The following is a 57,671-nucleotide window of genomic DNA, read 5'->3' on the forward strand; positions in this document are numbered from 1 at the left end:
ACGCGGGGCTACGGCGCCCAGGTCATCCAGACCGGGGAGACGCTGTCCGACGGCATGGCCCTCGTCGAACGTCTGACCTCCGAGAAGGGGCTGACGCCCGTCCACGCCTTCGACGACTTCGACGTGATGGCGGGCCAGGGGACGATGGGGCTGGAGATCCTCGAGCAGGTGCCCGAGGTAACGACCGTCATCGTCCCGATCGGCGGGGGCGGCATGATCTCCGGCATCGCCACCGCGATGAGAGAGCGGCGTCCCGGCATACGGGTGATCGGCGTGGAGGCTGCGGCCTCACCCGGTGCGCAGGCATCGCTCGCGGCGGGCGCCCCCGCGCACCTGGAGAGCTCGGACACCCTCGCCGACGGGATCGCCGTGAAGCGGATCGGCGACCTCACCTTCCCTCACCTCCAGGCGTTCGTGGACGACGTTGTCCTCATTGACGAAGAGCAGATCACGCGCGCGATCTTCTTCCTGCTCGAGTCCGAGAAGGTCGTCGTGGAGGGCGGCGGCGCGGTGTCCGTTGCCGCGATCCTCGAGGGCGAGGTCGACCTCCGGAGTTCCGACACCACGGTCTGCATCCTCTCCGGTGGCAACATCGACATGAACCTGGTGTCCCGGATCATCGACCGCGCGCTGTGGGCGGATGGCCGGCTGGCCCGGCTCGCCGTCGTGGTCCGCGACCGGCCCGGCTACCTGAACGAGGTGACGGCCCTCGTGGCGATCGAGGGCGCGAATGTGCTCCACATCGAACACACGCGCGCCTTCGGCGACATCTCGGTGGGAAAGGTGGGTATCGAACTCACGATCGAGACGCGTGGCCCCGAGCACATCGCGAAGATCGTGGTCAAGCTCCGCGAACTCGGCCACCGGGTGGAAGAGCTGTCCTGACCCGCAACCCCTCAGGCGCCCGGAGTTGCCCCCGAGGCGCGGCCAAGGCATCGTCAGCCGCGACAAGTATCGGCCGGGGGGCTCACGGAAGCCGGTGTGAATCCGGCGCGGCCCCGCCACTGTGAGAGGACCGGGAAGTTTCCGGAACGCCGACTCGACGTGCCACTGGGATCCATAGGGGTCCCGGGAAGGCGAGTCACGGCGGCCTCGAGCCAGGAGACGTGCCCATCCGGCGCCCACATCACACCTCCGCGGGGAGGTGAGGGGGTCTCTTTCCGGGCGCGGCATCCACCGGCATCTCCCTCTGCTTTCCGCGGGAAGGGAGAGCCGAGACGCAACACGCTTCAGCCTCACGCCGCCCTTCGGACGGATCGGGCAACCTCGTGGACCATAACGCGTACTCCTTCGGCGACGCCCTCTCCGTCAACATCGACGTGGGCCGCCGTTGGACCGACGCCCTCGAGACCCGTCTCCTCGTCAACGTGTGGGACACCGAGGTCCAGGAGGCGGGGTTCGATGAGGGGCCCGGGGCGACGTTCGTAGAGGGTTCGCACCTCCTCCGCCGGCCGAAGCACACCCTGGCCGCGACCGCGTTCTATCGGATTTCCTCCCGGGTGGGCGTAGACGTGAGCGCCCGGCGCGTGGGCGCACGCGAGGACCGGGACTTCGCCGTCTTCCCCGCCGAGCCCGTCACCCTGCCGGCGTATACTGTGCTGGACCTGTCGGCCAGTTTCGACATCGCCGGGGGCGGCGGACGGCCCGGCATCACGTTGATGGTGCGGGCGGAGAATCTCCTCGACTCGGCGTACGAGGAGGTATGGGGGTTCGCGGCGCCGGGACGCGGGCTGTACCTCGGCGGCCGCGTCGTCCTGGGAGGGTCCGGGGGCCCCTGATGCCATCAGGAGATCACCCGGTCGGCGTGCACCCGGAGTTCCCTGCGACCGCCGCCCCCGAGCAGGTCCAGGTGGACCCGGAGACCCTCGCGGCGAGCGAACTTGAGGGCGGGGACGATGTCAGAGTCCCCGGTGACGACGACGATCTCGCTGACGAGCCGTTTTAGGGCGAGCGAGGCGATGTCGAGCCCGATCCGCATGTCGACGCCCTTCTGGTCGATCTGCGGCGTCAGGTCCCCGGCATTGAGCCGCTTCGGATTGCCCTTCATGAGCCGGTCCGCGACGCGACGCCTGAGCGCCCACCCGCGACTGACCAACTCGCCGCGCCGCACGGCGACGTCGGGCAGGCGCTCGAGTGACGTGATCAGACGCCGGTTCCTCCTATAGGACCCCGTCCGGGCGAAGTCCACGACGGACCCATCGAGCGGGTTGGTCACCTTCTCGGTGAGGGGATTCGCCGTGTAGTAGAAGACTCGGTAGAGGGCGGGCGAACCCAAAGCGCTCCGGATTCGACTGATCTCTCCCATCACCGCTTCCCCGTCCGGGAATCGCTTCAGCCGTCGGGACAACCGCTTCTTCATGAACTCGCCGTCGATGAGGATGGCCACGTGGCTCATACCCGAGCGGGAGCTGGGAGGGGAGCTGAAAAAAGGACGACCCCTGCGCCCGTTGGGTAACCGACAGCAATAGGGTCGGCCCGGAACGCAGGGGTCTCGGTTGTACCGCAGGTCCTGTTGAGCGCCCGCTGGACACTCGACCTGCCCCACTCTTCCAGGAAGCCGTGTCCGGCCGCGCAAGACGCCCGCCCCATAGCTCCTCTCGCCGTCGCGATTCACTCCCACCGGTACCGGAGACGAAGATCCGGCGGGAGATCATCCGGCTCTCATCGGCCGAGGGCCGCGCAAGCCGCCTCTTACGGAGCCGGAGCGTCGGTCGGTTCGGCGACTTCGGCGAGGGCCTTGTCGAGTTCGCGGCGCGCGACGCGGGTGACGAGCACGACCACTGCGGCCGTCGCGATGAGTCCGGCCCACAGCAAGGCCGTCTGCCCCCAGCTCGCGGTGCCGCCGGCCGCTTCGGCCACCCCCGCGCCGGCCACCCCGATGTACACGTACAGAACCGTGCCCGGGAGCATGCCGACGAGCGAGGCCGCAACGTATTGATAGAACGTCACGCCGGTGAGCCCGTAGAAGTAGTTCTGTAGGCTGAACGGAAATATCGGTGAGAGGCGAGTGAGGGCGACGATGCGCCACCCCTGTGTTTCCACCGCGCGATCTATCGCTCGCAGTGCGGGACGTCCCGAGAGCAGTTTTTCGACGCGATCGCGCAGCACGTAGCGTGCGATCAGGAACGAAAGCGCCGCGGCGGCGTTCGCCCCGAAGAACACCGTGAGCGACCCCAGCCAGAGTCCGAACGTGATCCCGGCCCCGATGGTCAGGGCCGAACCCGGGATGAAGAGGACGGCGGCGATTGTATAGATGAGGGCGTAGAAGACCGGCCCCAGCCATCCGAAACCCGCCGTCGTCTCCCGAAGCCATGTGACGAGTCGCGCCGTCAGGCCCGGCTCATCCGTCACCAGCGTGGGCGCACCGAACTGCTGATCCCTGGACGAGGAGAGGGCATCGACCGTGTTCAGCGACCAGTCGTAGTCGGCGAAGTCGAAACCGACGCGGGAATCCGCTTCGATCGCCGCCCGCACCTCATCGTCGGCGTACCGTGCAATGAAGGCCGGGATGGACTCCGCACGCGGCCCCCAGCCGGCGGCCGTGAAGTCGGACCCATACCAGTCGAAGTACCGCGACACCCGGAGCCGACCGCCTTCGAGCGACACGTTGGCGGGGTCCCTGAGGAAGGCCCGCGATCGTTCCTCCAGCTGGGCCTCGAGTTCCGCCCCCACATAGGCCCATCCGGGGAGCCGAGCGCAGGAGAGCGAGGCGCAGTTCACCACGAAGTGGATCCGCGGGTCCTGGAAGAACGGGCGCAGGACGTTGTGTTCGATGTTGTCGAGCGTCAGGGCGAAGCCGCCCACCGTCCACTCGAGTTCCGTCCACACCCCATCGATGTCCCGGATCGACGCAACGCCGGAGTGATCGAGGATGGCGACCACGGTCAGTGCGTTGTACGCGTTGATGAGGAGCGCCTTCAGTTCATCGCGCTCCAGCGCGCCGAGGTCGGTTTCCGCCACTCGCGCGAGATAGGCATCGAGTTCGGCGCGCCGGCCGGCCATGAACTCGTAGTCGACCAGGCCGCCGATGGCGCCCTCCCGCAGCAGGCCATCCCAGGCGGAGTGGTCGAAGCCTTCCGTTCCGCGGGCCAGCGCGCGTTCGACGGCCTCGGCGACGGGGCCCGTCGCAACCTGGGCCGCGGGGGCGGCACACGCGGCCCAGCCCAGCACCACCGCACCGAGCAGGGCCGCGCTGACCAGGCCCGACCATCGCGTCACACTGCGCTTCCCGCGCATCACGGCCTCTCCAGTCGATTGTGGGCCGCGAGGATGCGCTGGACTTCGTCGCGCGGCAGCCCCGGGACCATGTTCCCGTCGCGCCCCACCATGGTTCGGGCCGCGACCATCGCGTTCGTGATCGCCTCCTCCGTGGCCTGCGCCGTCGCGAGAAGCAGCGGAGAGATGGCATCGTTGGACATCATTTCTACCGTCGTGTTCTCGCCCCGGTTCCAGGCCTGGATGTTGGCCGTCGAGAAGGCGATGAAGATGTCGCCGGAACTGTTGGACCCGTATCCGCCCATGCGGCCGATCCCGATCGGGGCGCGCCGCGCGAGGCGCTTGAGCTGGTGCGGCAGCAGCGGGGCGTCCGTGGCGATGACGACGATGATGGACCCCAGACCGTCAAAGACCGAGTCCACGGCCCCGCCGGCGCCCGCCGATCCTCCCGAGCCCGGCGGCGGAGTCCAGTCGAGAAGCTCCTGCCCCACGGGCACGCCGGCGATCAGCAGTTCCGGCCGGCGCCCGTAGTTGCACTGGACCAGTACGCCGACCGTGTAATCGCCCACGCGCCGGGAGGAGGTCCCGATCCCGCCCTTGAACGAGTTGCAGACCATCCCGGTCCCGCCCCCGACCGAGCCTTCCGTGACCGGACCGGACGTCGCGCTTTCGATGGCGGCGAACGTGTGCTCCTTCGTGACGTGGAAACCGTTGATGTCGTTGAGCCGGCCGTCCCAGGTCTCGGCCACCACCGGCAGGCTCCACCAGACCCCGGGCGCGATCGGGTGGTTCGCTCGCGCGTCCCGCGACCACTCGATGACGGCGGCGTGCACGATGCCCACGCTGTGAGTGTTGGTGATCATCACCGGACCCTCGAGGAAGCCCGATTCCTCGACCCAGGTCGTGCCCGTCATCTCCCCGTTCCCGTTGAGTGAGTACCAGCCGGCGAAGACCGGCTCGTAGCCATCCGTGCGCGGGATCACGGCGGTGACACCGGTGCGCACCGGGCCCTCGCCGACGACGAGTTCTCCCTCCCCTTCGATGATCGTCGCATGGCCGACCCGGACGCCGGCCACATCCGTGATCGCGTTCCAGGCCCCGATCTCCCCCGGGAAGGGAATCCCGAGATCCCGGGCGCGCGGCGGATCCTGGGCGGCAAGCCTCCCCGGGGCGACGAACCCGATGGCGATGGTCCCGAATGTGGCCAGCGTCAGCGCGAACGCGTGTCGTCGGGTCGATCCCGTGCGTGGCAAGAGAAACATCGACACCTCCGGGGTGGGGGCTGTGCTATCTGAACGTACCCTGCAGCCCAAGCGTCCAGATGAAGTCCGACCGCAAGCCGATCGCCTTGATCGGGACGAGGCCGTTTGTCACGAGAATCATGTCGCGGCCGATCTCGAACTTGAACCCCATCGCGAAGTCGATGCGGTAGCGGCCTGGGTCGGGGATCGACGACGACTCCACGGTGAAGGACCCGGGGCCGACGAAGGTGACCGGGTTGGGGAGTGGATTCTCGGGATCCGCCAGTTCCCACTGTGTGATGAGGTCGGCGGCCATCGTGACACGGTCCGTTGGCGTCGCATCGAAACCGATCGTGCCGAGGACCGCGTCGCCATCGAAGTCGCGGTCGCGAAGGTTCCCTTCTCGAAGGAGATATCCCGCGTTCACATGAGGCGAGAAGCTCTCCCCGTTGACCGAGAGGATCGCCAGCGCGCGGCCCCGGCCTTCTCCCAGCCCCAGCAGATCCTCCTCCTGCCCGGTCGGAAACGTGACATCGGCCAGGAGCGCCATCCCGATGGGCGGCGGGGCGCGGTCGACCGCCGTACCGCCCGTCAGGTTGACCTTGACGCGCGCTGAAATGTCACCCACCCCCGTCGCGGAACCCGTCACAGAGTTACGCGCGGCGAGGATCGGGGCCCTCCGCGTTCCGTCGAACCGGTGAGGGTAGGAGGAGTCGAACGGGAGGATCTGGGCATCGGCCGTCGCCGTCAGCCTTGTCCGCACGACCGGCACCGCGAAACCGATGTCGAGGAAGGATGTCAGCCCCGCACTGAGTACGGCGGTGGCGACGGTGTAGTCGAGGGCGAGATCCGTCCGCACCTGTAGTACATCTCGCTCGAACGTGGGCAGTCCCACCCCCGGATCAGGTCCCAGAGCGACGTCGGAGTTCTCATGGAAGAAATTGAGGACGAGGGCATCGGCCGGCGCCCCGCTGAAGCTGGTGACCTGGAACCCCGTCGCTTCGACGCCGAGGAAGAACCGCCCCACGCCGAGAGTCTCGGCGCGCTCGGCGAATACCGGCCCCAGCGACGCGCTTCGATCGCCGTTGGACCAGATGCGGCCTCCGGCCATCGCGGTGGCGGGCAGGGTGCCGGCCACTCCGGCGATCCCGTCCTCGAAGAAAAGGAGCAGCGCGTCGTTTCGGGGCACGAGGTCCCGCAGATAGTGCCGGCCGTGCTCGGTCCGCGGATCCTCCGTCTCCTCAAACCCCGGATCGAAGCACAGAGGGACGCCGCATTCGCCGAACACGAACAGCTCGGATACGAGGTCCTTGAGTGACTGCGCCGCGACCGGCCGCGCCGTGACGAACATCAGCGCCAGCATGGCCATCGGTCCCGCGACGACTCGTCTGTGCATCTCGCCTCCCCGCAAGTTTTTCGCAGTGGACGGTGAAGGTTCGCACCGTGGTCGGGCGCGGCAAGGCGAGTGTACGGATTCGCGCCGCGGCATCCGGGCGATCCGAAGTCTCCGGCCCATTGACCGCCGAAGGCCGTTACACACATCCTCGGCCATGCCTTCAACCCATCTCCGTACTGGAACGGCTGGCTCCGCCCCCGCGTTGATCCGACAGGGCCGCGACACCCACGACGTGATCATCGTCGGTTCCGGTGCCGGCGGCGGCATGGCCGCCTATGTGCTCGCGTGTCACGGCCTCCGGGTCCTGCTCCTCGAAGCGGGGCGCGACTACGATCCGGTCTCGGAGACCCCGATGTTCCAGACCCCCGCGGACGCGCCGCTGCGGGCCGCCGGGACCGCCGACAAACCGTTCGGCTTCTATGACGCGACGGTCGACGGCGGCTGGCGCGTGCCGGGAGAGCCGTACACCAGCGCCGAGGGCGTGAACTTCATGTGGTGGCGGTCGCGCATGCTGGGAGGGCGGACGAACCACTGGGGCCGGATCTCTCTCCGCATGGGGCCCTACGACTTCAAACCGTATAGTCGGGATGGGCTGGGGTTCGACTGGCCGATGACGTACGAGGACCTCGCGCCCTGGTATGATCGCACCGAGGCCCTGGTCGGCATCTACGGCTCCAACGAGGGGCTCGAGAACACGCCCGACTCCTCCGATGGCATCCTCCAGCCCGCGCCGGCCCCGCGTGCCTACGAACTGCTCACGAAGAAGACGTGCGACGGCCTCGGGATCCCCGTCATCCCCGCGCACCTGGCGATCCTCACACAGCAGCAGGACGCCGACCGCCTGTCGAGCATGCTGTGGCCGAACAACGCGACCGCCCGCAGGGTGACGCGCGACTCCATGCGTGGGCGCGCGGCCTGTTACTGGGCGACGCCGTGCGGGCGAGGCTGTTCGATCAAGGCCAACTTCCAGTCCACGACGGTGTGCCTGCCGCCGGCGCAGGCGACCGGCAACCTCACGACGATCACCGACGCGATGGTGCGCGAGGTGACGGTGGACGAGCGAGGGCGTGCCAGCGGTGTCCACTACATCGACAAGAAGCTGCGCGCCGACCGCCACGCCTCGGCGCCCGTGGTGGTACTCGCCGCCAGCGCCTGCGAGTCGGCGCGGATCCTCCTCAACTCCCGCAGCTCGCTCTTCCCCGATGGCCTCGCCAACGGGAGCGGGCTCGTCGGCAAGTACGTGATGGACACGGTGGGCGCGGGCGTCTCCGGTCAGATCCCGGCGCTGGAGAACCTGCCTCGCCACGCCGAGGAAGGCGCCTCGGCCATGCACATGTACATGCCGTGGTGGCTGTATGCCGACCAGGCTGCCGGACGCCTCGATTTCGCCCGCGGCTACCACGTCGAGTTCGGCGGAGGGCAGCGCATGCCGGGTTACGGCGCCTTCAGCAGCATCGAGCCGCTCACCGAGGGCGCCTACGGACAGCGCTTCAAGGAGGAATGCCGCCGCTATTACGGGTCGTTCATGAATTTCGATGGCCGGGGGGAGATGATCCCCAACGAGGACAGCTACTGCGACATAGACCCCGATCTGGTGGACCAGTGGGGCATTCCCGTGCTCCGGTTCCACTGGAAATGGTCGGAGCACGAACTCAACCAGGCCCTGCACATGCAGCGGATGTTCGCCGGCATCATCGAGGAGATGGGCGGACGCGTGCTGTCGACGGTACAGACCGATGGGGCCCGCGCCATCGCGGCGCCCGGGCAGATCATTCACGAGGTGGGCGGGGTCCGCATGGGAGACCGGCCGGACAACTCCGTACTCAACCAGTACTGCCAGTCCTGGGAGGTGCCCAATCTGTTCGTGATGGACGGTGGGCCCTTCGTCTCCAACGCGGACAAGAACCCGACACTCTCCATCATGGCGGTCGCGTGGAGGTCGTCGGAGTACCTTGTCGATCAACTCCGGCAGGGAAGCCTCTGATGGCCGGGGACGTGGACGAGCGAGACCGGGACGCGACCGGGGGGCTGACCCGTCGCCGGGCGCTTCAGGTGCTGGCCGCCGGGGCGGCGGGCGCGGCCGCGCTCCCCGCCGCGGCGTGTGCGGACGGGCGCGAGGCCGGAACGCCCGTCGCGGAGGACGCGACCGCGTTCACCGGCGCCACGAGCGGCGGCAACGCCCGGGCGGCCGGCACGCCCACGGACCCGGATCTCGTCTCGCCCGTGGTGTGGTGGGATCTCGCCCTGACGGAGGACGAACTCGCAACACTCGCCGCCCTCTGCGACGTCATCATCCCCGAGGACGAACATTCGCCGGGCGCGGCCGCGCTCGGAGCCCACGCCTTCATCGACGAGTGGGTGAGCGCGCCGTACGACGGGAACCGAAGCGATCTGACGCTCGTGCGGGGCGGGATCGTGTGGCTGGACATCGAATCGGCGGAGCGGTTCGCCGGACGGTTCGCCGACCTGACGCTCCAGCAGAAGCAAGACATCTGCGACGACATCTGCTGGGAACCGAACGCGGCGCCGGAATACCGGGTCGCGGCGCGGTTCTTCGACCGCGTCCGGGACCTGACGTCGACCGCGTTCTGGACCACGGCGGAGGGGATGGCCGACCTCGGCTTCGTCGGCAATCGCCCCATGCCCCGCTTCGACGGCCCGCCCCCGGAGGTCCTCGAACGCCTGGGTCTGGCCTAGCCGCCGTCGGCGCGAGACCATTCAGTAGTTTGCCAGGTTTCCCCGCACAAAGGTTCCCCCGGAATGAGGCGCAGCATGACGTCGAAGACCAACTTCTCGCGGCGTGACTTCGTTCGGGCGTCGGGCACGGCCGGTCTCGGTCTGTCCATCGTTCCCCGCCACGTCCTCGGCGGGCCCCGTCATCGCGCACCCAGCGACACGTTGAACGTCGCGCACATCGGCGTCGGAGGCATGGGCGGCGGGGATGTCCGCGGGATGGCGGGTGTCGGCGAGAATATCTACGCCCTCTGCGATGTCGACGAGCGGCAGGCGTCCGGCTCCTGGAGCGCTTTTCCGCGCGCGAAGCGGTACCGCGACTTCCGAATCATGCTCTGGGAAGAGGCTGAGAACATCGACGCGGTCGTGATCTCGACGCCGGACCATACGCATACCGCGGCGGGCATGATTTCGCTCTCGCTGGGGAAGCCGACCCGCATCCAGAAGCCTCTCGCGACCACCATCTGGGAGGTGCGCCAGCTGATGGCGGCCGCCGAGCGGGCGGGGGTCGCGACCCAGATGGGGAACCAGGGCCACGCCCAGGATGGTACGCGCCAGCTCCGCGAATGGTACGAGGCCGGCGCCATTGGCGAGATCCGGCGCGTCGAGTACTGGACCAACCGCCCCATCTGGCCGCAGGCCATTCGCCGGCCGACGGAAGCCCACCACGCGCCCCCGACGCTGGACTGGGATCTGTGGCTCGGGCCCGCCGCCGACCGTCCCTACCACCCGGCCTACGCGCCCTTCAACTGGCGCGGCTGGTGGGACTTCGGAACCGGCGCGCTGGGCGACATCGCGTGTCACGCCATGGACGCCGCCTTCTGGACCTTCAACCTCGGGACGCCCGAGCGGATCTCCGCGGAATCGACGCCGCTCTTTCCCGAGACGGCGCCGGCCGCCTCGCGCATCGAATACGATTTTCCGGCGCGCGGCAACCGGCCGGCCGTGAAGGTCGTGTGGCGAGATGGCAACCTTTCGCCGCCGCGGCCGGAGGAAGTACCGGACGACGCGAGGTGGCCGTTCGAGGCGAGCGGGCAGCTGTGGATCGGGACGGACGGCACGCTGTTCGCGGGCATCTACGGCGAGAATCCGCGGCTCCTGGACGCCGCGCGGGATGCGGAGATCCGGGCCGACCCGCCGGCGGAGAAGTACCCACGGACGGACGGGGTGTACGCGGAGTTCGCGGCCGCCTGCAAGGACGGCCCACCCGCCGGGTCGAACTTCGTCGAGCACGCAGGGCCGCTCACCGAGATGGTGCTGTTCGGCAACCTCTCCGTGCGCAGCGGTCGGGAGATCCGCATCGACCCCGACACGGGCGAGATCCTCGACGGCGTGTCGATCCCCGAGCGCTACGTGAAGGCAAACTACCGTTCGGGCTGGGGGTGGTAGGACTCTCGTGCAGCTGAACGGTCTCGACTGGATCGTCCTCGCCGCGTACGGGACCGTGGCCCTCGCGGTCGGGCTCTGGTTTGCCCGCCGCGCCGGTGCGGGCACCGACGAGTTCTTCCTCGCCGGCCGGAACCTCCCCTGGTGGCTCCTCGGGACATCGATGGTCGCCACGACCTTCTCCACCGATACGCCGAACCTCGTCGCGGACCTGGTCCGTAACGGCGGCGTGAGCGGGAACTGGGTCTGGTGGGCGTTCCTGATCACCGCGATGTGCACGACGTTCTTCTACGCCAAACTCTGGCGACGATCCGGAGTGTTCACGGACATCGGCTTCTACGAACTCCGCTATTCCGGGCGCCCGGCATCGTTCCTGCGAGGCTTCCGGGCTCTCTATCTGGGCGTCTTTTTCAACGTCGTCATCATGGCCACCGTTACGCTCGCCGCGATCAAGATCGCCGGTGTGCTGCTGGGGGCCGACAAGTACACCACCGTCCTCGTCGCGGGCACCGTGGCCGCCCTCTACTCGGCCACTTCCGGTCTGTGGGGCGTCGTCGTCACCGACCTCCTGCTGTTCGCGATCGCGATGGTGGGGTCCGTCGCCGCGGCGTACTACGCGTTGTCGCAGCCCGCGGTCGGCGGTCTGGCGGGACTCGTCACACACCCCGGGATCGCACCGAACCTGTCGATGCTGCCCGACTTCTCGGACTGGCGGACGGCGGCGATGGTGTTCGTCATCCCGATCGCCGTGCAGTGGTGGGCGAGTTGGTATCCCGGCGCCGAACCCGGCGGTGGCGGGTACACGGCACAGCGGATGCTCGCGGCCCGTGACGAGCGCGATGCCATGCGCGCCACGCTGTGGTTCAACATCGCGCACTACGCGCTCAGGCCGTGGCCGTGGATTCTCGTCGGCCTCGCCTCGATCGCCGTGTATCCCACGCTCGAATCCATCGGCGCGGCCTTCCCCGACCTCGACCCGAGCATCCTGGGCCACGACCTCGCCTACCCGGCGATGCTCGTCTTCCTGCCGCACGGGCTGTTGGGATTGGTCGTCGCCTCCCTCGCGGCCGCCTACATGTCGACCATCTCCACGCACCTGAACTGGGGATCGTCCTACATCGTCGACGACTTCTACCGCCGGTTTGTCGCCCGCGACCGGGACGAGGCCCACTACGTCCGCGTGGGCCGGATCTCCACAGGGGTGCTTATCGCCCTTTCCGCCGCGCTCGCCCTCTTCCTCGACAGCGCGAAGCAGGCGTTCGAGTTGATCCTCCTGCTGCACGCGGGCAGCGGACTGATCTTTCTGCTCCGCTGGTTCTGGTGGCGAGTGAACGCCTGGTCGGAGATCTCCGGCATGGCGGTTTCGGCCGCCGTCGCGCTCTGGTTCCCGCTGGTCCACGAGCGGGTGGGGCTCCCGGCGCTCGATCCCGCGGTCCGGCTGTTGCTCGGCGTCGGCGTGACGACGACGGTGTGGCTGCTCGTGACGTTCCTCACCCAACCCACGGAACCCCGTACCCTGCAGGCGTTCTACGACCGAATCCGCCCATTCCCCCGTGGGTGGAGGAAGGCCGTGAACACCCGTCCGGGCACGCCCGGGAGCCTCGCTGCGGGGGTCGCGGCTTGGGGCCTGGGGTGTGCGACCGTGTATGCCGCCCTCTTCAGCACCGGGATGGCCTTGTATGGCCAGACGGCCGAGGCGATCGGTTTCGGCCTCGTGGCCGTCGCCGCCGGCGTGGGCCTGTTTCGAACCCTCCCCAAAGTCGGTTTCGACTGACCCCTGCCGGGTAACGCCGACCCCGCAGCACCCGCGAACCGCCGTCCGCGCGCGTCACGGACCGCGCACCTGGTTCGTCTATGGGACAGGTGCAGGTACAACTCCCGGGAGGCAGCGATGACGGCGAACCGGCTCAGGCGCTTGGCTGTGGGCACCATCCTGGCGGCTTGCCCCGCCTTCGCCGGACAGGCGGCGGCACAGCTGATTCCGATCCGCACCGTACCGGTCGCGACCGGCGACCAGTTCCTGACGACGCCTTCGGCGAACTTCGGGATGGCTGGACTCACCTACGCGGTGGACGACTCCATCGCCGACGGATGGTCGAACCCGGCCAAGGGTGCGCTCCTCTCCGAATCCTCGCTGCTCAGCGCTCCCGTCTACTACTGGATCTCCGACGCGAGCGGGCGCGGCTTCACTCTTCCGGTCGGCGGATTGATCGCGGGCGAAAAATGGTTCGGGGGGGTCACGGCCGCCCTCCAGGAAATCGACAACGCCGCGGACGGCGGATTCCGGGCGGGAGGGGCTGGCAGGCTGTCCGACGTATCGAGGCGCAACCTTTACGCCGGCGGCTTCGTCGGTCGCCGGCTTGGATCCAGCGCGTGGTCCCTCGGCATCGGTGCGAGGACGGCGCGTCTCCAGGCCATGGACGGCGTGGATCTGCTATACGCGGGTGCGGATCGCATCGTCCAGTCGGGCTCGATAGACGACGTCAGGCTCGGCGTCTACCGCGATTCGGGCCGCGACCGCGCCTCGGCGGTCCTCGTGCGCAACTCGGTATCGATGACGCACGACGTCACCTACGTCGACAGGGCGACCTGGACCGAGACGAACCTGGACCGGACCCGGACATGGGGGGTGCAGCTGGCCTGGGACCGCCGCCTCCGCGCACCCGGATGGCGCATCGGCGCCTCCCTGACGGCCAACCGCAAGTCGCACCCCAAGATCCCCGACTACAACATCCAGAACATCCCCCGGGATCCGGGAAACAGCATGGCCTGGGAACTAGGCTTCGGAGTCGCGCGCTCGCTGGACGGCACCACTGCGGGGCTGGACGTGGCTCTTCAGCCGATCCGGAGCGACACCTGGCAGGAGGCGGAGGACCCGGTCGAGACGACCAACGGGACCACCATACCCGCGGGCGGAAGAACGATCGAAAACGCCTTCTCGTTCCTGAACCTGCGGCTGCGCGTCGGCGTGGCACACGAGTTCGAGAAGCTGGGGGTGCGGCTGGGACTCGAGGGCCGGTCCTACGGATATACGCTCGGGCAGACGAACAACGTGGAGGGCGACTTCAGGACGCAGAACGAGTCCTGGGTCGAATGGACGCCTGCCGCTGCGGCGATCTTCCGGCTGGGGGCCGCGGACCTGCATTACGGGTTCCGCCTCACTACCGGCACCGGCCGGCCCGGCGTGAATCCCAACCGGCCAGACCGCGCATCGAGCGGAGGCGAGTTCATCGTCGCCCCGCAGGGGCCGCTGACGCTGGTGGACACCGCCGTACTCACCCACCAGTTCTGGGTGCGCATCCCGATCCGCTGAGTCAAGGGTCGATCTCGAGGTGATCCAGGAGGAGGATGTGCCCCGGCGGGCCCCAGCCGTCGAGGGAGATCCGGTCGATCCCCCCGGCGGCCCCCACCACGACGAGTTCGGCCCGGAAGCGGGCGCGCCCGCCCGGGCTGTACGTCGCCTGCCCCGCGTCAGGGTTTCCGTCCGTCCCGTACCGCGTATCGGGTGAGTGCGCCGCGGTCGCCTCCGGAAGACGCTCTCCTCCGCTCCAGACGATCACCAGGAAGCTGTCGATGAGATCGGGTCCGAACAGGGTGAAGGCCACCCTTCGCGGGCGCCCGGGAAAATCGAGATGGATGACGCCCACCTCGAGCCCCAGATCGCCTGACAGAGGGGGGCCGAGCGCGTGCATGGACGCGTGCTCGGGGAGGTATCCGCGCGCGTCGAGGACATGCGGCGAAGGGGCATCCGCGGTGTACGACTCGAAGGACAGGACAAGACCCAGGGCGCGCCATTCCTCCGCCACGGCGGAGTTCGAGCGGACCGGGCGGCCGTCGCCGTAGGTCTCGAACTCGATGCGCTCGAACCGGCCCTGAGCGGGCCGACCATACTCCGGCAGCGGTGGGTCGGCCTCCACGCGTACAACGGTCGGGGGCGGGGCAGCGGCTTGCGGCGAGAGCGCGGCAGCGCCGCGGCCCGGAAGTTCACCCGGCGTAACCGAGGCTGGTGCCTCGACCTCCCACCGGGGGCGGAATCCCGCGGAGCGCAACCCCGCGTAGGCAGCCACACAGGCCAGCCCGGTCAAGGTGAGGGCGACCAGGCTGCGCCGCACACGCGCGGCGAGGGACCGCCGGCCCCTCCCGTGACTCAGGCGCCGACGACGTCGAGCTGCGGCCACGTCTCCCACCGTCCGCGGGTGAAGTCAGGCACGTCGACCGGCCGGCTCCGGTTCGCCACGGACGACTCGCTCACCGCGCACACCGCCGACAGCGCCGCCGCGTCGTAGACGTTCATGTCCGTGGGCAATCCCTCACGAAGACACTTGATGAGACGGTAGTCCTCCAGGTAGTCCATGCTCCCGTGTCCCCGCCCCGCTCCGGCCCCGGCCATCTCACGCCACAGCGGGTGCTCGTACTCTTCCCGGTGATCTTCCGCCTCGTCCCAGCGGTGCCCCTCGCTCCGGCCCTCGATGTAGACCCGCTCGGGATAGCCCTGGAAGAGGCCGCGAGTGCCCTGGACGAGGTGGATCCGCGAGTAGGGGCGCGGGAGGTTCGTGTCGTGAGACACGTAGATCGTGCGTCCCAGGGCGGTCTTGATGAGCGTGACGTTCACATCGCCGAGCACGAAAGTCTCCCGGCGTTCCGGCGTGCCCTCCGGGAAGTGCGCGCGCGCGAAGTCCTGCAGGCCGCGCGATGGACCGCTCATCGAGACCGCATAATCGAAGCGGTCTCCCCGGTTGATATCCATGCAGTTGGCGATGGGCCCCAGGCCGTGTGTGGGATAGAGGTTCCCGTTCCGCACCTTCGAGTGTTCCCGGCGCCACAGCCCTTCGCCGCTGTCGGCAAACTTGATCGCGCGCAGGTCGTGCAGATAGCCGCCCTCTCCGTGCAGGATCTCCCCGAAGACTCCCTGCCGTACCATGTGGAAGACCATCATCTCCCAGCGACCGTAGTTCACGTTCTCCATCATCACGCAGTGCCGGGCCGTCGCTTCGGCCGTCTCCACCAGCCGCCAGCAGTCCTCCAGGGAATAGGCCGCCGGGACTTCGGTCGCCGCGTGCTTCCCGTGTTCCATCGCCGTCACGCAGACGGGTACATGCCACCGCCACGGCGTAGCCGTGTACACGAGATCGAGGTCCTCGGCTTCGCACATCCGGATGAAGTCGGTCTCCCCCCGCGTGTAGAGCGTCGGTTCGGGCCCCCCTGCCTCGACCACCCAGTCTCGCGCCCGCTCCGCGTGTTCGGGCCGGATGTCGCACAGCGCGTCAGCTCGACCCCTTCCATGTCGAGGAGATTCCGGACGTGAACCGATCCCATGCCCCCGATCCCGACGAAGCCGATCCTTATCGTCTCGATCGGGGGCGCCGCGAACAGTGTCTCGGGGGCCGCGTCACCGCCCCGCGGTCCATCCGCTGACGTCTCATCGCCGCGCGCGCGACATCCGGACAGCACGGCCGCGCCCGCGCCCAGGGCACCCAGCTTGAGCAGAGTCCGCCGATCCACGCCGCGTGACGATGCTTCGCCTGGTCTGTTCGATGCGTCTCTCATGTGCTTCTTCTTCCGCGGACGGTTTACCTTGGACTGCGTTAACTTCGGAGCGCCGGGGAGAAGATCGCAAACATGATGCGGGACAGCGTGAGGCAACTGTCGGGGCTCGGTGCCGTTGCGGGTCTCGCCGCCGCCGTGTGCGCCTCGTGCGCGGATGCCACGACGGGGCGGGACCGGTTGCTCGACGCGGCAGCGGCTATCCAGGGCCTGTCGAGCGTCACCTACCAGTACTCGTACGAAGGGACGGGGAGCGCCGCTGGATCGTTTACGGGAAGCGTCACGCTGGTCCGGCCGGCAGACGAACCTCCCCTCTACCTGGCCGAACTTCGGCCGTCTCCGTCGTGGATCCCCGCTGCGCAGGACGACGACCCGCCCCCTGCCCTCGTCCTGTCCGGGGGAGGCGATCACATCGCGGCCCACGACGAAGCGCTCGCGCGGTTCAGTTACGGCACCGTCTCGGGAGGTTCGGGCCACCTCGTCGCGAACGCCCCGTTCGCGGTCCCTTCCGCGCTTACGGACCCGCACCCGTTCGAGGCGGAACTGGCGGGCGACCTGGAACTCGTGAGTCAGGAGACGGTCGACGGCGTTCTCTGCGACGTGCTGCGCGGCGAGACGGACCAGTTCGGGGCCGCACGGGTGTGGTGGCATATCGGGGTCGAGGACGACCTGCCCCGGGCCTTCCGCTGGGAGGCGGCCGACGGCAGCGGGACGCTCGCGTTCGAGGTCCGCGAGTTGCAGGTCGATCCGTTCATTTCGCCCGATCAACTCGCAATCCGGATGGACGTGACCGACCCGGAGGCCGGCCAGGTGATCGACGAGGACGCCCGCCCGATCGAGGCCGGGATCCCGGCGCCCGACTGGACCCTCGAGGCCGGCGATGGATCGACACTCCGTCTCTCGGAACTGCGGGGCGACATCGTGGTGCTGAACGTCTGGTCGAGCTGGTGTGCCCCCTGCCGCGACCTTGCGGCCCCGCTTGCCGCCCTGTCGGACGGGTGGGCGGGCGAGGGCGTACGGTTCCTGGCGCTCAATGCGTGGGAGAGCCCGGAGATCGATGCGAGTGAGACAGCGCGGGAATGGGGTCTTGGGGCCGCAGTGCTTGTGCGCGCGGAACGGATCGCGTCCGATTACAAGCTCGTCTCAGTCCCGGCGCTGTACGTGGTGGACCCCCGGGGCGATCTCGCGCTCGTCCGAAATCCGACGCTGGGGGATCCCGAAGCCCAGGCACGGGAACTCGAACGGGTGATCCGGACCCTCCTCGGCGGGGATCGCTGACCTCGGCCGCTGACCTCGGCTACTTGTCGATGGGCAGCCCGCTGGGGACGCTGGCCGGCGCCAGGTGCGACAGGTCGCGCGCGGCCTCATCCGTCAACGACTCGAGGAACGCGACCAGGTCGTCCGCCTCCGCGTCGTCGAACGTGATCGGGATCAGAATCGTGTCCCGTGTGGCCAGGATCTCGGAGAAATTGCTGAGCAGAGTGGACTGGAGCGCGGGCTCAACCTGCGACACGTCGTACTCCATCAGCCGGCTGTCGATGCTGTCGTAGTGCACGACGATCGCCTTGAGCGTGGCGAACTGGCCCGCGTGGGCGTAGGGGGCCGTCAATTCGACGTTGCGCATCGGGGGCGTCTTGAAGAGGCGCCGGTGCGCCGGGTCTCCCGTCACCCGCTCGCGCCCGAAGTCGTCGTTCCCGCCGGGGCCGTCCCCCAGTCCCGGGCCGATCTGCGGGATCGCCGCGTTGTGATGCTCGTTGTTGCGGTCGTCGAACTGGTCCGTATCGTGGCACTGCATACAGCGGATCGTCATGAAGCTCTTCGCACCCCGCAGCGCCGAGTCACTGAGCTGGTCGTCGTCTCCCTTCAGGAAACGGTCCCACGGCGTGTCGATGAAGGTGAGTTCAGACACATAGAAGCCCGCGATCGCGTTCGCGGCGTGCGCGAAGGTCATGGCGTCGAAGGTCGTCCCCGGGTAGGCCGCTTCGAACATCTCCCGGTACTCGCGCATCCCCCCGAGCCGGGCCATGAGTCCCGCCCAGACGCCGGTGAAGTCCTCATCGCCGAGCGCCGCCAGTTCGTTCTCGTCGCCCAGACCCCGCATCTCCTTTCGTCGCACGACCGGGAACATGGGCTGCGCCGACAGCGCGCCGAACTCGAGCACCGCCTGCATCTCGGGCGTCAGCTGGTCCCCGGCCTCGGACGAGATCGATCCACCTTCAAGTTCCTCCGCGAAGCCGTCCCAGAAGAACTGGGTGGAGAGGTGGAGGTTGAAGAGGGCGGGCGAATTCCGCGGGATGAATTCTCCGTCGGGGTGCGTGCGATCCGGCCCCAGCCCGCTTCCTCCCACGCCGATCGACAGCGACCTGCCGTCCCCCGTCGCGAAGCTCGGAAGGTGACACGTCATGCACGAGAGGTCCCGGTTCCCGCTCAGGATCCGGTCGAAAGCCAGGGCTCGTCCCAGTTCGACGAGTTCCGGCCGCACCCCGGGGGCCGGCTCGAGGGGGTCGAGGTTCCGGTGATCGACGAGCAGGCGGACCGTGTCGATGAGCATGGCCCGCACTTCCGCCGGAGAAGGCGGCGGCGGTGGTGGCGGCGGCTCCGGGGGCGCCGGCGGCGGAGCGGGCGGGTCCGGCGGCGAGACGGAACCATCTCCGCAGGCCCCGAATCCGAGCAGGATTCCCGCGACCACCAACGCGAACGACATCCGGGTGCGATTCAGCACGTGAGCGATTCCACGCAAGGCTCGGGAGAAGCGGTCAGGGCGTTGCCACTGTGATTCGCACGTCCATCATGTACTCGTGATAGCGGCAGAAGAACACGTACTCCCCCTCGACCTTGGGAACGAACTCCCAGATCGTGCCCGGTCTCAGATCCTTGCTGTCGGGCGACGGGGCGTCTTTCGGCACCTTGCTGAACTCGACCCGATGGATGTTCGTGCCGTTCTGCGTCCATGTGATGGTGGCGCTGCGTCTGACCGACACATGACCTTCCTGGTCGTGATTCCCATCCGGGTCGACGAAGGTGTCGTCCTGGATGTCGAAGTTCGCGTCCGAACCGAACGGCGGCTCCACCCGCGTCGGCGGCGGGGGGGGGGGTCGCGGCGGCGGGGGCGGCGCGGGCCCGGGGGGCGGAGGCGGCGCGGGCGGATTCGTGGTAGGCATACCGACCGGGTCTCCGCCGGAACCGTCGCCTCCGCAGTTCAAGGCAACGACCATCGCGAACAGCAGGGCTGGCCAACGACCCCTCATTCAAGACCCTCCTGGATACCGCCTTCGTCGGATCGCGCCGGTTCGAGATCGGGGCGCCCGACCCCCTGAGTCCGACCCCAAAAAATGATGCGACCTGCATACTCAAGGCAACCTCCGGCGGTTTGCATGGCTACCCGCCCTCCATCGGGGAGGTTCCGGTGCGCGTGGTGCGACAGGGCACTCCGGGCTCCGGGGCGGGGCGTTGCTACGGCGGCGGATGTACCCGAGATTCGCCGGCATGCGAACGATTCCCACCATCCGCCGGGTCACGCCGTTGATCGGCGCCGAGGTCGAAGACGTGGATCTGGGGGCTCTCGATGACGCTGGTTTCGGGGCCATCCGCGACGCCCTGATGGCGCACGGCGTCCTCTTCTTCCGGGACCAGGACATCTCCATCGAGAGCCAGAAGGCGCTGGGGGCCCGGTTCGGGGAACTCGTCGTCCACCCGAACGATCCCGGACTCGAGGGGCACCCCGAGGTCATGAGGATCCACGCGGACGAGAACTCGGTGCGGGCGACGGGCGAACGCTGGCACTCGGACGTCTCCTGCGATCCCACGCCCCCCATGGGCTCGATCCTTCGCATGCACACCGTGCCGGCGACCGGGGGAGACACGCTGTTCGCGAGCATGTACGCCGCGTACGAAGCGATGTCCGACCGCATGAAGACACTGCTTGACGGCCTCACCGCCGTCCACGAAGGCGGGCCCTACTACCGGGAAGTGAACCGGCTCATCGGACGCGACGACGGGGGCCGCGAATACCCGGCGTCGGAGCACCCCGTGGTCCGGACCCACCCCGTGACCGGGCGGAGGGCGCTGTTTGTGAACCAGATGTTCACCGTGCGCATCGTGGGGGTCCCCCGCGGCGAGAGCGAGGCACTGCTCGATTTCCTCTTCCGCCACGTGCAGCGGCCCGACTTCCACTGCCGGTTCCGCTGGAGCCGGAACTCGATCGCCTTCTGGGACAACCGCTGCACCCAGCACCACGCGATCTGGGACTACTACCCCGCCGTGCGCTCCGGCTACCGCGTCACAATCCGCGGCGAGCGCCCGGTCTAGCCTCGACCGACCTACCGCGCCCAGAGTTCGCGCAGGGGAACGGCCAGCATCTTCTCTTCGGCGAGCGGCAGGATGTCGCTGCCGTTGTACAGCACGATCCCGGCCTCGAAGTCACCTCCGCACAGCGCCGCGAGGCGTCTCAGCCCCGGGCCCGCCGACCGCCCCGGCGAACTCGCTGCTTTCACCTCGACGCCCCAGGTACGCGACCCGAGCGTAATCACCAGGTCCACCTCACGCCCGTCCTTGTCACGGTAGTGCCAGAAACGGACATCGGGCTCCGTCCAGCCGGCCTGCGTCACGAACTGGTGCACGACGAAGGACTCGAGAAGGTGCCCCATACGCTGCCGTTTCGTGAGCCACTCCGCCGCAGACAGCTGGGCCAGCGTGGCTGCGAGGCCGCTGTCGATCAGGTGGATCTTCGGCGCCTTCACCAGGCGTTTCCCAGGGTTGCGGTGCCAAGGGAGCAGCCGCCGAACGAGGAAGAGGCGCTCGAGGACGGAGACGTACTCGGACACCGTCTCGCGATGCAGGCCGAGGTCGCGCGCCAGACCGCTGGCGTTGAACAGTTCGCCGTTGCGGACCGCGACCAACTCCAGGAGGCGACCTGCCTGATCGGCAACCCGACGTTCGACACATCCGGGACATCCCGGTCCACGATGCTTCGCACGTACTGACGGTGCCATTGGCGAGCGCGCGCCGGAGTTCGAGTGAGGGGCTCGGGGTAGCCCCCTGCGACCAGCCGTGCGGCGAGTTCCGGCACGGTCGGCGCCGTCCGGGGGCGAAGCGAAGGCAGCAGCTGTCCCGTGAGGAAGTCGCGGAGAAAATGACCCGGCTGCCGATCCTTCTCGGACTCCGACAGCGGCATGAGCCGCACTACCTCCATTCGGCCCGCCAGTGACTCGGTGACGGAGGGGAGTAGCAGCAGGTCGGCGGAGCCGGTGAGGAGGAAGCGTCCCGGCCGACGATCCGTGTCTACGGAGAGTTTGATCACCGGCAGGAGCCCCGGTGCCCGCTGTATCTCATCAATTGTCACTTCGCGGGGGAGACTGGCGACGAAGCCTGCGGGGTCCGCGGAAGCCGCGTCGAGATACGGTGGATGGTCCAGGCTCACGACGTACCGCTCCGGTAGCAGGACGCGGGCGAGCGTGGTCTTGCCGCTCTGCCGAGGCCCGGCGAGACATACGACGGGGGTGTCGGACAAAGCCTCGCGCAAGGCCGGGGCCATCAAACGGGGGTACAGCGGCGGGTTCAGGGACATGCTCGAAAGATATCGGCTATTTGCCGGTTACGCTATCGTCTATTTGTTGGTTTCAACTTCGTCTACTTGTCGGTTTCAATAACGATGATCTTCACAGATCGCCGGATTTGCTTTATGATAGTGGTCCGCTCGCCCGAGGGACGCGGTGAGCCACCGCCACAGGAGTCCGGACCATGGTGAAACGCAGCTCGCTTTCGGCGATCGTACTCCTCGCATCGGGGATCATCGGGGCCTGTAGCATCGTCGACCGGGAAGCGCCGGCGACGGACGCTGCCGGGGCGCCGGTCCTCGCCATCGTCGGCGTGACCGTCATCGATGGCTCCGGCGCGGAACCCCTGCCCGACGCGACGGTTGTGGTGCGGGACGGTCGGATCGAGTCCGTGGGACCGTCGGCGGAGATCGAGGTCCCGGCCGAAGCCGAGGTTCTCGAAGCGGCCGGCAAGTATCTCGTGCCCGGCCTCATCAACGCGCACGGCCACGTGGGCGCGACACTTGGCCTCGATGGCGGGCACTATTCGCGCGAGAACGTCCTGCGTCACCTTCAGTTGTATGCGAACTACGGAGTGACCACCGTCGTCAGCCTCGGGGGGGACGAACCGGCCGGGGTCGAGGTGCGGGACGAGCAGGACACCCCGTCTCTGGACCGGGCCCGGCTCTTCGTGGCGGGAGCGGTGGTGACGGGAGACACCCCGGGAGCCGCACTCGAGATGGTGGACGGCAACGCCGCCATGGGAGCCGATTTCATCAAGATCCGGGTCGACGACAACCTCGGCGCGACAAGCAAGATGCCCCCGGCAGTGTACCGGGCGGTGATCGAGCGGGCGCACGAACTCGGACTCCCGGTGGCGGCACACCTGTTCTATCTGGAGGATGCGCATGCGCTCCTCGACCAGGATGTCGATTTCATCGTGCACAGCGTCCGCGACCGCGACGTGGACGACGGGCTCGCCGCGAGGCTGGTCGAGGCTGACGTCTGCTACTCGCCGACGCTCACGCGCGAGGTCTCGACCTTCGTGTACGAGAGCGAGCCGGAGTTCTTCTCGGACGACTTCTTCCTCGCCTCTGCCGAACCGGCGGTCCTGGAAGCGCTGCGCGCGCCGGAGAGCATGGCGCGCTATCGCGAGAGTGAGTCGGCCCAGCGCTACAAGGAGGCGCTGGCGCAGGCCCAGCGTAACCTGGGCGCTCTCTCGGACGCGGGCGTCACGATCGCCATGGGCACCGACACCGGGCCGCCTGCCCGCTTCCAGGGCTACTTCGAGCACATGGAACTCGCCCTGATGGCGGAGTCCGGTATGTCGCCGATGGAGATTCTGGTCGCGTCCACCGGCGACGCCGCGCGCTGCACCGGACTCGAGGGGGTCGGAACGATCGAGGCCGGCAACTGGGCCGACCTCATCCTCCTCTCCGATGATCCCCTGGCGGGGGTGGAGAATCTACGCGCGATCGAGTCCGTCTGGATCGCCGGCAACCGGGTGCCCTCGGTCTCCTAGCGAAGATCCACGAGGGGACCGGCATCCTCCGCGAGCGTTCCGGGTTCGACGGCGCGGACGTCCACACGGAGCCGGGTCGCCTCCCTGAGCCGTTCGGCGAGTCCATCGAGGTCCAGCCAGCGGCCGGCCCGGGCCTCGACCGAGACGGTGAGAATGTCGCGGTGGTCTTCCGCGGTGACCGCGCCCTGGTACCGCGCCACGCCCGTCCAGGCGCCCAGCGTCTTCGCGAGCTGACGCGGATGCACGAACATGCCGCGCACCTTCACGCCCTCGCCCACCCGGCCCAGGAAGCCCGCCAGCCGCGCCGATGTTCGCCCGCAACTGCACGCGTCCGGCATGAACGCCGACAGGTCACCGGTGCCGAAGCGGACGAGCGGGTAGACCGGGTTCGGGCTCGTGACGACAACCTCGCCCGGGGAGTTCGGGTCGGTAGGCTCGCGCGTGCCCGGGTCCAGCACTTCGACGACCACGCCGGGGGCGATGTGCCATCCCCGCTTCGCCTCGCACTCGTAGGCGATCGCGCCCACATCGGCCGTCCCGTAGACCTGGAAGACGTTGATCCCGTGCCCTTTTTCCAGCCGATGGCGCAACGCCGGAGGCAGGGGCGCGCCGCTGACGAGCGCACGCCGCAGCGTGGCCGGGATTACGCCCTCCCTTCCCCGCTCGAGGAGGGCGAGGAGGAACTGCGGAGTCCCCACATACCCGGTCGCGCCGACCTGGGACGCGAAGGCGGCCTGCGCCGCCGTATTCCCCACCCCTCCCGACACGACCACGCAGCCTGCTTCGCGCAGCCCGGCGTCCATCATGTGTCCGCCGGGCGTCAGGTGGTAGGAGAAGGTGTTGAGCACCACGTCACCGGAGCGAAACCCGGCCGCCCGGACCGCGGGGGCCATCCGCCAGAAATCAGCCTTGCGGCCCTCGGGATCGCTGATCGGACCCGGCGACTGATGGATGCGCCGCAGCACCCCGATGTCCACACCCAGCATCCCGCCGAAGGGCGGATCGGCCGCCTGAAGTTCCGGCAGATCGTCCTTCTCCAGGACGGGCACCGCCCGCAGACCCTCCACGCCGCGTCGCTCGGGGTGCGAGACCCCTGCCACCCGCAGTCGTCCCCACGCTTCGCGGCTGCGTTCGAGAGCCAGGCGGACCGCCTCGTCGGCGAGCGCGTCCTGCACGGCCCCCCAATCCGATGGCGCTTCCGCGGCCGGGTCCCACAGGCGCTTTCCGGGCCTCATGACAGCCACCTCTTCCGCCGGCGATAGTGCTTGACATCGCGATACGAGCGCCGGCCGATCTCACCGAGTCCGAGGTAGAATTCGCGCACATCCTCGTTCTCGCTCAACGCCTGGGCGGCCCCTTCGAGGACCACGCGGCCCGACTCCATGACGTAGCCATAGTCGGCGATCGAGAGGGCAATCCGCGCGTGCTGTTCCACGAGAAGGATCGTCGTCTCCTCTTCCCGGTTGATCCGCCGGATGATCTCGAAGATCTCCTCCACGAGAATCGGCGCCAGCCCCAGTGAAGGCTCGTCGAGCAGCATGAGCCGCGGGCGGGCCATCAGCGCACGTCCCAGAGCCAGCATCTGCTGCTCCCCCCCCGACAGGTAGCCCGCCTGCTGGCGGCGTCGCTCTCCCAGCCGGGGGAAATACCCGTACACACGCTCCAGATCCGCCGGGACCGCCGAGCGGTCCTTACGGGTGTGTGCCCCGGCGAGGAGGTTCTCGTGGACGGTGAGGTGCTCGAACACATGGCGACCCTCCACGACCTGGAAGATGCCCTCCCGCACGATGCGCTCCGGCGGCAGCCCGTGAATCTCGCGGCCGTCGAAGCGGATGGAGCCGTCGGTGACCTCGCCGTCCTCGACCCCGAGAAGACCGGAGATCGCCTTCAGCGTCGTCGTCTTGCCGGCACCGTTGGACCCCAGCAGCGCGACGATATGGCCCTCCGCCACCTCTAGCGACAGTCCCCGCAGCACGAGGATCACGTCGTCGTAGAGGACCTCGACGTTGTTGAGTTCCAGCAAGGCGCTCACAGGTGTTTCCGGATCAGGACGGCGCAGTCAGAACCTCCGTCACCGGTGACCAGACTCCGTCCTCGGCACGGAAGAGTCGCAGTCCCTTCGAGCCCCGGTGGTCGCTCGGGGTGAACGTGAGCGGCGGCCCCGCACCGCCGGTGTCGAGCCCTTCGATTGTTTCGAGGGCTCGTTTGATGTTCTCGCCGGTCAGTTCCTGCCCCGAGTCGATCACCCGTCTGATGCCCTCGACGAACACGCTCAGTGTCCACCACCCCTGCGTGTACGCGTTCGTCTTCTCACTGTAGTCCTCACCCCGGGACTCCAGATAGGCCCGGATGTCCCGGACCCCCGGCACGTCGTCGGTGAGCGGGGTCCACGGGATCGCACCGATCACGCCGTCGGCGGCGCCCTCCGCCAGCCGCATCAGGAGGGCGTTGGCGCACCAGTTGAGGCACACGAAGGTGGCGTCGACCCCCAGACCGCGGGCATTTCTCAGAGCGACCGCCGCGGGGGCCGACGTGTTCTGAAACACGACATAGGTGGCGCCCGACTGGCTGATACGCGAGAACTCCGCCGTGTAGTCGGTCGCGCCCCGCGGCATCTCATAGGGCCTGACATCCACCCCGATCTCACTCGCGTAGTCCTCGCCCCCCTGCACCCAGGGCGACCGGCCGAACGGGCTCGCGCTATGCATGAATGCGACCTGCGCGTTTTCCTGCCCGCCCTTCGCCCGATGGTCCGCGGCGATCCAGCGGAGCACGATCCTGAACTGATCGCTGTAGCTCGTCGCGACAAGGAAGTTGTAGGGCGATTCTTCCGCGTTGCCGAGCACATGCGAGAGCGAGGCCGAGGCGAACGGGACGCGGTCCTCGGTGATCTTGAGTCGCAGAGCCTCGGTGTCGCCGGTGCCCCAGCCCATGAAGATGAGGGCGCCTTCCTGCACGAACTGCGTATACAGCTGCTCCGCCCGGTCGACCTGATAGCCGTAGTCCTGATAGATGAGGCGGACCGGCCGGCCGCGGATGCCGCCGCGGGCATTGAGCCACTCCACGTGCCCCCGCACCGCGTCGGCGTAGTCCAGCCCCACGTCGGCCGTCGGACCCGTGAGGTCGAAGATGGCCGCGATCAGAATCTCGTCTTCCGCCGCTTCCCTCGAGCCTCCGCATGCCGCAAGCGCGAGGACAACCGCGAGGCAGCCCGCCGCGCGGGCCCTGCTGAAGATTCCCGATCGGTTGAAACGCATGTCCGAACACCTGTTTCGGCTCGTGGTCAACGGCCTTCCCCGCGACGATACGCGAAGGGCCACACGTAAAAGTAGTCTTTCACGTTGCGCCACAGTTTGGACAGACCTTCAGGTTCAAATACGAGGAAGAGGATGATGACGAGCCCGAACACGGCCTGCTGCACGTTCGGCAACTGGGCCGCGACAGCGGGCGCCGACTGCTGCAGTTCCCGCCCGAGGGTCGTGATCATGGCGGGGAGAAGGGTGATGAGCGCCGCCCCGAACAGCGAGCCGCGGATCGTCCCCAGGCCTCCCACGATGATCATCGCCAGGTACAGGATGCTCGTGTCGAGTGTGAAGCGCTCCCACGAGATGATGTTGCGATAGTACGCCGTGAGGGCTCCGGCAAGTCCGACGAAGAACGACGAGGTGGCGAACGCCAGGAGCTTGGTCCGGAACACGTCCACGCCGATCACACTCGCGGCGATATCCTGGTCGCGCACGGCGACGAACGAGCGACCGATGCGTGAACGGAAGAGGTTCGCCGTGAACAGCGCCGTGGCGCCCACGAGCACCGCCGCGAGCCAGTAGAAGGCGAAGTCCGTGTTCAGCCGTTGGCCGAAAAGCTGCGGCGCGGGCGCGACGAGGGCCTCGACCCCACCTGTGAGCGCGGTCCAGTGCGTGACGATCCACTCGACGATTTCCTGCGCGGCCAGTGTCGAGATCGCGAGGTAGAGCCCCTTGAGGCGCAGGGAGGGAAGGCCGAAGAAGACGCCGACCGCAGCGGTCGTGAGACAGGCGCAGACAATACTCACACCCCACGGAAGGCCGAGCCTCAGCGTCAGTAGCGCCGAGGTGTACGCCCCTACCGCCATGAACGCACCCTGGCCGAGCGAGATCTGCCCCGTATAGCCGACCAGGATGTTCAGCCCCAGCGCGCCGATGGTCGCGATGGCGATCTGGTTGGCCAGGTTGAGCGCGTACGGGGTAGCCAGGAAGGGGAAGACGAGGAGAGCGGCCACGAACAGCCCGAGCCGGGCGCGCTCCGCCGGCACGCGCCGGAGCCCGATATCGGTTCGATAGTCCGTATGAAAAACGCCGCACTCCAAAGGGATCCTCCTTGCGCCGGTCGACCTAGACCCGCTCGATGATTTCCCTGCCGAAGAGTCCGTACGGGCGGACCATGAGCAGCACGATCAGCGCGACGTACGGGACGATGAGGTTGAGCCCGTGGCCGATATAGCCACCGGCGTAGATTTCGAGCAGCCCGATGATCGCCCCGCCCACGACCGCCCCCCGGATCGAGTCGAGTCCGCCCAGGATCACGACGGGGAATACACGCAGGCCGACGTTGGCGACGTTGGGGCTTACGCCGACGATGTTGCCGAGCATCATGCCCCCGATCGCGGCCGTTATCCCCGCCAGGGCCCACGCCATCGCGAAGACGCGCGGAATGCTGATCCCCATGCTCAGGGCAGCCTGCTGGTCGTCTGCGATCGCCCGCATGGCGATCCCGCTCCGCGTGCGGCGGAAGAAGAGCGCCAGTCCCGCCAGCAGTCCGAGCGCGAGCGGGATCGCCACCAGCCTGTCCGCGCTCACCACAGCCGATCCCAGCATCACCTCGCCCTCGGGCAGGAAGGACGGGAACGTGCGCGGCTGCGGCCCCCAGATCCCGTGGACGATTGCCCGCAGGACGCTCGACAGCCCGATCGTCACCATGATCATCGAGATGATGGGCTCGCCGATCAGCGGCCGGAGCACGGCCCGCTCGACGGCGAGGCCGATGGCCGCCGCCACCAGCATCGTGAGGAGCACGCCAACCGTCCACGGCAGTCCGACCTGGACGAGGAAGAAAAAGATGAGGTACGTCCCGAACAGGAGCAGATCGCCCTGCGCGAAGTTGATGACATCGCTCGCCTTGTAGATGACGACGAACCCCACCGCCGCGAGGGCGTAGATCATCCCCGTGCCGAGGCCCGTGACCGTGAGCTGGAGGAAGACGTCCAGGGGGTTCACGTCAGGCCGCTCCTTCCATTCGCTCGATCCGGAGATCGTGCCTCACGTCGGCCGTACGGCCGTCCTGATACGTGATCTGCATCTCCACCGTCACGGAGTCGGCGTCCCCGTACAGCGCGGCGATCAGCGCCTCGAAGCGCTGGGCGATGAATCGGCGGCGGACCTTCCGCGTCCGGGTCAGTTCGGCGTCGTCGGCGTGCAGTTCCTTGTGCAGCAGGAGGAAGCGGCGGATCCGGGCCGCCTCGGGCACATCGGCGTTGACCGATTCGACGTGCGCCCGGATCAGCTCGTAGACCTCGGGCTTCTGCGACAGATCCGTATACGTCGTGTAGGCGATCTGGCGCCGCTCCGCCCACTGCCCCGTGTTCTCGAAGTCGATCGCGATGATCCCCGCCACGTACGGGTGCTCGCCGCCGAAGACCACGGCTTCGCTCACGTAGGGGCTGAACTTCAGCAGGTTCTCGATGAACTGGGGTGAGAAGGTCGTCCCATCGGCAAGCGACATCACGTCCTTCAGGCGGTCGATGACGACGAGGTGGCCTTCACCATCGAAGTACCCGGCATCTCCGGAGTGCAGCCAGCCGTTTTCCAGCGTCTCACGGGTCGCCTCGGGGTTCCGGAAGTAGCCCTGAAAGACGGCCGGACCCCGGGTGAGGATCTCCCCATCGTCGGCGACCCGCACGTCCATCTCGGCCAGGGGCTGACCGACCGTCTGGAACCGGATGTCCCTGTCCCGGTGGAGCACCGAGATCCCCGCGACTTCCGTCTGTCCGTAGATCTGCTTGAGGTTGACGCCCATCGCGTGGAAGAATCGGAACACGTCCGGTCCGAGCGCCGCGCCCCCCGTGTAGGCGTCACGGACGCGCCGCAACCCGAGCTGACTCTTCAGGGGACGCATCGCGGCCGCCTCCGCGATCCAGCGCTGGACCCGCTGCCACACCGTCGGCGACTGTCCACGCAACCCGGCATCGGCCACCTGGCCGCCGACCCGCATGGCCCAGCCGAAGACGCCGCGCTTGAGCCGCGTCGTGTCTTCGGCCATGACCTGCACTTCGGAGACCAGATTCTCCCAGATCCGCGGGGGCGAGAACATGACGCGCGGGCCGATCTCGCGCAGGTCCTGTCGGACGGTGCCCGGTTCCTCGGGGAAGTTGACCGGGAAACCGACCGAGAGCTGACGCGAGATGGTCATCATCTGCTCGCCGATCCAGGCGAGGGGGAGGAACGACACGAACTCGTCGTCGACCGACATGGGATCGACGCCCTGAAGTTGCTCGGCCATGCTGAGGAGGTTGCCGTGCGAGAGCATGGCGAGCTTGGGCTTGCTCGTCGTCCCGGATGTCGTGCACAGGAGCGCGGTATCCTCTGTCTGGATGGCGGCGAGGTAGGTGTCGTACACGTGAGGCATCGCCCGTTCGAGGTCTTCACCGCGCCGCTCCACTTGCTCGAACGAGAGGAGGCCCGGCGCCTCATACCGGGCCAGACCGCGCAGGTCGTAGTAGACGATGTGCTCCAGGTGGGGCAGCGCCTCCCGGATCTCGAGCACCTTGTCGACCTGTTCCTGGTCCTCCGCTACCACGACGCGCGTCGTTGATGCCCGGAGCAGGTACTCGATCTCGGCGGCCACCGCGTCCTGGTACAACCCGAGCGGCAGCGACCCGAGCGACTGGGCCGCCAGTTCGCTGATGACCCATTCGGGCCGGTTGTCCCCCACGATGGCGATCCGGTCGCCCCTCCCGAGACCAAGCTCCCGGAGTCCCAGCGCAAAATGTCGCACGCGTCGCGCATACTCGGACCAGGTGATGCCCTGCCAGATCCCGAATTCCTTCTCGCGCAGGGCCACGCGGTCGCCGCGCAGAGACGCCTGACGCTGCAGGCGGCCGGGCAGACTGCCGTCGAGGAATCCGATACTCACGAGACGGTGCCGGCTGCCGCGTACTGGCGGCCGAGGTAGGCCTCGATCACGCGGGGGTGCTCGCGCACCTGGGCCGGAGATCCCTCGGCGATCACCTGCCCGAAGTCGAGGACGATCACACGCTCGGAGATGTCCATGATCACGTCCATGTCGTGATCGATGACGACCGGCGTCACCCCCCACTCCTCGTGCACGTCCAGGATGAAGCGGGCCATCGATTCCTTCTCCTCCGAGTTCATCCCGGCCATGGGCTCGTCGAGAAGCAGGATCTCCGGGTCCAGCGCCAGCGCGCGGCCGAGCTCGACCCGCTTTTGCTGTCCATACGGAAGGTTGCCGACGATGGCGTGCCGGATCGGCTCGAGGTTCAGGAAGTCGATCACTTCCTCGACCCGGACACGGTTGCGGATCTCGGCCCTGCGCTGAGGACCCCAGAACAACCCACCCGAGAGCACGCCGCCCGGCATGTGAACGTGACGTCCGAGCATCAGGTTGTCGAGCGCGGTCATGTGCTTGAAGAGTTCGATGCTCTGGAACGTACGAGCGACCCCGAGCCGCGCGATCCGGTGTGGCGGCAGGCGGTGGAGCGCGTGTGACGCGCCCGAGGCCGTCGCGAGGGTGATGGTGCCCGCCTGCGGCCGGTACAGGCCGGAGATGCAGTTGAGGACGCTCGTCTTGCCGGCGCCGTTGGGGCCGATGAGCGCGAGCAGCTCGCCGCCGCGGATGTCGAGGCTCACATCGGTCAGCGCCGTCACGCCCCCGAACCGGAGGGTGACGCCGTCTACACGGACGCTGGCTCTACCATCGGGCTCGGTCATGGGGAAGTGAGTCTACGCGAGCTTCCGGGGCCGGGAAAGTCGGTCCGCACCCACGGGGACGGTGTTGACGAGCGGTCGGCCGGCGGTCCTTATCAGCGTATGACTGGTCTGCGACCCGCCCTCATCGTCGTCTCCCTGCTGGCCGCGACCGCCGCGACGGACTCGGCGGGACGACCCGCTCCGGAGCGGGCACCGGCTGCGGAACCCGCGACTTCTTCGGCACCGAGCGAGGCGTGGCGGCTGCGCGAAGCGTTGCTCGAGAGCGAGCCGGGGCTGGCCCAGGCGCAGGCCGAATGGGGCCGCGACTTCTACTTCACGCGCGCCATCTACTCGGGCCGCCGAGGCTGGGGGCGAGGACGCGGATCGTGGTCCACCGATTTCCCGAAAGCCGACCGCCAGTTCCTCTTCATCCTCCACCGTCTGCTTACGATGCTGGACCTGCACGAGTGGGAGAATCCCGTTTTCCTGGCCGATCCCGAACTGCGACGCTTCCCCTTCCTCTACATGCTCGAGGTCGGGTACATGACGCTCTCGGAGCCGGAGATCGAGGGGTTGCGGAACTATCTCGAGGCGGGCGGATTCCTCGTCGTGGACGATTTCTGGGGCGAGGATGAATGGCGGAACTTCGAATGGCACATGTCCCGCGTGCTGCCCGACCGGCCGATCGTGAAGATCCCCGATGACCACCCGATCTTCCACCAGTTCTACGACATCGAGGAGATTCTGACGGTCCCGAGCATCAACAACGCGGTGAGAGGCCGGTACAAGGAATGCTGGGGGCCGTGTGAGCCGGCGATCTACGGGATCCTCGACGACCGGGGGGAGGTCATGGTCGTCATCAACCACAACACCGACCTGGGTGACGCGTGGGAGTGGTCCGAGAACCCGTACTATCCGATCGACCGGTCCACGTACGCCTACGAACTCGCGATCAACTACATCATCTACGGGCTTAGTCACTGATCCCGATGCGTGGCAGCCCACGGGGACCCGGCAGCCTCGGCGGCATCATGGGCCCGATCTCCCGGAGGCGGTTCGGGACGCTCGCCCTCGGCGCGCTGGGTGCGGCGGCGTCCCCCTGGCCCATCCGTGCCGCCCGGCGTCAGCCCCTTCTCGTGGACGGTGAGCGGCTCAACCGCCGCATGGGCGAACTCGCCCGCTTCAGCGCCGCCGCCGAGGGCACGACGCGGCTCGCGTACAGCGACGAGGACCGGGCGGCCCGCAACTGGCTCTCCGACATCATGTCCGGTCTCGGACTCGACGTGCAGGTGGACCGGGCAGCCAACCTCATCGGCCGCCGGCCGGGGGCCGACCCCTCGCTCGCGCCGATTCTCGTCGGGTCCCACATCGACTCGGTGCCGGCGGGCGGGAGCTACGACGGACAGGTCGGCTCGATGGGCGCCCTCGAAGCGCTAGCGACGCTGGCGGATGCGGCGAGAGAGACGCGACATCCGCTGGAACTCGTCATCTGGGCCAACGAGGAGGGCGGCAAGACCGGCAGCCGGGCGATCGCGGGCGAGGTCCGTCCCGAAGAACTCGACATCGTGACCGCGAGCGGGTTCTCGATCGGCGAGGGCACGCGGCGGCTCGACGGCGACCTGGCCGACCTGGCCGCGGCGCGGCGCGATCCGGGGAGCTTCGCGGCCTACCTCGAACTGCACATCGAGCAGGGCTTCGTGCTCGACCGCGGCGGACTCGACATCGGCGTCGTCGAGGGCATCGTCGGCATCCGCCGCTGGACGGTGACGGTCGACGGGTTCGCGAACCACGCCGGCACCACGCCCATGGAACTCCGGCAGGACGCCATGGTGACGGCGGCGCGTATCGTCGACGCCGTGCACGTGATCGCGCTCGAGTTGCCCGGGCGGCATGTGGCCACGGTGGGCCGGCTGACGGCCGAGCCCGGCGCGCCGAACGTCATCCCGGGGCGGGTCACGTTCAGCCTCGAGATCCGCGACCTCGAGATGGACGGAATCGACACCGTGTTCCAGGCGATCCGGGCGCGGGCGCTGGAGATCGCCGCGGCGGACGGCACGTCGGTGTCGACCGAGCAGTTCTACGAGAGCCGCGCGGCGCCCACCGACCCGCGCCTCAGGGACCGGATCGAAGCGGAGGCTGCGGAGATCGGGCTCGCGACACTCCGCATGCCCAGCGGTGCGGGCCACGACGCGCAGAGCGTCGCGCTGCTGGGGCCGGTGGGGATGATCTTCGTCCCGAGCCGCGACGGAATCAGCCACTCGCCGCTCGAGTTCACGGCTCCCGGGCAGATCACGGCCGGGGCCAACGTGCTGCTGCGCACCCTCCTCGCCATCGACGAACGCGGCCTTTAGTTGCCGAGCACGTCCTTAGAGATACGCATCGCGACGAGCATGTTGGGCACGTCGACCACCTCGGAGATCTTCAGATCCCCGGCCATGGAGGCCAGCGCGTAGGCGTCCGCGCGCGACAGATCCCGCGAGTTCACGAGATAGTCGATCATCGCCTCGACCGCGTTCCGGGCCGCCTCATCGATCGTGGGTGCGAATCCGGTCACAGCATAGAATTCATCCGTCTCGTAGTGAGGCGACGGGATGGGCCCTGCCCCCTTGATGACCTCGAGTTCGTAGACGACCCGGAGCGGTCCCTCGATCGCGGTGCCGCCCACTTCCCCGTCCCCCTGCGCGATGTGCGGGTCGCCCAATGAGAGCGCCCGCTCCCGGGCCAGAGGGCGCCCTCGACCAGCACCGGGAAGTAGACCGTCGTGCCCTCGACCAGGTCGCGGTCGTCCATGTTGCCCCCATTCTGGCGGGGCGGAATGGTGACCAGCATCGAATCCGTGTTCGGGGCGACACCCATGACGCCGGGGAAGGGGCGGAGCGGGATCCGGATCCCCGGCGCGAACCCGACGCTCGTATCGCCCGGCTCGAACTCGAAGATCCGGAGGTAGGGGTCGGGGAACCGGTCGGAGAGGAAGCCGAACCCGGGGACGTTCGCGACCCAGCCCCAGTCTCCCAACTCGATCTCGTGCAGGGTCACCGCCAGCAGGTCGCCCGGCTCGGCGCCTTCGACGAACACCGGCCCGGTAAGAGGGTGGATGGGGTCGAAGCTCAGCGTGGCGAGGTCCTCCACGGTGGACTCGGGAGTCAGTTGCTGGTCCGAAGCTTCTTCGAGGTAGGCCTCGATGACGGCACCGGACTGCACCGTCAGGATCGGCGGGATCGCCCGGCTCCATCGATTGTGCGTCTGATCGGCCGTCAGCGTATGCTGCGCCGTCGGCGTCGACCCGCCGACCTGGACGCCGGCTTCCGCGCCTCCCGCATCCGCCGCGTCGCCCGGCCCGTCACCCGTCGCACAGGCCGTCACAAGAAGCAGGACGAAGACCGAACTCCCGGCCCGGCGGCGCGTCGCCGTCACGGCTGGTTCGCGACCGTGAAGTGGAGCGTGTCCACCATGGGCGGATCGATCGGAATGTGAGCCGGGTTGGCCACGACCGCGATGATCCTGTGCTCTCCGGGCTCCAGCCCTTCGAGCATGATCTCGGTGCTGCCGTCCCCCTTGTGGATGATCTGGGGGTCGTTCTGCGGGATCATCTCGCTGAGCGGCGTGAGATCGACGTCGACGTACAGGTGATGGTGGCCGGTGCCGACGACCGGCGGCGTGATCGAGACGATCTCGATCCCCTCGGTTTCGAGCACGACCTGCACGTCCGGGCCCACCGTCGCGCCCTCCTCGGGCTGCACGATGGTGACGGCCGCCGACGGTTCCGCAGCCATTTCTGGTGCGGCGTCCGCCTCGGCTTCGTCCTGTTCTCCACCCCCACACGCGACGGCGAGCGCGGCCGGGACGACCAGGGCGATGGGAATACGACTTGAGAGCGGGAAACGCATGGGGCCTCCATGGGCGAGCGATCCATCGGTGCTACGCGGCATCCGGATCCGCAGATTAGGCAAACCCATTCGCCGGCGCGAGATGTGCGGCCCGGTGGAGGATCTCGATCGCTCCCGGGATCGTTCTAGTGCCGGCCTCCGGTCAACACGTCTCTCAGCGCGTCGTACTCGGCCGGAATTCCGACGATGCGCTCGGACAGGTCGGCACAGCGGAGGAGCGCCTGCGGAGCCGGCGGCTCGATTCCGACCGCGCTCCGAATGACCTCCGCGGACTTCGCCGGGTGGGCCGTCGCAAGCACGATGCCCGTGCCGCCGTGCGCCTTCAGTTCCGCCTTCAGACCCAGATACCCGACCGCAGTGTGCGGGTCGAGCAGAACGCCGCGCCCCTCGTACACATCGCGCATCGCGGCGCGCGTCGCCCGATCGGTGAAGGCGCGGCCGGCAAGATCACGACGGAGCGCAGTCAAAGTGTCGCCGCCGTCAGAGTAAAGGTGCAGGATGCGGGCGAAGTTGCTGGGATGGCCGACATCCATTGCGTTCGAGATCGTTGCCGCCGACTTACGCGGGAGAAATCTGCCGCTCTCGAGGTAGGCCGGCACCACGTCATTGATGTTGGTCGCCGCCACGAAGCGGTCGACCGGCAGGCCCAGCTTCCCGGCGATCAGCCCAGCGGTGAGGTTGCCGAAGTTTCCGCTCGGCGTCGACACGACAAGGGCGGCGCTTCCTCCATGCCTGCCCGTACGAGCAAGCTGGGCCCAGGCGTGGAAGTAGTAGAAGACCTGCGGTAGCAGTCGACCAATGTTGATCGAGTTCGCAGCGGCGAGCGGCCGCGTTCGGCGCAGATCCTCATCGGCGAAAGCCCGACGCACGAGCCGCTGGCAGTCGTCGAACGCGCCCTCGACGGCGACCGCGGTCACGTTGCCGGCGAGTGTTGTGAACAGTCGCCGCTGCGCCCCGGTGACCAGCCCGCGAGGGTAGAGCACGCACACCCGAAAGCCGGGCAGGCCGGAGAACGCGTGCGCGACCGCGCTGCCGGTGTCGCCGCTGGTCGCAACGAGCACGGTGGTGTCCCGCTCGCATGTGGTGATACGGGACATCAGGCGGGACATGACCCGTGCCGCGATGTCCTTGAACGCCAGCGTAGGTCCATGAAAGAGCTCGAGGCAGTGCATACCGGGCTCGATCTCGACCAGGGGCACCGGGAAGTTCAGGGCGTCTTCGAGCAGCGAGGCGAGTTCGCCCTCCGGGAGTTCGGAGCCGAACAGCCGGCGGGCGAGAGACCGGGCGATGTCGGTGAGAGACCCGGCGCTCAGGACGTCCAGATCCGCCAGCGTCAGCGGCTCGATGCGCTCGGGGACGTACAGGCCGCCATCCGGTGCCGGGCCCTCGAGCACCGCCTCGCCGAACGTCACCGGCGGAGCCCTGCCTTCGGTGCTGATGAAGCGCACCGTCAGGTCGCGGCGGCCGGGACCGGGTCGTCATCGATCACCCGCGCTCCGGGCGCCGGCAACGACGACACCAGCCGATCGCATTCCGTGCCCCCGGCGTCCTCGAGTTCCGCCGCCATCGCCTCCGCCACCGCACGGGCGCAATCGATGCCCTCGCAGAGGGCGAACAGCGCGGGGCCGCTGCCCGAGAGGCTGCTGCCAAGGGCGCCCGCCTGGAGCGCCGCCGCCTTTGCGGCGAAGAAGCCCGGTACGGCCGGCGCCCGAGCCGGTTCGGCTACGACATCGACCAGCGAACGGGAGAGCAGTTCCAGATCCCCACCGTAGAGTGCGGCGATCAGCGCCGCGCAGTTGCCCCACTGCTCGACCGCGCGCCGCAGCGGCAGATGTGGACCCAGGACCGAGCGGGCCGCCCGCGTGTTCACGCTGACATGGGGACGTGCCAGCGCGCAGGCGAGGCCCGGCGGCACGGGAAGCTCGACGATGTCCGGAGTGGGTGCCAGCGAGCGGACGAGGATCAGCCCGCCGATCAGAGACGGCGCCAGGTTATCGGCGTGGGCGTCACCGCTGACCAGGATCTCGCCGGCCAACGAGTAGCGAAGCAGCGCCGTCTTCGGCAAGTCCAGTCCAAGCAGGGCATCGAGCGCGACCACCGCGGCAACCGCGCTCGCGGCGCTCGATCCGAGGCCGCTCTCGAGCGGCATCCGCTTCTCGATGTCCAGTGTCACGCGGACGTCCGGAGCCTCACCCTGCAGCAGCGCGTTCGCCGCCACGGCGGCCGAATTTCGCTCGGCTTCAAGGGGCAAACGGCCCCCGTCACCGGTGATCGCGGCGATCGTCACCGGATCTCGATCCCGGGGGTCTGTCATCCGATCGGTCCGGGTGGCGGTGACGACATCGCCCAGGCTCGTGCCCCCGTCCCCGTTCGTCTGCAAGGCCAGGCCCAGGATGTCGAAACCGCACGCGATGTTCGCCACGGAGGCGGGAGCGAAGGCCCGGACCGCGTGCGTCATTCGCCGCGCCTCACCCGTCGGTTGAACATCGGTTCCACATCGAGATCCTGGATTCGGTAAGCTCCGCGGTGAGATACGCGAGTGTGCCGGAGAACAGGCCGGATATCAAGTCCTCCCATACAACGTTTCGTCCCGACGGATGTTCTCAACAGGAGGGGATTTCGGTCGCCGCATCTCGGGGGGTGAAGGCGCGCAAGCATGTCCGGGATTCATGATTAGCAGACCGTCCGGCAGCGTCCGGGTGAGGGTCCGGGTTCCCGCGCGGATACTCGTTTTCGGCTCCTTCCCGCTTCTCTGTTCGGGCACCGTCGCCGCCCAGGATCCGCTTAGCCCGTCGTTTCCGGAGATGCCGTCCCCCGGTGCGGCGTGTGTGGTGCCCGACTCGATCGGTGAAGGGCTCCGACGCATCGCTCGACGGGTCGGTGACGAAGCGGGCCTCTCGGCGCTTCACGTGGAATCGGGGGCGCGCATCGCGTTCAACGGAGACCGTCGCTTCCCGATGGCCAGCGTCTCGAAGGTCCCGATGGCGCTCGAGTTCCTGCGCCGGGTCGACCTCGGGGAGATCGACCCCGCCGACACGATCATGGTCACGACGCAAGAGTTTCGGGCAGGGCACAGCCCGCTCGCCGAATGGTCGGGCGCGCGTTCGGTGCGCCGTACGGTGGACAGCCTCTTCGTACTCATGCTCTCGGCGTCCGACAACACCGCCACCGATGTGATTCTCAATATGTCCGGCGGACCCGAGGCGGCCACGCGGCGGGTCCGCGAACTGGGCGTGACGGGGGTCGAGGTCGACCGCTCGGAGGCCCGCACGTTCGCGGATCTGGTGGGCCTGCCCGACACCATTCCCGAGAGCGAGCTGTATCGATACCAGTATTTCCGCATGCGGGACGCCGTGCCCGAAACGCACCGGCAGGCCGCGCGGGAACGCTACGGGACAGATCCCCGCGACACGGCGACGCCGGACGGGATGACGGACCTCCTGCTCGCAATTCACGAAGGGAGAGGACTGAGCCTCGAGTCCCGGGCCTGGATTCTGGATGTGCTGAGCCGGACCGGGTCGGGGCGAAGCAGGATGCGCGGACGACTGCCACGCTCGACCTTCGTCGCGCACAAGACCGGCACGATGGCCGGGGCCATCAACGATGTGGGGATCGTCGCGCTACCTGAGGGAGCGGGGCATCTGATCGTCTCGGTGTTCGTCAATACGCTGCGACGCACGACATCGCGCCGGGAGCGTACGATCTCCGAGATGACCCGCCTGCTGTACGACTACTTCCTTGAGGAATTCCGGGGCCGAGGCGCCGCGATCGCCGTCGCGAGACGGTTCGGCTCTCCCTGCATCAGCTGACGGCCTCGAACCCCGGCTACCAGGCTCAAGCGTCGGTCCGGTTGCCGTTCCCGCAGATCTTGTAGACTGCCGCCCATCCCACGGCGAGATACACGATGCGCGCGAGCGGGCCGAATGTCGCGGCCACGAGGTTGAATCCGAACAGGCCGATCAGACCCCAGTTGAGGGCGCCGGCCAGCAGCAGCGCGTGAGCCAGTCTGTTCCACTTCTTGCCGTTCACATCTCTCTCCCGACAGTGTTGAGCCGCTACGGAACCTTCTTTTGCGAACGGGACATAGTACGCACGGCCGGCGTCGAGGTTTCGAATCGCTTCGGCGGCTGCCGATCACATACAGCGATCACCCACGGGAGGAGAACAATCCATGCGACGTCGTGAGTTCCTGACCGCCGTCCCGGCCATGCTGGCCCTGGCATCCTGCGGAGACAGCGAGGCGCCGACCGCGGCTCCGCCACCTCCGCCTCCGCCCCCGCCCCCGCCGCCGGGCGCCGTGCCGGGCGCCAACGTGACCGTCATGATCGAGGACAACGCGTTCGTCGACCCCGACGGTCGCCGCAACACCGAGGCGGAGGTCACGATTCGCAGCGGTGAGACCGTTGGCTGGCGGCATGTCGGCGCGAATCCCCATACGGTGACATCGACCGACGTGCCCTCCGGCGCGCGAGCCTTCGACAGCGGCACGATCAGCAACGACGACACGTTCACGGTAACGCCGACCGTCCAGGGCACGTACACGTACCACTGCGCCACGCACCCGAGCATCATGCTGGACGCGCGGATCATCGTGACCTGACCGCGTATTCAACCTTCATGGAGCGCTGGTTGTCCTCTTTCTGGCCGCGCCCGCATCGGGCGCCTGGGCCACCGACCAGCCCCGGAGAGAGGACCCGGCCATCATCTCGGCGTTGACGGGACCGTTGCGTTCCCCCCGGCTTCTTCTCGTGTCCGGCCTGCTCGCCCTCATGCCGCTGGCCGCCGCGCCGGCAATCGCCTCTGCCCAGGAGGGGAATGGCCCTCCCCTTCAGGCAAAGCGGATGACCGAGCAGGAGCGCATCGACCTCGACGGTCGCATCGAGGAGTCCGCCTGGGAGCGGGCCATCGCCATCACCGACTTCACACAGCAGGAGCCAGTGGAGGGAGGCCCGCCGTCCCGGGCGACCGAGGTTCGGATCGCGTATGACCGAGACAATCTCTATATCGCCGCCATCCTGTTCGACGATCCCGACCAGATTCTCGCGCGGCAGCGCGCGCGAGACGCCTTTCTGTTCACCGATGACCGGTTCGCCTGGGTTCTCGACACGTTCCGCGACGGCCGCACCGCCTATCACTTCGAGACGAACGCGGCCGGTGTCCTCAGCGATGGCCTGGTTACGGGCAGCGGAGGCCGGGGAGGCGGCGGCGGTGGCGGCGGGTTCGGCGGCGTCAACCGGTCCTGGGACGGCATCTGGGAAGTGCGGACCGCGCGCCGCCCCGACGGCTGGTCCGCGGAGGTCCAGATCCCTTTCCGTACGCTCAACTTCAACCCGGACGACAGCAGCTGGGGGATCAACTTCCAGCGGTCGATCCGGCGGCACAACGAAGAAATCCTCTGGCGCGGCTACCGGCGCACCGAAGGTCTCACCCGTCTGGTCTTCGCGGGAGAACTCGCGGGACTCGAGGGACTGTCGCAGGGAATCGGACTCGAGGCGGTGGCGTCCGCGATCGGCAGCTGGCGCCACACCCCCGGGGACGCGGATCCCACCACTTTTCCGCGCGATCTCAGTGTCGACCTGAATTACAGCGTGACGCCCAGCCTGCGCGCGTCGCTGAGCCTGAACACGGACTTCGCGGAGGTCGAGAGCGACCAGCGGCGGGTCAACCTCACCCGCTTCCCGCTCCGGTTTCCCGAACGACGCGATTTCTTCCTCGAAGGCTCGAGCGTGTTCCAGTTCGCGCCGCGGAGCGGTCCGCAGCCCTTCTTCTCGCGGCGAATCGGGATCGAGGCCGGGCAGCAGGTCCCCATCGACTACGGGGTACGGCTCACCGGCCAGTTCGCCGGCGTCGACCTCGGGTTCTATCAGATGGGGACGAGCACACACTCCTTCGCCGAATCCGGGCCGGAAGACTTCGTCCGGCTCGAGAGCGAGGTGTTCACGGTCGCCCGGGCCCGGGTCCCGATCTTCGAGCAGTCGTCCATCGGCGCCATCTATACACGCCGGGGGACGACGACGGACTCGACCGGGTTCGCACCCGCCGACCGGCACACCCTCGGCGCCGACCTCGATTACCGGTCGCGGAACTTCCTCGGAAGCAACAACCTGGAGATCGAGGGCTTCTTTGTCTGGAACTCGAACCCGGATCCCACGGCAGGCCGGTCATTCCAGGATCTTTCCGCATGGGGGGGGCGAGTCAATTTCCCCAACGACATCTGGTCGGGTCACGTCTCGTACCGGGAATTCGGCGACGACTACAGCCCCGCCGTCGGCTTCGTGGCGCGGAATGATTTTCGCCGCATAGAGCCGAGAATCGGCTGGTCCCCGCGTCCGGACATCGACTGGATCCGGCAACTGGAGTTCTCCGTCCAGTTACGCAATCTGTGGGAACTCGGATCCGGGATCCTCGAGGAGCAGGAACTCCAGCTCAACGCACTCGAGGTCAACTTCGAGAGCGGAGACAATCTCAACTTTCAGGCGGTGCGAACGTACGAATTCCTCGACCGCTCGTTCGAGATCAGCGACGGCATAGAGGTCTCGCCGGGTGACTATACCACCTGGGAATACCGTTTCCGCGGCCGGACCACCAGCCGCCGCCCGGTATCGATCCGCGGCGGCGTGAACTATGGCGAGTTCTGGAACGGTGAGCGCGCGCGGGTCGACCTGAACGCGAACTTCCGTCCGAACCCGGGCATTAATTTCGAGACGGGCTACGAGCGCAACGCCGTCGCCCTGCCGCAGGGGAACTTCATCACCAACCTCTATCGCCTCGAAGGTTCCTGGGATCCGACGCCGTGGATCGGTCTCACCAACCAGCTGCAGTACGACGATGTGAGCCGAGTTCTGGGACTCTTCATGCGGTTTCGCTGGATCCTCAAACCCGGAAACGACCTCTATCTCGTCTATACGCACAACTGGCGTAATCTGGAGTCGGGACTGCTGGATGAGCCGGCCGATCCGGAGTGGCTTCAGTTGCGGACACTCTCTCGCGGCGCGGCGATCAAGCTGAACTACACCTACCGCTTCTAGTCCCCCCCCCCCCTTCTAGTCAGTGAACGCCTCGAAGAAGGCGAGTTCGTGGCGCATGGCCCGGGCATAGGCGGCCTCGGCCTCCGAGGGGAGGTCGGATGCCAGTTCGTCCAGCAGGCCCTCGAGTTCGGCCGCCAGACTCTCGAACTCGTCCGAGGCGTAGGTTTCGATCCAGTCCCGGTACGGATTCGCCTCGTGGTCGCCTCCCGGGAGCTGCTGCAGCCGCTGCCCGAGCCAGGCGTACAGCCGCATGCAGGGGGTCATGGCGGCGAGAATCTCACCCACGCCGGCGCTCCACGCCGTGCTCGCCAGGAAGTCCGTGTAGCCCTTCGCGGCCGCGTTCGGCGTCACGTCCTCGAGGTCGACTTCCAGGCGTTCGGCGTACGCGCGGTGAAGCTCGAGTTCATCCAGCACGCCCCGCATGAGGGCGAGCAGCCGGCGCGCGACGTCCATGCGTTCGGCGGCGCGGGCGGCCGCCAGAGCGTAAGCGCTGAAGAACGCCCGCAGGAAGAAGGCGTCCTGGGCCACATAGCGCTTGAACGCCTCGGGGTCGAGCGTACCATCGGCCAGGCCACGCACGAAACGGGAGCGGAGGCAAGCCTCGGCGAGACCGACGTTCCGGGCCCACAGCGCCCGGTGGAGTGATTCTGCCACGCGTGCCCCGGCCCCTAGTTGAGGAGCGTCCCCACGGCTTCGGGCGGCGCGTGGAAGTGGAAACGGGGAATCGGGGCGCGGAAGACCGAACCGTTCCGCCGGCGGAAGTGGTAGAACCCTTCCATGTGGCCGGTCGGGCCGCGGAGCACGCAGAAGCTCTGGTACTGATGCGTATCGCCCGGGCTCAGAACCGGAGACTCGCCGACCACGCCGGCCCCCTCGACTTCGTGGTCGCCCGCCACCAGATCGTGGATCAACCAGTGGCGCCAGAAGAGCTGCGCGGTCTCGTTCCCCACGTTCTCGATCGTGATGTGATATACGAACACGAACTGCCAGCCCCGCGGATTGGAGTGCTCGGTCGCGTATTCGGGCCGCACCGTGATCGCCATCGCATCCGGTTCGATCGGCGGAGCGTCCGTGCTGGACGCGCTCTGGTTCGAGGGCATGCGGTCCCCGGGTTGAAGTAGAGGGCCTCGCGGTGGAGGGCGGGGCGTAAACCTAGGAATCACAAGAGGCTCCGGGCCAGACCATTGGACCGCCACTTCCCGGCCTGCCGGAAGGTCGCCTCGTCGCCGGGCGGGCGGGCGATCCGCCGCCGCCGTTGCGCAGGCCCCGACCGGAGCCCCACAGTAGTGATGGTGCGATCCGAAGGGATCGGCGCTCACGGCCGGTGACAGACGGGCGACAGGAATGGAGGCAGCGATGAACTCGAAGTACACCGTATCACGCCGACGTTTCATGGGCGGAGCCGCGGCGGCGCTGGGCGCCCTCGGCCTGAGTCCCGGCACGGCGCTGGGCAGCGGGATCCGGCGTCCCCCGAAGGGTCTCGCTCCGCTCGACCCCTACGATGACCTCGCCAAGCTCTCCTCAAACGAGAACCCGTACGGGCCCTCGGACAAGATGATGGAGGCGATGCAGGGGGCCTGGAAGTACTCGAACCGGTACGGCTACCCCGACGGCGACATCATCGAGAGGATCGCGGAGCATCACGGGGTCGGGACCGACCACGTCATGATCAACGCGGGCTCCGGAGAGACGCTGCGCGCGGCGGGCCTCGCCTTCCTGCGCCACGAGGAGAAGGTCGTCGGGGTGACGCCGACGTACCTCACGGTCTATCAGGTCGCATCCGGCATCGACGCCGATGTGATCGCGCGTCCGCTCCTGCCCGACCACACCCAGGACATCGACGACCTGATCGCGGTCACGAACCGCAACTATCGGGATGTCGGGATGGTCTACATCGTCAATCCCAACAATCCCACCGGCGTCGTCGTGCCCGATGACGACATCCGCCGCCTGCTCGACGGGATCCCCGAGGACATCCCCGTCCTCATCGACGAAGCGTACCACCACTTCGTCGAGGACCCGCGCTACGCTTCGGCGATCCCCTACATCAAGGAAGGCCGGAAGGTGCTCGTGACGCGAACCTTCTCGAAGATCTACGGGATGGCGGGCCTGCGTCTCGGCTACGGGATCGCGCCGCCGGACATGATCGACCAGATGCGGGGCTACGCCACCGGCAGCGTCAACGCACTCGTCAAGTGGGGCGGCGTCGCGGCACTGCAGGACCACGAGTCCGAACGCTGGGTCAGGGAGACCACAGTCGCCCTGCGCAACCAGACGGTATCGGAGCTGCAGGGCCAGGGGTTCAAGGTGCTTCCGTCCGAGACCAACTTCTTCATGGTCCACACGGGACGTCCGGCTGCGGAGGTGAGGGCCGAGTTCCGCAAGTATGATGTGGCCGTGGGTCGAGATTTTCCGCCGATGCTCGACCATCTGCGGGTGTCCGTCGGAACGGAAGACGAGATGAAGCGCTTCATGACCGCGTGGAACGAGATCTTCCCCGATGGCATGACCGCCGCCGAGAGCCGCAGCGGCTCGTAATCACGGTCGGGAGTCAGCGGCTGGAGTCGAACCAGCCGTAAGCCGCAGCGATACGGGGGGCGCGACCGGACGGTCGGCCCCCCGTCGCTTTGTCGGTCTCCGCTTCCGCTACGGAACGAGGACGGGCTCGCGCTTCCTGAGCAGGAACAGGCCCTCGCCCCAACTCGACACCGCGATCACCCCGCTCTCGAAGAACGGGTAGTTGCTCCACGTGCCCCCGAACGCCGTCGCGTCGTCGTCGTGCGGGACGGTGTCGAAAAACGCCACTTCGACGGGGTTTTCCGGGTCCCGGATGTCGAGGATCCGAAGTCCGCTCATCAGGTTGGACTGATAAAGGTAGTCGCCGTGCACATACTGGTTGTGGTCGATTGCGCGCGTATCGGCGAAGTATTCGGCGGCGAGTACGGGGTCGTCGAGTTCCGCCACGTCCCATACGAGCGTCCGCGTGTTAGCCACGGTCCCTGACTCTTCGTCCAGTTCGTCGCCCATGAAGAAGTACCGATGGTCGTCCGTCAGCCAGCCCTGGTGGGCCGCCACGTACCCCGGATAGTCCATTTTCGCCAGCGCGACCGGCTGGTCCTTGTCCGTGATGTCGGAGATCCCGAGCGCGTTGACCGACGCGTGGAAGCAGATCTCGCGCCCGGCGAAGTTCTCGTCGGGTCCATGATAGACCACGCACTGTGCGTCGTGAGTGTAGCCGCCCCCCAGGAAGCCGCCGGTGTTCGGGTCCGCGAAGCAGCCTGCGAAGCGGGGACTCAGCGGATCGCGGATGTCGATCATGTGGAGACCGCCGCCGCACGCTTCCCCGCCCCCGCTGCTGCCCACGGCGTGGGCGAACCCGGTCGCCTCGTTGATGACGATGTTGTGCGAGCTGAACACGCCGTCGTAGTGGGCGCTCTCCTCGAAGAGAACGGGGGGATCGCGAACGTCCCGTAGCTGGGTGAGATCGAAGATCTGGACCCCGTGCGCGCCCGCCCCGTCCGCGACGATGTATGCGTGGTTGGCGTAGGTCTTGATGTCGCGCCACAGGTTCTCGACCGCCCCCTCGGTGAGAGGCAACTCGCCCACATATACCGGCGCGTTGGGGTTGGTGATGTCGACGAAGGACGTGCCGTTGGACTTGCCGAGCAGCACGTACTCACGTCCGGTCGCGGGATCGGTCCAGCCCCAGATGTCGTTCGCGATGGAGGCGGGTCCAGCGCCCAACTGGTCCAGCGGAAGGAAGGAAACCAGGTCGACATCGGTGCAGGCGTAGTCGCCGGCCGCTCCTTCCTCGCAAGGGACGGGCTCACCCGAAACGGCGGCCACGGCCGTCCGGTGGGGGTCGTGCACGGTCGACGACAGTTCCCAGCGCCGGGCGGAGCCGGCACGTTCGAGCACGGCGGCGGCGCCGAGCCTGAGATCGGCCTGGCCCGCTCCGACAACGGCCCGGTCGGCGGCCGCCCCCACGCTGGACCCGAACCCGGCGCCCGGACCGAACGGCGTGGCGTCGACCGTCTGCAGATGGTCGAGCGACGCCTGGTCGAAGACGTACGCCGCGCCGGCGGCCGCGGCGGTGCCGGGGGCCCCGACCCACAACGCCCCACCCGCGACCGCGAGCGAAGTGCCGAAGCCGGCCGCCCCGGATCCGTCCGGGGGGCTCAGGAGCCGCGGCCGACCCGGAGTCAGACCCACCTCGAACGCGGCGACCATACCCTCGCCCACCCGGCCGGGCGCGCCCGCGAACAACGTGGTACCTGCCAGGGCCAGCGAGGCACCGAGCCGGTCGCTGCGGGCCCCGTCCTCGAGCTTGAACGAGTTCGTGTGCCGCCACGCACCGCCCGAACGCTCGAACTGATGCACCGCACCCCGGCCGCCGTCGCTCCCCGGAGCACCTACAAACAGCCGACCGTCGGCTGCGGCCACAGCAACCCCGAAGCGATCGGCCCCCTCCGGCGACGGACTCGTCAGGCGGTCCGTCAGAGCGGACTCGGCGCCGGCATCGAGCGCCCAGACGTAGACGGCGCCGGACTGCGGAGGCGCGGGCTGCCCGAACACCGCCAGGCCGCCGAGTCCGCCGGGGGCGCCGACAAAGACCGCGTCGTCCGCGATCGCCACGGAACTCCCCGCGCCGGCGCGCGGCTCGGCCTCGGGATCGAACAAAACGCGATCCACCCAGTTCCCGTTTCGACGCTCGAACAGGTAGGCGACGCCGCGCGTACCCGCTGCTCCCGGGGCGCCGACGACGAGCCCCTCCTCGGCCCATGCAATGTCGGCGCCAAACTGATCTCCCACCTCGCCCGCGACGGGCTCCAGCAGTTGTGCGACCGTCCATCCGGCGTCTCCGTCGGCCCGGAAGACATACACACCGCCGGCCTGGGGATAGGTCGGGAGGCGGAGTTCGGCGCCGGTGCGCGAGACGAGAACGTCCTCTCCGACGAGGGTGATCGAAGCCCCGAACCCGGAGGCCGGAAGGCCCGCGGCGTCCGCCGGCAGCCTCAGCGTCTGGCCGGAGAGCGGGGCGGCGCCGAGGCCGCAGATCAGGAGCACGGGCAACATCGGGCGCATGACTACCTCCTAGTTCGTCCCAGAGTTGTCTGTTGGGGCGGGGTCACTTGGTCTCGCCTTCTTCTTGTGACACCGCTCCGTTCACGTCAACATGTCCCCTCACGACCCTTGGGGCTTACGGGAACACCTATTGCTTGATCATGTGTACCACACGTGGTACTTTGTGAGGTGCAATGCCGGAACTGAAAAAGCTGCCGGCCGCCTTCTACCAAAGCGGCAGTGGCAAGGAGCCCGTTAGGGAGTGGCTTCGAGGGATGGACGACGAAAGCAGAGGCATCATCGGACGCGACATCGCCACGGCTGAGTTCGGTTGGCCTGTGGGCATGCCGCTCTCGCGGAAGCTTGGAGGCGGACTACACGAGACAGATCGAACATCACCGACAAACGCATGGCCCGGGTGATTTTCGTGGTTCACAAGGAGCGGATGGTCCTTCTACACGGCTTCGTGAAGAAGAGCCAGAAGATCCCGAAGACAGACTTGGATCTCGCGAAGAAGAGAGCGAGGGAGATCACATCATGAGCAAGAAGAACGGACGCATCGGTTCGTCTTTCGAGGACTTCCTCAAGGAGGAAGGCACGCTCGAGGAGACGAGCGCAATCGCTGTAAAGCGAGTCTTGGCCTGGCAGCTGGAGCAGGCCATGAAAAAACAGCAGATCAGCAAGCGGGCGATGGCAACGGCCATGAAGACCAGCCGCAGTCAACTGGATCGGATCCTGGACCCGGATAACGATCGCATCCGCTTGGACACCCTTACCGCGGCTGCTCACGTCGTCGGGCAAAATCTACGAATTGAACTCGTTTCCTAGGGGAAGAGCTTAGTCCGAGTCCGATTGCCGTTCGCGGACGCGTGCGTTAGCGGCGGTCCCGGACGCGCCTTGACGGCTGACGAGAACGTCGGGCTGTCTGCTGGGCGCCGAGAGCGCCTGTTGCACACCACGGTTCCCGTTCACCAACCGGTCACGCGATCCGAAGATGCTGGCACCGGCCGGATCTCGCACGTCGCTCTCACTCTCTCCAAGGCCTTCGGCCCTCGACCGCGCTGAAGTCTCGCGATCCATCACAACGGAGAGACTTGCATCGTGCCGGCCCCCGCTAAAGTCGCGAGGCGAAATTGGGGTCGTGGTTTCGCGAAGGGAGAATGTCTTCCCCGGCGAGCGTGACCGAAGCGTCGAAGCCGCGCACTGGACGGGCTGGTTGCTACTGCCCCCTTACCGAGATCTGGGCGAAGGCGGCCACAGCTGCGGCCAAGAGGCCACAACCTAAGGGCGTAAGCAGTGCGGCACGCATGGTCTCGTCTGACTCCTGAACCGCTTAACTCATCCGGACCCGGCGCGGGCGCCCGCCAGCGGGTTCACGCCGGCCAGCGCGGCGCCGACGAAGGGGAGCGCCAGCACCCACAGCCTGAGACCGAGCGGGCCGGCGCCGTCCGCCGCGACGCCCTCGAGGGCGAGCAGCGCCAGCCCGGCACAGGCCACGGCCGCGCCCCCTGCGAGCAGCCAGCCCGGACGAGTGCGCCCCCCGCCCCCGCTGCGCTCGAAGCGCCCGAAGGCGAGCACGCACGGGACCAGCGCCACCGCGTAAACCGCGAGCCACAGCGGCCGGACGGCCCACCATCCTCCGGTTGCCGGGGTCGACGCCGAGGCCCGCGTCCCCCAGCAGGAACGCCGCGCCGACGACCAGCGTGGCGGCCGTCAGGTGCCACAGGAAGACCGTCATGATCATCCCGTTCACGAGCACGGTAGCCGTCCACGGCACCGCGCGATCCAGCCAGCGCCGCATCGGGCCCTCGATCGAGAGGAGCAGCCCGGTGTGTACCAGCGCCAACGCCAGCATGGGCAACTTCGGAGGCAGAGAGTTGCTGATCTCATCGCCCGGTACGCTCACCATGCTGACCGGATACGGGCCGAGCGTCACCATCGCCACCAGCGCCGCGCCTCCGAGGGCGGCCCACGCCGCACCCCTGCGGAGTCCCGCTGTGTACCCGTCGCGCCACGCGTAACCCAACTGATGGACGGCGACCCAGATGAAGGCGTAGTTGGCCCAGCCCACAACGGTCAGGTCGGCGGCCAGGAAGAGCACGTCGTCGAGGATCGCAGCGGCGACGAGCACCCAGAAGGAGAGCAGCCCGTACCGACGCCAGGCCGCGTACGTCAGAGGCACGACGAGCACGACCAGGATGTAGACGGCGAGGAACCAGATCGGGATCAGCGCCATCTGCGAGAGGCCGCCCACCAGCGTCGCCTCCGTGCCCCCGAGTCCCATGCCGACGCCGAGCAGCACCCACACCGCGAGGAGCGCCAGGACCGGACCGAGCAGGCGCCGGAGCCGCGCCTCCAGCCACTCCGCGTAGCTCTTGCCTTTGTCGCTGGCCGACCGCCAGGACACGCCGTTCGAGTAGCCGCCGACCAGGAAGAAGATCGGCATCACCTGAAAGACCCAGGTGAGCCAGCGCGTCCAGGGTTGGTATTCGAGCACGTTCGAGAGCGTGATCTCGCCCCCGCCCGCGTAGGGGGCCGCCACGATCCAGTGTCCGATCACCACTGCGCCGATCGAGAGGGCGCGCAGGAAGTCCACGTACCGGTTGCGCGAGGCGGGCGTCTGCGCGGCCACCGTCGCCGCCCGCGACCACAAGCCGCTCACGGCAGGCCCAGCGCGACGTACTCGGCGGGATGCTCGCTGCCCCCGACCGCGACCACGATGTACTGCTTCCCCTCGTGCAGGTACGTCATCGGCCCGCCCGTCGTCCCGGAGGGAAGTTCCGTCTCCCACACCACGTCTCCCGTCGCCTTGTCATAGGCGCGGAAGGTCGTCCCCCAGTGCGTACCCGGCGTCCCTATGACGGCGTCGCTCCCCTCCCCGATGAAGAGCAGCGATCCCGTGACGAGCGGCGCCGGCCGGTTCGCGTTCCCGAGCGGGGGAAGATCCAGACCCTCGAGGAGAGGATGGTCGTTGGGACCGTCGCCGTTGGCGGCCATCCAGAGGTGCTCGCCGCGGTTCATGTCGATCGCCGTGATCCGTCCCCAGGGCGGCTTCACAAGCGGCAGCCCCTCGATCTCGGCCCGCGGCCACCCTCCCTGTGTCCCGTATTCCATCTCATCGGGTTCGGTGATCTCGGACAGACTCCAGACGTTGGGCAGCGTATGGGACACCGCGTAGTAGACGCCCGACTCGGGATCGAACGCGCCGGTGTTCCAGTTCCCCGCCCCCCACGCGCCGGGGATGACGTAGGTCCCGATCTTCCCTTCCACCGTCCCCTTCCGGATCGGCGGGGTGAAGAGCGGTCCCATGATGAGCGAGTCGGCCAGCGCGAGCGCCCGCTCGCGGATCTCGGGCGTGAAGTCGATCACGTCTTCCGGCGTGACCCCCTGGCGGTCGAACGCGGCCGGCCGGCTCGGGATCGGCTGCGTGGGAGAGGTGGCTTCGCCGGGCACCTCCGACTGCGGCACCTCGACCTCCTCGATCGGCCACACGGGCTCTCCCGTCCGGCGGTCGAAGGTGTAGAGGAAGGCCGTCTTGCTCGCCTGCATCACCGCGTCGATCGCGCGCCCATCCACGTGGATCCGGCCCAGCACAGGCGGGCCCACCGTGTCGTACTCCCAGATGTCGTGGTGCACCATCTGGTAGTGCCACACGCGCTCGCCCGTCGCCGCGTCCAGCGCCACCAGACTGTTCGAGAACAGGTTGTCGCCGGGCCGGTGCCCCCCGTAGTAGGCGGAGGTCGGCGCCGAGAGCGGCACGTAGACGTAGCCGAGATCGTCGTCCGCGCTGAGACAGCACCACGACCCCAGGTCGCCGGATTCCGCGAGCGACCCGTCGCCCCAGGTACCCGCCCCGAACTCGCCCTCTTCCGGAATCACGTGGAAGGTCCAGACGAGCCGGCCCGTCCTGGCGTCGAAGCCGCGCACGTCCTCCCGAACGCTCCCGCGCCATTCCGTGCCCCCATCCCCCGCCCCGTCCACGGTCCCCGCCACGACGATGACTTCCCCGACCACGATCGGCCCCGAACTCCAGCCGAACCGCCCCCCGGCGGGAAGCTCCAGGTCCACCCGCCCGCCGTCTCCAAACGATGAGATGGGCTCCCCGGACTCCGCGTCCAACGCGTGCAGGTACGAGCCCCGCACCGAGATCACGCGTCCGCGGTTGTCCGCGTCTCCAGTCGCGTTCCCGCCCCAGTAGGCGACGCCGCGGAAGCTCCGCCCGCCCGCGTCTTCCTCTGAAACAGGGCGCTGAATCCAGCGGGTCTCACCGGTCGCGGGATCGAAGGCCTCCACCAGACCGACAGCGTTGGGCGCGAAGAGCGTCCCGCCGACTAGAACAGGCGTCCCCCGCAGGTAGTTGGTGAAGTCGAGCTCCGGGAACTCCTCCGACAGCTCCGGATCGATCGCCGGCCGCCGCCACAGGATCTGCACCCCCGCCACGTTCTCGCGGTCGATCTGCGTGAGGGGAGAATACCGGTTGAAGGAGTTCTGCCCGCCGTAGTACGTCCACTCATCGCTCGGCGACGGCAACCGGTCGGGATCGGCGTCCGCGCAGGCAGAGACCACGAGGACCGCGGCCAACCCCACGAACGCCAACACCCGGAAGGCGACGTTCCTCTCATGGAGCGCGCTTGCCGGGTCGTCTGGCCATCGCCGTGCGTTCATGGACTCCTCCGTATTCCGCGCGCCCCGATCCCCGACCCTCACTCGCTCCTGTGCGTACGTGTCTTTCAAGATTGTCCCGGAACTCGCTCCGCGGGAGGGGTCGCGCGAGCACGACGCACGAGGTCGCCATAGTCTTCCCTTGAATCCCACGATGAGAGATGAGGTCAGACCAGATGAGGGAGATCAGCTATTCCAAGGCACGCCGGAACCTCGCGGCGTTGATGGACGAGGTCGTCGACGATTGCGAGCCGATTCTGATACGTCGGCGCGGCAAGGAACCGGTCGCGCTGGTCGCGGCCGACGAACTCAGTTCCTGGATGGAGACGGCCTACCTGCTCCGCTCCCCCGCCAACGCGCGGCGCCTCCGCGAGTCCATAGCCTCCGTCGAACGCGGCGAGGGCGAAGTCGTCGATGTCGACGAACTCGCCAGGCGACTCGGCCTGGAGGACGAATGACCGACCTGCCGCATTGGACCGGGACGACACCCGATGGATCCTGTACCGAACGGGTGGCCGCGAGAGCCTTTGCCATCGGCCACTAGAACAACGCGTCCCCGCGGAAGTGCAGCTTCAGGACGGGATCGGCGCCACCCTTTCCGTTCGACCCCAGGCCGCGGGCCACGTCCAACCGCAGGATGCCGTCCATGAAGACGAGTCCCGCACCCACGGCGTAGAAATCGTCGCCTCCGGCGGACGCCCAGTCGCCGAACACGGAGAGGCGGAGGAAGCGGATCGGTCGCTGCAGGTCAACTCTGGCCATGTGGACTCGCGCCCCCCGGACCGATTCCGCGTGGCCCCGGAGCCAGCGCCCGCTCGCACCGATGCGCCAGAGATCGTGCGGGGCCGGGTCGCCCCACACCCGGGCCGTTCCGGCCTGCATTCCGAGGAATAGTCGGTGAAACAGGGGGATCACCAGCGTCCCCTCGACGACGGCCCGCACGTGTGGATTGTCACCCGTCGAGGCACGTACGCTCGCTCGGCCACCCCCGCCGAGCGATCCCGGCTCCAGGGTGCCCCACCAGGGCGCCCATGCGACGGCGGCTCCGGCCCGGTTCCGTTTGGCGTCGGACATGAGGGCGGCGTCCTGCTCGGCGAAGAGCCGGAGCGAAAGCCAGCTCCTTTCGCCAAGGGGGGGCAGGAATCGTACCGCAGCGCCGTGCGACCAATGGAAGTCCTCGGGATCCCCGGTCACGTAGATGCCGGGCGTGCTGCCGCCTTCGCCCGGCTGACCGTCCCGTAACGACCGGTAGAAGGAGACCAGCATCGTGTGGCCGGGATGGTTGCGCTGCAGGGTGAGGTTGATGTCCGGCGGCGCCACGCCGGCAGTTCCGACCCGCGTAGTCAACGCCGCGCGTCCCCACCCGAACTCGCGTTGCAGACGGGTTCCCACGGACACGCGTTCCACGGGATTGTAGCGCAGTAGCCTCAGCGTCTTGCCGGGGGCGTCGAACAGCCAGGGGCTCGGTGCTTCGGCCCGGTCGCCTCCTTCGCCCGTACCGATGCCCGTGAGTTCCGCCGCGATCCGCTCGATGATAGCGTCGTCGACTCCGCCCTCCTCCTCCCACACGGTCGGGGGCAGCATGTCGCTCGCGGCCAGGGCCTGCCGATCCGCAGGCGTGATCGTGACCGTCTCGCCGGGCTCCGCTTCCGTCAGCGCACCGCTGATGCTGTCGCCTTCCTGGCGCCAGACCAGAAGAGCCTCGGCGGCCGTGGCCGGCGTCCCCGGAGTGGCTCCGGCGCCGCGTTCACGGATGTCCTCGATTTCAAGGGTCCAGTCGATCATCGCCGGAACGGCGAGAGGCGCGAGGCCGGCGGCGGTGACACCCTCCATCGCGCTCATGTCCCCCCTCCATGTCACGCTGCGGGGCAACCAGTGGCGCATCTCCCAGAGTTCGTACTCCGCGACCACCGTCGAGATGTCCAGCCGAAGGCGTGGAAACACGCTGTTGAACGCTCCGTTGACGAGCCGATCGAAGAAGCCGGGCCGACCGGGAGTTGCGTCGGGTGCGGGCGCGCTGTCGGCGGGATCAGGGGAGCTGATGTCGATATGCAGACCCGGACTCCAGCGCCCGCCGTCTCGGAGCCGCCAGGCCATCTCGCGGTCGACCGGTTTGGCCAGTCGGTAGGCGACGCGCGCGAGCCCGAAAGACCCCGCGTCGATCCACATGATCGCGGAGACGAGGCGTATGCTGCGATAGCGAGGGATCACCGTAACGGCGACCGCTCGCAAGGTGCTCCCGTTGCTCAACTGAACAGTAGTCGTGTCCCCGGAACGGAACTGGTAGTAGCTCTCGGAAGCTGGCCCCAGCGGACTGCGAGTGGTGATCTCGGCCTCCGGGGACTGCGAGAAGATCGTGAAGCCGAACGTGAACGGGTCGCCCAGTGGGTCGGCCGCGAATCGTTCCGTCCGCAGCCCGGTGAAGAACTCGGAGTCTTCTGGATCGACGAGTGCACCCCGGAACCGTGCCGCGAGAACATGCACGACGGCGGGCTCGTCACGTGACCACCGCACGCGGGCCGTGCGTTCGCCGTGCACCCACGGCCGATTGCGCCGGGGGGAGGGCCATTCGAAACCGAGCCGCTCGCGGAACAGCGCCGTGTAGGTGTCGATGGTAACGCGCGCGGTGTCCCGGGCGGCCTTCAACCCAATTACGAGCTGGCGGGCGGTGTCGTCCAGGTAGGCGTCCCGGCCAGAGTCTTGTGTTTGAGCGGAAGCCCTTCCCTGCAGGGTGGCCAGCAAGATGGTCAAGGTGGCGACGCCCCTCACTGTGGGGGTCGGCCACTTCGCGAAGGCCGACTGGGTGGCGGAACTGAACGGGCGCTGGCCGAACTCCTCCCTTTCGCGCATCCGCGGACCTGTGGTTCAGATCTTCCCGCACCGGTCCGGGAGGCGCTCCGCATCTAGTGAAATTCTGAAGACTCGCCCGGTCACGCGCGTGGCCTACGGACGGTAGGGGATAGCAGCTTGCGGCATCGGCGAAGATGAGACGTAATCAAAGGGACGCTGACGTCGTACACATCGGCGAGTCGGACGGTATCTCGGTCGGAAGGCGTATGAAGGGTTGCCACGGGCACCAGGATGGCTCCGGCGAACGTGTGGGCCTGCCACTCCGAGTCGCGGAAAGCTGGCAAGCTCTGTCTCGAAGCTCGTTGCAAGGCCAAGGCCTCCGGCGCTTCCTGGCCTAACTTGACTTCACGCGGGTGGAGAACGGCGTGCCCGATCTCGTGAGCTGAGGTGGTCCCAGTTTTTTGGACAGGTCGTTAAGGTGGATTCCAGGAAGGAACGGGAGGCACCGAGATGGCCAGGAAGAGACGGCGGTTCACGCCGGAGTTCAAGGCGCGGGTAGCGCTCGAGGCGTTGCGGGAACGCGACAGCGTGCAGGCGATCGCGAGGCGGCACGAGCTTCATCCCAACCAGGTGAGCACGTGGAAGCGGCAGCTGCTCGAGGGGCTGCCGGAGGTGTTCGCCGGGGGCGCGGGCCGCAAGCTCGCCAAGGAACACGAGGCGAGGATCCGGGACCTGCACGCCAAGATCGGGGAGCTCACGGTCGAGCGGGATTTTTTTCGGCGCGGGCTCAAGCGCTGAGCCGGGCGGAGCGGGGGCGGATGATCGAGCGGGACGGACCGCTGAGTCTTTCAAGGCAGTGCGCGCTGCTGGCCGTGAGCCGGTCGTCGCTGTACTACCGGCCCAAGGGGGAGAGCGCGGAGAACCTGGCGCTCATGCGTCGCATGGACGAGCTGCACATGGCGTATCCGTTCTACGGGAGCCGGCAGTTGATGCGGCATCTGCGCCGTGAGGGGGCGACCGCGGGCCGGCACCGGATCCGGCGGCTCATGCGCCTGATGGGGGTGGAGGCGACCTACCGGCGGCCGCGCACGAGCGTGGCGAGTCCGGAGCACCGGGTCTTCCCCTATCTGCTGCGGGGCCTGGCGATCTCGCGGGCGGACCACGTGTGGTGCGCGGACATCACCTATGTCCCGGTGACGCAAGGCTTTTTCTACCTCGTGGCCGTGATGGACTGGGCGACCCGGCACGTGCTCGCCTGGCGGCTGTCGAACACGATGGACGCGTCGTTCTGCGTCGAGGCCCTGGACCACGCGCTGGGCTGGAGGGCTCCGGAGATCCTGAATACCGACCAGGGCGCCCAGTTCACCAGCGAGGCGTTCGCGGACCGGGTGCTGGCGGCGGGCGCGGCGTTCTCGATGGACGGCCGGGGCCGCTTCCTCGACAACATCTTCATCGAGCGGTTGTGGCGGTCGCTGAAGTACGAAGCGGTGTATCTTCACGAGCTCCGCGACGGGCTGGACGCCGAACGCATCATCGGCTCGTGGTTCGACTTCTACAACGAGGTGCGCCCGCATTCGTCCCTCGGCGGGCGGACGCCGGGCGAGGCCTACCGCAACGGCGAGGGGGCGGTGTGAACGGCGGATCTCGGCATGCGCCGACGGTCGCCTTGGTAAAGCAGCAGCGGGGCGCGGGAGAAGCATGGGATCTCCCCATGCCGCGCACCTCGTTCCGCCCGCGGCCAAGCCCCCGTCGCCGGCCGGGTTCCCCTCCCGCCGGCCGGGGTTCATTTTGGAACCTGTCCCTCCCCTGCCGGGGGAGGACCCATGGGTGGAGCATCCACCCCGAGAGAACACACGGCGAAGGCTCCCGAGGGCTCTCACAACCACTCGGAATCCACCTTAACTTTGCCCTCGGACTGTCCAACGAAGTAAGACCACCTCAATCACATCAGAAGTTCGGATAGCCAACCGTCCGATGTCAGCAGATCCTTCGCTTTGGCCATTTCCTCATGTAGCTCCGGATGAAATAGTCGTATGCGTTCTATGCCAAGAAAATCAACTGGATCTACTTCCTCAGCCACTGGTTGGAGTGTCAAACGAAGCCCGTTCGTATAGCGTTTGATCGCACGAACCGTGCGAAAATGAGCCGTGAAGCCGTTCCGTGACAACGAGCGATAGCGCTGCCCATCAAAGTTTCTCGCGTCGATGGACGACACCACCGCGTCCAGTCTATCGTCAAGGATCGATTGAATGGTCTCTCGTTCCGGCTCAGGAATGTCGAAGGATATCTGAACTATTTTTTCGAGATAATGCCGCCCGCGTCCCGAGCCGACGCCATCTAACGCGTTTTCCACAACGCCGCGATCAAACGCGAGTACGTATGTTACGTTAGGAAAATTTGCATTTAGTCGAATCACGCGGAACAGGAGGCGTATTGCATCCGGTTCGAGGCGATCTATGTCGTCCACGAAGACGATGACTCGCCGCCCCAAGGCTTGTAGTGCCATGTCAAGATCGTTCTTGAGTTCGTGGATGGACTTGGGCTTCTTGAGCTCGTCGCCGAATCCTCGCAACGCCTTAGTCAAGAAGGGCTGCAGCAAGAGAAGAGGACCGGTAAGTGCGGGAACGGCAGTGAGGACGTCTGCGGTCGCGGTGAGGAGGTGCCCGATGCTCTGACGGTCTGCGATGCGTTCATCTTGGTCGATGCCT

General features: G+C 67.8%; 50 protein-coding genes, 1 pseudogene and 1 riboswitch (2 of these 52 cut by a window edge). Of the genes and pseudogenes, 20 read left to right on the forward strand and 31 right to left on the reverse strand.

All coding sequences use genetic code 11. The features are described from left to right. Both ilvA and ACN9M6_RS02985 read left to right on the forward strand, forming a co-directional pair. Window positions 1–885: the 3' portion of a threonine ammonia-lyase gene (gene ilvA / locus ACN9M6_RS02980; RefSeq protein ID WP_419161428.1), read on the forward strand. 333 nt of this gene lie to the left of the window's left edge; the window shows 885 of its 1,218 coding nt (coding positions 334–1,218); its start codon lies off the left edge, out of view; it ends in the stop codon at window positions 883–885. Between the two features lie 84 nt (window positions 886–969). After that, a riboswitch (cobalamin riboswitch) is annotated at window positions 970–1,108 on the forward strand. Between the two features lie 160 nt (window positions 1,109–1,268). Beyond that, window positions 1,269–1,778: a hypothetical protein gene (locus ACN9M6_RS02985; protein WP_419161429.1), complete on the forward strand. Its 510-nt coding sequence runs from the start codon at window positions 1,269–1,271 to the stop codon at window positions 1,776–1,778. Window positions 1,779–1,783: 5 nt separating this feature from the next. Here the strand turns inward: ACN9M6_RS02985 and ACN9M6_RS02990 are convergent, their stop codons facing one another. From ACN9M6_RS02990 to ACN9M6_RS03005, 4 genes are all read right to left on the reverse strand, one after another. After that, window positions 1,784–2,395, reverse strand: a complete 612-nt coding sequence (locus tag ACN9M6_RS02990) for an NYN domain-containing protein (RefSeq protein WP_419161430.1) — start codon at window positions 2,393–2,395, stop codon at window positions 1,784–1,786. 296 nt (window positions 2,396–2,691) lie between these two features. Beyond that, entirely contained in the window at window positions 2,692–4,236 is a 1,545-nt protein-coding gene (locus ACN9M6_RS02995; RefSeq protein WP_419161431.1) for a VTT domain-containing protein, read from the reverse strand. Beyond that, entirely contained in the window at window positions 4,236–5,477 is a 1,242-nt protein-coding gene (locus ACN9M6_RS03000) for a P1 family peptidase (protein ID WP_419161432.1), read from the reverse strand. The genes ACN9M6_RS02995 and ACN9M6_RS03000 overlap by 1 nt, the downstream gene beginning before the upstream one ends. Window positions 5,478–5,502: 25 nt before the next feature. Next, window positions 5,503–6,852: a hypothetical protein gene (locus ACN9M6_RS03005; protein ID WP_419161433.1), complete on the reverse strand. Its 1,350-nt coding sequence runs from the start codon at window positions 6,850–6,852 to the stop codon at window positions 5,503–5,505. A 265-nt stretch (window positions 6,853–7,117) separates the two neighbouring features. Between ACN9M6_RS03005 and ACN9M6_RS03010 the strand changes: the two genes are divergently transcribed. The 5 genes from ACN9M6_RS03010 (at window position 7,118) to ACN9M6_RS03030 (ending at window position 14,284) form a co-directional block, all read left to right on the forward strand. After that, entirely contained in the window at window positions 7,118–8,836 is a 1,719-nt protein-coding gene (locus ACN9M6_RS03010) for a GMC oxidoreductase (protein ID WP_419161589.1), read from the forward strand. Further along, window positions 8,836–9,549, forward strand: a complete 714-nt coding sequence (locus ACN9M6_RS03015; protein WP_419161434.1) for a gluconate 2-dehydrogenase subunit 3 family protein — start codon at window positions 8,836–8,838, stop codon at window positions 9,547–9,549. The genes ACN9M6_RS03010 and ACN9M6_RS03015 overlap by 1 nt, the downstream gene beginning before the upstream one ends. A gap of 75 nt (window positions 9,550–9,624) precedes the next feature. Continuing rightward, the gene (locus tag ACN9M6_RS03020; protein ID WP_419161435.1) at window positions 9,625–10,974 is read left to right on the forward strand and encodes a Gfo/Idh/MocA family protein; all 1,350 of its coding nucleotides are present in this window, start codon (window positions 9,625–9,627) and stop codon (window positions 10,972–10,974) included. Between the two features lie 7 nt (window positions 10,975–10,981). Then, window positions 10,982–12,745, forward strand: coding sequence for a sodium:solute symporter family protein (locus tag ACN9M6_RS03025; RefSeq protein WP_419161436.1), 1,764 nt, complete (start codon window positions 10,982–10,984; stop codon window positions 12,743–12,745). 117 nt (window positions 12,746–12,862) lie between these two features. Then, window positions 12,863–14,284, forward strand: a complete 1,422-nt coding sequence (locus ACN9M6_RS03030; RefSeq protein WP_419161437.1) for a hypothetical protein — start codon at window positions 12,863–12,865, stop codon at window positions 14,282–14,284. 1 nt (window position 14,285) lies between these two features. Here the strand turns inward: ACN9M6_RS03030 and ACN9M6_RS03035 are convergent, their stop codons facing one another. Then, window positions 14,286–15,149: a hypothetical protein gene (locus ACN9M6_RS03035; RefSeq protein WP_419161438.1), complete on the reverse strand. Its 864-nt coding sequence runs from the start codon at window positions 15,147–15,149 to the stop codon at window positions 14,286–14,288. Next, window positions 15,119–16,282, reverse strand: coding sequence for a Gfo/Idh/MocA family protein (locus ACN9M6_RS03040; protein WP_419161590.1), 1,164 nt, complete (start codon window positions 16,280–16,282; stop codon window positions 15,119–15,121). Before ACN9M6_RS03040 ends, ACN9M6_RS03035 begins: the two co-directional genes overlap by 31 nt. A 308-nt stretch (window positions 16,283–16,590) precedes the next feature. Between ACN9M6_RS03040 and ACN9M6_RS03045 the strand changes: the two genes are divergently transcribed. Continuing rightward, on the forward strand, window positions 16,591–17,793 hold the full coding sequence (locus ACN9M6_RS03045) for a TlpA family protein disulfide reductase (protein WP_419161439.1): 1,203 nt from the start codon (window positions 16,591–16,593) through the stop codon (window positions 17,791–17,793). Between the two features lie 19 nt (window positions 17,794–17,812). Here ACN9M6_RS03045 and ACN9M6_RS03050 read toward each other — a convergent pair whose 3' ends face one another. Beyond that, the gene (locus ACN9M6_RS03050; RefSeq protein WP_419161440.1) at window positions 17,813–19,237 is read right to left on the reverse strand and encodes a cytochrome-c peroxidase; all 1,425 of its coding nucleotides are present in this window, start codon (window positions 19,235–19,237) and stop codon (window positions 17,813–17,815) included. A 34-nt stretch (window positions 19,238–19,271) separates the two neighbouring features. Continuing rightward, entirely contained in the window at window positions 19,272–19,763 is a 492-nt protein-coding gene (locus tag ACN9M6_RS03055) for a cupredoxin domain-containing protein (RefSeq protein WP_419161441.1), read from the reverse strand. 238 nt (window positions 19,764–20,001) lie between these two features. On the opposite strand from ACN9M6_RS03055, the gene ACN9M6_RS03060 reads away from it, so the two are divergent. Next, complete coding sequence (locus tag ACN9M6_RS03060; protein WP_419161442.1) at window positions 20,002–20,823, forward strand: TauD/TfdA dioxygenase family protein; 822 nt, start codon at window positions 20,002–20,004, stop codon at window positions 20,821–20,823. An 11-nt stretch (window positions 20,824–20,834) separates the two neighbouring features. On the opposite strand, the gene ACN9M6_RS03065 is transcribed toward ACN9M6_RS03060, so the two are convergent. Then, complete coding sequence (locus tag ACN9M6_RS03065) at window positions 20,835–21,506, reverse strand: ATP-binding protein (RefSeq protein ID WP_419161443.1); 672 nt, start codon at window positions 21,504–21,506, stop codon at window positions 20,835–20,837. 221 nt (window positions 21,507–21,727) lie between these two features. Next, window positions 21,728–22,081 (reverse strand): annotated as a pseudogene (locus ACN9M6_RS03070) (AAA family ATPase); the annotation flags it as partial. A 173-nt stretch (window positions 22,082–22,254) separates the two neighbouring features. Here ACN9M6_RS03070 and ACN9M6_RS03075 point away from each other — a divergent pair. Next, a complete protein-coding gene (locus ACN9M6_RS03075) occupies window positions 22,255–23,571 on the forward strand; it encodes an amidohydrolase family protein (RefSeq protein WP_419161444.1) in 1,317 nt (438 codons plus the stop codon). On the opposite strand, the gene ACN9M6_RS03080 is transcribed toward ACN9M6_RS03075, so the two are convergent. The 7 genes from ACN9M6_RS03080 to ACN9M6_RS03110 are packed head-to-tail and all read right to left on the reverse strand — an operon-like array spanning window position 23,568 to window position 31,553. Beyond that, a complete protein-coding gene (locus ACN9M6_RS03080) occupies window positions 23,568–24,806 on the reverse strand; it encodes a phenylacetate--CoA ligase family protein (RefSeq protein ID WP_419161445.1) in 1,239 nt (412 codons plus the stop codon). The genes ACN9M6_RS03075 and ACN9M6_RS03080 overlap by 4 nt on opposite strands. After that, a complete protein-coding gene (locus tag ACN9M6_RS03085) occupies window positions 24,803–25,594 on the reverse strand; it encodes an ABC transporter ATP-binding protein (RefSeq protein ID WP_419161591.1) in 792 nt (263 codons plus the stop codon). The genes ACN9M6_RS03080 and ACN9M6_RS03085 overlap by 4 nt, the downstream gene beginning before the upstream one ends. A 22-nt stretch (window positions 25,595–25,616) precedes the next feature. Continuing rightward, window positions 25,617–26,828 carry an ABC transporter substrate-binding protein gene (locus tag ACN9M6_RS03090; RefSeq protein ID WP_419161446.1) on the reverse strand — a complete coding sequence of 404 codons (1,212 nt, stop codon included), beginning with the start codon at window positions 26,826–26,828 and terminating at the stop codon, window positions 25,617–25,619. A 26-nt stretch (window positions 26,829–26,854) separates the two neighbouring features. Next, on the reverse strand, window positions 26,855–27,916 hold the full coding sequence (locus ACN9M6_RS03095; RefSeq protein WP_419161447.1) for a branched-chain amino acid ABC transporter permease: 1,062 nt from the start codon (window positions 27,914–27,916) through the stop codon (window positions 26,855–26,857). Between the two features lie 25 nt (window positions 27,917–27,941). After that, window positions 27,942–28,814, reverse strand: coding sequence for a branched-chain amino acid ABC transporter permease (locus ACN9M6_RS03100; protein ID WP_419161592.1), 873 nt, complete (start codon window positions 28,812–28,814; stop codon window positions 27,942–27,944). 10 nt (window positions 28,815–28,824) lie between these two features. Further along, window positions 28,825–30,738, reverse strand: coding sequence for an AMP-binding protein (locus ACN9M6_RS03105; protein WP_419161448.1), 1,914 nt, complete (start codon window positions 30,736–30,738; stop codon window positions 28,825–28,827). After that, window positions 30,735–31,553: an ABC transporter ATP-binding protein gene (locus ACN9M6_RS03110; RefSeq protein WP_419161449.1), complete on the reverse strand. Its 819-nt coding sequence runs from the start codon at window positions 31,551–31,553 to the stop codon at window positions 30,735–30,737. Before ACN9M6_RS03110 ends, ACN9M6_RS03105 begins: the two co-directional genes overlap by 4 nt. Before the next feature lie 99 nt (window positions 31,554–31,652). On the opposite strand from ACN9M6_RS03110, the gene ACN9M6_RS03115 reads away from it, so the two are divergent. Together ACN9M6_RS03115 and ACN9M6_RS03120 are read left to right on the forward strand one after the other, a co-directional pair. Beyond that, on the forward strand, window positions 31,653–32,516 hold the full coding sequence (locus tag ACN9M6_RS03115) for a DUF4159 domain-containing protein (protein ID WP_419161450.1): 864 nt from the start codon (window positions 31,653–31,655) through the stop codon (window positions 32,514–32,516). A 47-nt stretch (window positions 32,517–32,563) separates the two neighbouring features. Beyond that, entirely contained in the window at window positions 32,564–33,883 is a 1,320-nt protein-coding gene (locus tag ACN9M6_RS03120) for a Zn-dependent hydrolase (protein ID WP_419161451.1), read from the forward strand. Here the strand turns inward: ACN9M6_RS03120 and ACN9M6_RS03125 are convergent. The 5 genes from ACN9M6_RS03125 to ACN9M6_RS03145 form a co-directional block, all read right to left on the reverse strand. After that, window positions 33,880–34,197: an acetamidase/formamidase family protein gene (locus ACN9M6_RS03125; protein ID WP_419161452.1), complete on the reverse strand. Its 318-nt coding sequence runs from the start codon at window positions 34,195–34,197 to the stop codon at window positions 33,880–33,882. The two genes, ACN9M6_RS03120 and ACN9M6_RS03125, sit on opposite strands and share 4 nt — an antisense overlap. After that, a complete protein-coding gene (locus ACN9M6_RS03130) occupies window positions 34,083–34,946 on the reverse strand; it encodes an acetamidase/formamidase family protein (RefSeq protein ID WP_419161453.1) in 864 nt (287 codons plus the stop codon). The genes ACN9M6_RS03125 and ACN9M6_RS03130 overlap by 115 nt, the downstream gene beginning before the upstream one ends. Next, a complete protein-coding gene (locus ACN9M6_RS03135; RefSeq protein WP_419161454.1) occupies window positions 34,943–35,419 on the reverse strand; it encodes a DUF4399 domain-containing protein in 477 nt (158 codons plus the stop codon). Before ACN9M6_RS03135 ends, ACN9M6_RS03130 begins: the two co-directional genes overlap by 4 nt. Window positions 35,420–35,544: 125 nt before the next feature. Next, complete coding sequence (gene thrC, locus ACN9M6_RS03140) at window positions 35,545–36,867, reverse strand: threonine synthase (protein WP_419161455.1); 1,323 nt, start codon at window positions 36,865–36,867, stop codon at window positions 35,545–35,547. Window positions 36,868–36,869: 2 nt separating this feature from the next. Beyond that, window positions 36,870–37,877 carry a homoserine kinase gene (locus ACN9M6_RS03145; RefSeq protein ID WP_419161456.1) on the reverse strand — a complete coding sequence of 336 codons (1,008 nt, stop codon included), beginning with the start codon at window positions 37,875–37,877 and terminating at the stop codon, window positions 36,870–36,872. 211 nt (window positions 37,878–38,088) lie between these two features. On the opposite strand from ACN9M6_RS03145, the gene ACN9M6_RS03150 reads away from it, so the two are divergent. Further along, on the forward strand, window positions 38,089–39,228 hold the full coding sequence (locus tag ACN9M6_RS03150; protein WP_419161457.1) for a serine hydrolase: 1,140 nt from the start codon (window positions 38,089–38,091) through the stop codon (window positions 39,226–39,228). Window positions 39,229–39,253: 25 nt separating this feature from the next. Here ACN9M6_RS03150 and ACN9M6_RS03155 read toward each other — a convergent pair whose 3' ends face one another. Next, window positions 39,254–39,448: a DUF378 domain-containing protein gene (locus ACN9M6_RS03155; RefSeq protein ID WP_419161458.1), complete on the reverse strand. Its 195-nt coding sequence runs from the start codon at window positions 39,446–39,448 to the stop codon at window positions 39,254–39,256. A gap of 142 nt (window positions 39,449–39,590) precedes the next feature. Between ACN9M6_RS03155 and ACN9M6_RS03160 the strand changes: the two genes are divergently transcribed. Beyond that, on the forward strand, window positions 39,591–40,019 hold the full coding sequence (locus tag ACN9M6_RS03160; RefSeq protein ID WP_419161459.1) for a cupredoxin domain-containing protein: 429 nt from the start codon (window positions 39,591–39,593) through the stop codon (window positions 40,017–40,019). A gap of 124 nt (window positions 40,020–40,143) precedes the next feature. Further along, complete coding sequence (locus ACN9M6_RS03165) at window positions 40,144–42,447, forward strand: DUF5916 domain-containing protein (protein ID WP_419161460.1); 2,304 nt, start codon at window positions 40,144–40,146, stop codon at window positions 42,445–42,447. Between the two features lie 15 nt (window positions 42,448–42,462). Here the strand turns inward: ACN9M6_RS03165 and ACN9M6_RS03170 are convergent, their stop codons facing one another. Next, window positions 42,463–43,101 carry a TenA family protein gene (locus ACN9M6_RS03170; RefSeq protein ID WP_419161461.1) on the reverse strand — a complete coding sequence of 213 codons (639 nt, stop codon included), beginning with the start codon at window positions 43,099–43,101 and terminating at the stop codon, window positions 42,463–42,465. 14 nt (window positions 43,102–43,115) lie between these two features. Further along, entirely contained in the window at window positions 43,116–43,547 is a 432-nt protein-coding gene (apaG, locus tag ACN9M6_RS03175; protein WP_419161462.1) for a Co2+/Mg2+ efflux protein ApaG, read from the reverse strand. 256 nt (window positions 43,548–43,803) lie between these two features. Here apaG and ACN9M6_RS03180 point away from each other — a divergent pair, with 256 nt between their 5' ends. Continuing rightward, a complete protein-coding gene (locus tag ACN9M6_RS03180; RefSeq protein WP_419161463.1) occupies window positions 43,804–44,985 on the forward strand; it encodes a pyridoxal phosphate-dependent aminotransferase in 1,182 nt (393 codons plus the stop codon). Window positions 44,986–45,093: 108 nt separating this feature from the next. On the opposite strand, the gene ACN9M6_RS03185 is transcribed toward ACN9M6_RS03180, so the two are convergent. After that, complete coding sequence (locus ACN9M6_RS03185; protein ID WP_419161464.1) at window positions 45,094–47,532, reverse strand: choice-of-anchor B family protein; 2,439 nt, start codon at window positions 47,530–47,532, stop codon at window positions 45,094–45,096. A 424-nt stretch (window positions 47,533–47,956) separates the two neighbouring features. Between ACN9M6_RS03185 and ACN9M6_RS03190 the strand changes: the two genes are divergently transcribed. Both ACN9M6_RS03190 and ACN9M6_RS03195 read left to right on the forward strand, forming a co-directional pair. Continuing rightward, window positions 47,957–48,052 (forward strand): type II toxin-antitoxin system RelE/ParE family toxin, encoded by a 96-nt coding sequence (locus ACN9M6_RS03190; RefSeq protein WP_419161593.1) that lies wholly within the window; start codon window positions 47,957–47,959, stop codon window positions 48,050–48,052. Continuing rightward, the gene (locus ACN9M6_RS03195; protein WP_419161465.1) at window positions 48,049–48,339 is read left to right on the forward strand and encodes a Fis family transcriptional regulator; all 291 of its coding nucleotides are present in this window, start codon (window positions 48,049–48,051) and stop codon (window positions 48,337–48,339) included. The genes ACN9M6_RS03190 and ACN9M6_RS03195 overlap by 4 nt, the downstream gene beginning before the upstream one ends. A 505-nt stretch (window positions 48,340–48,844) precedes the next feature. On the opposite strand, the gene ACN9M6_RS03200 is transcribed toward ACN9M6_RS03195, so the two are convergent. After that, window positions 48,845–50,173, reverse strand: a complete 1,329-nt coding sequence (locus tag ACN9M6_RS03200) for an acyltransferase family protein (RefSeq protein WP_419161466.1) — start codon at window positions 50,171–50,173, stop codon at window positions 48,845–48,847. Then, window positions 50,170–52,176 carry a PQQ-binding-like beta-propeller repeat protein gene (locus ACN9M6_RS03205; protein ID WP_419161467.1) on the reverse strand — a complete coding sequence of 669 codons (2,007 nt, stop codon included), beginning with the start codon at window positions 52,174–52,176 and terminating at the stop codon, window positions 50,170–50,172. The genes ACN9M6_RS03200 and ACN9M6_RS03205 overlap by 4 nt, the downstream gene beginning before the upstream one ends. A 158-nt stretch (window positions 52,177–52,334) precedes the next feature. On the opposite strand from ACN9M6_RS03205, the gene ACN9M6_RS03210 reads away from it, so the two are divergent. Beyond that, window positions 52,335–52,631, forward strand: a complete 297-nt coding sequence (locus ACN9M6_RS03210) for a type II toxin-antitoxin system Phd/YefM family antitoxin (protein ID WP_419161468.1) — start codon at window positions 52,335–52,337, stop codon at window positions 52,629–52,631. An 82-nt stretch (window positions 52,632–52,713) separates the two neighbouring features. Here ACN9M6_RS03210 and ACN9M6_RS03215 read toward each other — a convergent pair whose 3' ends face one another. After that, window positions 52,714–54,924 carry a hypothetical protein gene (locus ACN9M6_RS03215; RefSeq protein WP_419161469.1) on the reverse strand — a complete coding sequence of 737 codons (2,211 nt, stop codon included), beginning with the start codon at window positions 54,922–54,924 and terminating at the stop codon, window positions 52,714–52,716. A gap of 179 nt (window positions 54,925–55,103) precedes the next feature. Then, window positions 55,104–55,397, reverse strand: coding sequence for an ImmA/IrrE family metallo-endopeptidase (locus ACN9M6_RS03220; RefSeq protein ID WP_419161594.1), 294 nt, complete (start codon window positions 55,395–55,397; stop codon window positions 55,104–55,106). A gap of 76 nt (window positions 55,398–55,473) precedes the next feature. Here ACN9M6_RS03220 and ACN9M6_RS03225 point away from each other — a divergent pair. Next, a protein-coding gene (locus ACN9M6_RS03225) for an IS3 family transposase (protein ID WP_419161470.1) occupies window positions 55,474–56,597 on the forward strand; the annotation gives its coding sequence in 2 pieces (ribosomal slippage) (window positions 55,474–55,747 and window positions 55,747–56,597; 1,125 coding nt in all). A 308-nt stretch (window positions 56,598–56,905) separates the two neighbouring features. Here the strand turns inward: ACN9M6_RS03225 and ACN9M6_RS03230 are convergent. Continuing rightward, window positions 56,906–57,671, reverse strand: the 3' portion of a protein-coding gene (locus ACN9M6_RS03230) for a KAP family P-loop NTPase fold protein (protein WP_419161471.1). Its footprint extends 227 nt past the window's final position; only the last 766 of its 993 coding nucleotides appear in the window; its start codon lies beyond the right edge, outside the window; its stop codon occupies window positions 56,906–56,908.

This window comes from Candidatus Palauibacter sp., assembly GCF_965197445.1.
Classification (GTDB): Bacteria; Gemmatimonadota; Gemmatimonadetes; order Palauibacterales; family Palauibacteraceae; genus Palauibacter.

Bases quoted from the DNA above. Each gene is read 5' to 3' on its own strand.
- ACN9M6_RS03180 (WP_419161463.1), top strand. From the start codon at position 43,804: ATGAACTCGAAGTACACCGTATCACGCCGACGTTTCATGGGCGGAGCC.
- ACN9M6_RS03135 (WP_419161454.1), bottom strand. From the start codon at position 35,419: ATGCGTTTCCCGCTCTCAAGTCGTATTCCCATCGCCCTGGTCGTCCCG.
- ACN9M6_RS03005 (WP_419161433.1), bottom strand. From the start codon at position 6,852: ATGCACAGACGAGTCGTCGCGGGACCGATGGCCATGCTGGCGCTGATG.
- ACN9M6_RS03055 (WP_419161441.1), bottom strand. From the start codon at position 19,763: ATGAGGGGTCGTTGGCCAGCCCTGCTGTTCGCGATGGTCGTTGCCTTG.
- ACN9M6_RS03010 (WP_419161589.1), top strand. From the start codon at position 7,118: ATGGCCGCCTATGTGCTCGCGTGTCACGGCCTCCGGGTCCTGCTCCTC.
- ACN9M6_RS03115 (WP_419161450.1), top strand. From the start codon at position 31,653: ATGACTGGTCTGCGACCCGCCCTCATCGTCGTCTCCCTGCTGGCCGCG.
- ACN9M6_RS03150 (WP_419161457.1), top strand. From the start codon at position 38,089: ATGATTAGCAGACCGTCCGGCAGCGTCCGGGTGAGGGTCCGGGTTCCC.
- ACN9M6_RS03090 (WP_419161446.1), bottom strand. From the start codon at position 26,828: ATGCGTTTCAACCGATCGGGAATCTTCAGCAGGGCCCGCGCGGCGGGC.
- ACN9M6_RS03020 (WP_419161435.1), top strand. From the start codon at position 9,625: ATGACGTCGAAGACCAACTTCTCGCGGCGTGACTTCGTTCGGGCGTCG.
- ACN9M6_RS03030 (WP_419161437.1), top strand. From the start codon at position 12,863: ATGACGGCGAACCGGCTCAGGCGCTTGGCTGTGGGCACCATCCTGGCG.
- ACN9M6_RS03205 (WP_419161467.1), bottom strand. From the start codon at position 52,176: ATGAACGCACGGCGATGGCCAGACGACCCGGCAAGCGCGCTCCATGAG.
- ACN9M6_RS03075 (WP_419161444.1), top strand. From the start codon at position 22,255: ATGGTGAAACGCAGCTCGCTTTCGGCGATCGTACTCCTCGCATCGGGG.
- ACN9M6_RS03120 (WP_419161451.1), top strand. From the start codon at position 32,564: ATGGGCCCGATCTCCCGGAGGCGGTTCGGGACGCTCGCCCTCGGCGCG.
- ACN9M6_RS03000 (WP_419161432.1), bottom strand. From the start codon at position 5,477: ATGTTTCTCTTGCCACGCACGGGATCGACCCGACGACACGCGTTCGCG.
- ACN9M6_RS03160 (WP_419161459.1), top strand. From the start codon at position 39,591: ATGCGACGTCGTGAGTTCCTGACCGCCGTCCCGGCCATGCTGGCCCTG.
- ACN9M6_RS03060 (WP_419161442.1), top strand. From the start codon at position 20,002: ATGCGAACGATTCCCACCATCCGCCGGGTCACGCCGTTGATCGGCGCC.
- ACN9M6_RS03045 (WP_419161439.1), top strand. From the start codon at position 16,591: ATGATGCGGGACAGCGTGAGGCAACTGTCGGGGCTCGGTGCCGTTGCG.
- ACN9M6_RS03110 (WP_419161449.1), bottom strand. From the start codon at position 31,553: ATGACCGAGCCCGATGGTAGAGCCAGCGTCCGTGTAGACGGCGTCACC.
- ACN9M6_RS02995 (WP_419161431.1), bottom strand. From the start codon at position 4,236: ATGCGCGGGAAGCGCAGTGTGACGCGATGGTCGGGCCTGGTCAGCGCG.
- ACN9M6_RS03190 (WP_419161593.1), top strand. From the start codon at position 47,957: ATGGTCCTTCTACACGGCTTCGTGAAGAAGAGCCAGAAGATCCCGAAG.
- ACN9M6_RS03185 (WP_419161464.1), bottom strand. From the start codon at position 47,532: ATGCGCCCGATGTTGCCCGTGCTCCTGATCTGCGGCCTCGGCGCCGCC.
- ACN9M6_RS03015 (WP_419161434.1), top strand. From the start codon at position 8,836: ATGGCCGGGGACGTGGACGAGCGAGACCGGGACGCGACCGGGGGGCTG.
- apaG (WP_419161462.1), bottom strand. From the start codon at position 43,547: ATGCCCTCGAACCAGAGCGCGTCCAGCACGGACGCTCCGCCGATCGAA.
- ACN9M6_RS02990 (WP_419161430.1), bottom strand. From the start codon at position 2,395: ATGAGCCACGTGGCCATCCTCATCGACGGCGAGTTCATGAAGAAGCGG.
- ACN9M6_RS03080 (WP_419161445.1), bottom strand. From the start codon at position 24,806: ATGAGGCCCGGAAAGCGCCTGTGGGACCCGGCCGCGGAAGCGCCATCG.
- ACN9M6_RS03145 (WP_419161456.1), bottom strand. From the start codon at position 37,877: ATGACGCACGCGGTCCGGGCCTTCGCTCCCGCCTCCGTGGCGAACATC.
- ACN9M6_RS03195 (WP_419161465.1), top strand. From the start codon at position 48,049: ATGAGCAAGAAGAACGGACGCATCGGTTCGTCTTTCGAGGACTTCCTC.
- ACN9M6_RS03065 (WP_419161443.1), bottom strand. From the start codon at position 21,506: ATGGCACCGTCAGTACGTGCGAAGCATCGTGGACCGGGATGTCCCGGA.
- ACN9M6_RS03210 (WP_419161468.1), top strand. From the start codon at position 52,335: ATGAGGTCAGACCAGATGAGGGAGATCAGCTATTCCAAGGCACGCCGG.